We start from the raw sequence: 57,538 nt of genomic DNA on the forward strand, positions 1-57,538 counted from the left end.
ACTGACGCCGCCTAACACCAGCACCGAGACCGCTCACCAGTCTTTGGTCACCTTGAATTTTCGAGTGAGGCGGGCAATCATCATGTCCCCTCCCCCGCGTGACAGACGTGACAGACGTGACGCCACGCCGGCCCGCGCGACCGACTGAGCCACCCGCGCCAAGCCTCGCTGAGCAAGCCCAGCCCGGTGCTCAGCCAGAGGCAGCGTGGCGGACCCGGAAGACGCTCACCTCGCCCTTGATGCCTTTGAGGTGCCGCGCCCCAGCGAACGACCAGCGGAAGGCGTCGTCGTCGGCGAGCGCCTGCTGTACCGGCCCGGCGGCCAGCACCGACCCGGGACGCGCGACCCCGGTCACCCGGCTGGCCAGGTTCACCGGGCTGCCGAACCAGTCACCGATCCGGCTCACCGCCTCCCCCGAGGCAATGCCGGCACGCAGCCGGGGCAGGCTGTCGTCGGCCTGGGCGGCCTCCAGCAGCCGCAGCACCGCGTCGACCATGGGCGCCGGCTCCGGGCAGACGAACATCACCGCGTCGCCGATGGTCTTGATGAACCGCACCGGCGGAACGGCGATCTCGCGCCCCAGCGCGGTCAGCCGCTCGGCGAGCTGAACCAGCTCCTCGGGCGGCACCATCTCCCCGAGGCGGGTGAAGCCGACCAGATCGGCGAAAGCGACGGTGACCTGCCGAGCTCCCGGCAGCGGTGCGCCCGCCAATCGCTCACCGGCGGTGACTGCATCGGTGTCGAGCTGATGGCGCAACTGCATCATCAGCATGTCCTCGACGAACGGGCCCAACATCGGCGCCAGCCCGGCCACCAGGTCCAGCGACCGCTGCGCTATCTGCAGCTCGGTGACACCCGGCTCGCCGATGGCCGATAACACCGTGAAGCGCATGAATTCGGCGGCGTGCGCCAGCCCGTCGGCCAGCACGCGAGCGGTTTGCAGGGCCTGCTCCGCATCGATGCCGGCCTCGATGAAACGGCGCGCATGCATGGCGATGCTGGCGTCGGCGCGCATCTGCACCGGGGCATCCGGATCGTCCATCCAGGGCAGCCCGACCGCGCGCTGCAGGCGCTGCAACTGCTCCAGTCCGACTCCAGTGGATTCACTGATCTCACGAGCTGAGACGTACGTGCCGTCGTCGCCGACCAGCCGTCGCGACGCCAACAGCATCGGTGAGACGTTCCCGCGGATCTCCTCGGCGGTGATGCCCTGTCCCAGCAGCCATTCGATCAGCTCGGCGCGTTCGGCACGCGCGTCGCCGTCCAGCCCGTCGAGCAGGTCTTGGATCTTCGGATCGGGATCAGCCACGCCGCAAACCTATCTCCCGGCAGACTGTTCGGTGTGCCTGACGTCTTCGACTCACTGACCGACGAGCGGCTCCGTGCGCGCCGGACGGTCAAGTGGAACCACTTCGCGCCCGACGTGCTGCCGCTGTGGATCGCCGAAATGGACTTTCCCACCGCACCGGCGGTGCTCGACGCGCTGCGGGCCTGCATAGCCGACGAGGAGTTCGGCTATCCGGCGCTGGGTTCGGATGCGCTGCCGGTGGCCACCGCCCGCTGGTGCGAGCAGCGTTACGGCTGGCCCGCGCGGCCCGAGTGGGTGCGGACGGTGCCCGACGTACTCAAGGGCATGGAGGTGGTCATCGGTTTCCTCACCCGCCCGGAGAGCCCGGTGGTGCTGCCGGTTCCGGCCTACATGCCCTTCTTCGACCTGCTGCAGGTCTCCGGGCGCCAGCGAGTGGAAATCCCGATGACACAGCAGGATTCGGGCCGCTACGTGATGGACCTCGACGCTCTGGACGCTGCGTTCGCTGCCGGCGCGGGGTCGCTCATCCTGTGCAACCCGAACAATCCGCTGGGCACCGCGTTCACCGCTGAGGAGCTGCGCGCCATCGTCGACATCGCCGCCCGTCACGGCGCCCGGGTCATCGCCGACGAGATCCACGCCCCACTGGTCTATGAGGGCCGCCACGTTCCGGCCGCCTCGGTGTCCGAAGCCGCCGCCGACACCGTAGTCACGCTGATGTCGGCGTCCAAGGGCTGGAACCTGCCCGGCCTGATGTGCGCCCAGGTGATCCTGTCCAACCAGCGCGACGCCGAGCAGTGGGACAAGATCAACATGCTGCACACCATGGGGGCTGCCACCCTCGGTATCCGCGCCAACATCGCCGCCTATACCCAAGCCGACTGGCTGGAGGGCCTGCTGAGCTATCTGCGGGCCAACCGCGACCATCTGAGCCAGGTGCTGCCCGCAGCGGTGCCGGGGCTGCGGGTCAGCCATCCCGAGGCCACCTACCTGGCCTGGATCGATTTCCGGGATCTGGAGCTGCCGGCCGAACCGGCGGATTATCTGCTGGCCAACGCGCGTGTGGCGCTGAGCCCGGGCATCCCGTTCGGCCGCGGGCAGGGGTTCGCGCGGCTGAACTTCGGAACCACCCGAGCGATCCTGGACCGGGCGATCGACGCGATGGCCGCCGCGCTGAACGGCTAACGTGGCGGGGTGTCTTGTGTGTTCTGCGCCGTGGTTGCCGGTGACGCCCCGGCAGTGCGGATCTACGAGGACGACGACTACCTGGCTTTCCTCGACATCCGGCCGTTCACCCGCGGCCACACCCTGGTGATTCCCAAACAGCACTTCGTCGACCTGACCGACACCCCGGCGGCCGCACTGGCCGGCATGCTGGCGGTCGGTCAGCGGATCGGGTTGGCAGCGCGCACCTCCGGGCTGCACGCCGACGGGAACAACCTGGTGATCAACGACGGCCGGGCGGCGTTTCAGAGTGTGTTCCACATCCACCTGCACGTGGTGCCGCGCCGCAGCGGCGACAAGCTGTCGTTCGCCAAGGGTGTGCTGGTGCGCCGAGACCCGGACCGGGAGCAGACCGGGCGAATTTTGCGGGCCGCACTGGCGGACAGCGACACCGCGCCGTCAGACTGAACCCATGGACCATCTCTCCTCGTTCGAAAAAGTGGGCGTCCGAATCCTCGGCCTCCATGATCTGATCTACCGCTGGACCAACGGCTGGGTCGGCCACCGGGTGCCGGGCCTGCCGCCCAACCTGCTGCTGCACCACGTCGGCGCGAAAACCGGCCGGGCACGCACCTCGACGTTGAGCTACGCCCGCGACGGGGAGACGTACCTGATCGTCGCGTCGATGGGCGGCGCTCCCCGCTCCCCCGGCTGGTACCACAATCTCAAGGCGCACCCCGACGTCGAGATCAACGTCGGGCCGAAACGCCTGCGGGCCACCGCGCGGCCGGTGCTGCCCGACGACCCGGACTATGCCCGGCTGTGGCGAATCGTCAACGCCAACAACGCCAATCGCTACGACGCCTACCAGCAGCGCACTGCCCGGCCGATCCCGGTGGTGGCCTTGACGCCCGTCGCGTCCACTTAACCGGCAATATTTCGTTCTGCGGAATCCACTTGTCCGTTGTTAAGGGCATCTTCAGGTAGTAACTTGTGCTGTGATCGCACGCTCGGGAACGGTGCTTTCTAGCAGGGTTCGCCCTCGACGCGGAACAAGGTGAGGGCTATGAGCCGACGAACCAACCCCCAGTCGCGACGCCGGCGCGGGGCGCGCGGGGCACTCGGAGCGTTCCTGGCCGCCGGGACCATCGGCGCCGCTGTTGGCTTGAACCCCGTTACGCCGGCGCGCGCCGACGCAGACCTGGACTGGTTGGTCGAGCTGTTCACTCCGGCCGCCGGGGTGGCCGAGTCCGGCCCGTTGGACTCCGCGGCACTGTTCGACCAGCTCCTCTACGACCCGTTGCACACCCAGATCCAGGCCTGGATCACCAGCCCCTTCGGCGAGCAGATCAGCACCGGCATCAACCAAATGCTCGGCTCCTATGTAATCGGCAATGGTCTCGACGGGACGGCGGATAACCCCAACGGCGGCACCGGTGGCCTGTGGTTCGGCGACGGCGGGACCGGCTTCGACCAGAGCGCCGCCGGAGTGGCCGGCGGCAACGGCGGAGCGGCCGGAATGTTCGGCGACGGCGGCGCCGGCGGCGACGGCGGAGTCGGGGCCGTAGGAGGAATCGGCGGCGCCGGCGGGTCGATCATGGGCAACGGCGGAGCCGGCGGCGACGGCGGGATCGGTATCAACGGCGGCGTCGCAGGCACCGGCGGCGCCGGCGGCGACGCAATCGCCTGGCTCTTCGGCAACGGCGGGGCCGGCGGCAGCGGCGGGATCGGGGCCGGCGGCCTGGCCGGCACGGCGGGCTTCGCCGGGGGTATCGGCGCACTGGGCGGCGCCGGCGGCGCGGGCGGATCCAGCCTGTCAGCACAGTACGGCGACGGCGGCCGCGGCGGAACCGGTGGAATCGGCGGTACCGGCGGGGCCGGTGGATCGGGATCGGCTGGGGCTGACGCGACCGTCGCCGGCGGGGCGGGCGGCAACGGCGGCGACGGCATGCAGGGCGGCAACGGCGGCGCGGGCGGCAACGGCGGCGCAGGCGGCACCTCGGCCCACGGCACCGCGGGCCTGCTGGGTGACGGCGGGAACGGCGGAAACGGCGGGGCCGGCGGCAATCCCGGTGACGGCGGGGTCGGCGCCAACGGCGACGCGAGCAACCCCGACGGTGGCCGGGGCGGCAACGGCGGCCTCGTCGGCGCCGGAGGCCACGGCGGCGCCGGCGGGACGGGCGCCGTCCACGGCGTCAGCGGGGCAACCGGAACAGCGTTGACCACCCATGCCGGTGACGGCGGAAACGGCGGAAACGGCTACACCGCAACCACCGCAGGTGCCAGCGGCGGCAAGGGCGGCGACGGCGGGACCGGAAGCCTGCACGGCAACGGCGGAGCCGGTGGAGCCGGCGGCAACGGCGCCACCGGCGCAAACGGCACCGCCGCTCTCAACAACGGCAACGCCGGCACCGGCGGTAACGGCGGCAACGGCGGCGCCGGCGGCAACTCCCTCGGCGACGGCAACGGCGGAGCAGGCGGGGCCGGTGGCGCAGCCGCTGACGGCGGCCGCGGCCTGGACCAATCCGCGCTTCCCCCGAGCGCCACCCTGCCCGGCAGCGGCGGAAACGGCGGAACGGGTGGTGTCGGCGGGGCCGGCGGCAGCAGCCTCAGCGCGCATGGCGCCGGCACCGGTAACGGCGGCGCCGGCGGCGCGGGTGGCGCCGGCGGCAACGGCGGCGGCAACGGCATCGCCACGCTGGACGTGGCCAACAGCGTCCAATACGGCAGCGGTGGCGACGGCGGATCCGGCGGCGTCGGTGGCCACGGCGGGCTCGGCGATCACGGCGCCTCCGGCGGCGGCACCGGCTTCGACGGTGGTGCCGGTGGCACCGGCGGCTCCGGCGGCGCGGGCGGGGCGGCCTACCACGGCAACGCCGCGTTGGGCGAGCACGGTCGTTTCGGCACCAACGGAGACGGCGGCGCCGGAGGTGGCGGCGGCATCGGCGGTGGCGGTGGCACCGGGGGCACCGGGGTGTCCAATGCGGGCGGAACCGGGGGCAACGGCGGCCACGGGGGGACGGCCGGCGACGGCGGTGCCCCCGGCAGCGGCTCCTACGCCCAGCCCGGAATCAACAAGGCGCCGGTCGGGATCGGCGGCGACGGCGGCGATGGTGGAGCGGCAGGAGCCGGCGGGACCGGCGGTGTCGGCGATGCCGGGTTCACCGGCGGCAAGGGTGGCAACGGCGGAGTGGGCGGCGCCGGCGCCGACGGCGGGGACGCTACCGGCAGTTTCTATCCGCAGGGCTCCAGTGGCGGGGCGGGCGGATCGGGCGGCGCCGGAGGCAATGCCGGGACGGGCGGCGCCGGAGGCTCCGGCGCCAACGCGGGCAACGGAGGCAATGCCGGCGCGGGCGGTGACGGCGGCGACGGAGGCCACGGCGGCGACACCACCCTCGCCTCAATCAACGTGCACGGCGGGTCGGCCGGTGACGGCGGCGATGGCGGGGCGGCGGGCGCGGTGGCCGCCGGCGGCGCCGGAGCCGGCGGGGGTGACGGTGGCAACGGCGGAACCGGTGGTGACGGTGGGAAGGTCGGCAGCAACGGCGCCAACGGCGCCGGAGGCAGTGGCGGCGCCGGCTCGGGCGCCGGAGCCGATGGGACCACCGGCGGCCCGGACGGCCTCGTCAACGCCACCATCCCGCTGTATCTGCAAAACGGTGGGATCAGCCCGATCGTCTACATCTCGATCAACGGCGGCCCGCCGGTCGCGGTGCAGATCGACACCGGTTCGACCGGGTTGACGATCCTGGGCAACAGTCAAGGCCTGGGCGACTCGGTCTATTCCGGCAGTGCAAGCTACGCCGGCCTGGGGAGCCAGTCCTACAGCTACCACACCTACGACACCACGGTCGGCTTCTGCGACAAGGCGGGCACCTGCTTCGACGGTCTGGTCACCGATCCCACCGCGGTCAATGTCGTCGACCCGGCGTCGACCGCCCTGATGACGCAGTACTTCAACCAGTACCACATCGTCGGCGTGCTCGGCATCGGGCCGAACAACGGTTTCTCCGGAACCTCGACGATCATCTCGGCGTTGCCCGGCGCACTCAACCAGGGTGTGCTCATCGACGCCACCCGCGGCGAGGTGGTCTTCGGCCCCAACCAGTTGGACCCGGAGCTGTCGGTGCCCGGTTCCCCGTTCGTGGACACCATGGTCTCAATCAACGGTGGTGTGCCACAAGCGGTTTCCACCTCGATCGATTCCGGCGGCATGTTCGGCAGTGTCCCCCAGTGGCTGGTTCCCAGCGCCGGAATCGGCTCGCAACTGCCGGTCGGCACCGAGGTTTCGGTGTACACCGCCGATGGCCAGACGCTGCTGTACTCCTACACCACCACCGCGACGAACAGCCCGTGGGTCTGGGCGAATACCTCGATGAACAGCGGTTACTTCCCGTTCTCGGAGAACCCGATCTACATCGACTACCGGCCCAGCGGGTTCGGGTCGACGATCTTCGACCGTTAGAACAGCTCCTTGGCGAGCAGTTCCAACGTCTGCTCGCGCCCGGGCGCCGTGGCCGGGTCGGTGCCGCGGTAGGCCGACGCGACCGGGTTGACCATCACCTCGTCGACGTCGAAGTGCTCGGCCAGCGCCTTGAGCTGGTCGGCCGCTTGCGCGGGTGCGCCGACGACCGCGCGCTGCAGCCCGCCGTCGACGATGCGCTGCTCCTGGTCGGACACCGGAGCCGCCTGCGCGTCCTCGACGAGATCGACAGACCCCAGCGGTCGCCCGGTCCGCAGCCGCGCCATCATCTGCAGATTGGGCAGCATCAATGCCGTTGCCTCATCGCGGGTTTCGGCGACGGCCGCATTGACGGTCAGGAACGTCGTCGGTTCTGGGCACACCTCGCTCGGGGTGAAATGCTGCCTGTAGTAGGCCAGCGCCTCCTCGGTGCCGTGGCCGGAGAAGTGGTGGGCGAACACGTACGGCAGGCCCTTGGCCGCGGCCAGCCGCGCCGAATACATGCTCGACCCCAGCAGCCACAACCGCGGCTCGCTCGCCGCGGCCGGGGTTGCCTTGAGCAGGTAATCGCCGTCGCGCAGTTGGACCTGCACGCCGCGGCTGCTCATCATCGCCCGCACCTGATCGAGATAGTCGGGGAAATTCGTGATCTCCTGCTCGGCCGCGCCTTCCCTACCGCCGCGCAGCATGAACGAGGTAACCGGGTCCGAACCGGGTGCCCGGCCGATGCCCAGGTCGATGCGTCCCGGCGCGGCGGCCTCCAGCAGCGCGAACTGTTCGGCGACGGCCAGCGGGGCGTGGTTGGGCAGCATCACCCCGCCGGAGCCGAGCCGCACCCGCGCCGTCTGTGCGGCCAGGTAGGCGAGCAATACCGGCGGGCTGGTGGCGCCGACCGACGGCATGTTGTGGTGCTCGGCCACCCAGTAGCGGGTGAAGCCGAGCCGGTCGGCGGTTTGGGCCAGCCGGACCGTGGCCGCCAGCGCGTCGGCGGTCGACTGGTCGGTGCGGACGGGGACGAGGTCAAGGACGGATAGGCGCACGTTATTAGTCAACGCGACGGCTCAGCCGGATAGTCCCCCCAGCTCCGCCGCCCGGCCGAAGATGTCGTCGAGCATCGCCGGGGTGAGCCGACCGGTGAACATGTTCTGCTGACTGGGGTGATAGCAGCCCAGCAGCCGCAGCGTCGGGCCGAGTTCGGCCACCGCGCCGTGCCCGAACTTGGGTTTGGGTTTGGGCACCAAGTCGGCCGCCATCCGCAACGCGACCTGCCAGGCGAAGCCGCCCAGCGCCACCAACACCCGCGCGTGCGGCGCCAGCAGCCGCCACTCGGCATCCAGCCAGGGCGCGCAGGTGTTGCGCTCGACCGTCGTCGGCTTGTTGTCCGGCGGTGCACAGCGCACCGGGGCGACGATCCGAATCGCGTTGGTATCCAGGCCGTCCGCGGCGTCCACACTGGTCGACTGGTTGACCAGGCCGGCCCGGTGCAGAGCGGCATACAACTGGTCGCCGGAACGGTCGCCGGTGAACATCCGGCCGGTGCGGTTCGCTCCGTTGGCGGCGGGTGCCAGCCCGACGATCACGATCCGCGGCGTCGGTGACCCCCAGCCCGGCACCGGACGTCCCCAATAGGGTTGGTCGGCAAAGGATTTCCGTTTGGTTACGGCCACGTCTTCGCGCCAGCTCACCAGCCGCGGGCAGGCCCGGCACACGCTGATCAGCGCGTCCAGTTCGGGGATCGACTCGGTTTGGCCGGCCAGCTGGGCCACCCGGGCGGCATCAGGGGCCTGCGGGGTTTCCGGGGTGGCCGGGTCGCCGGGCCAACCGGTGCCGGGATGCACCGGGGAGTCGAAAGGCCGGCCGGTGCGGGGGTGCGGGTGCATGACACCATCCTGCCGCCGGGTGCCGCACTATTGAGAAACGGCGCTACAAAGAGAGCTGCTGTGCTGTCGCCCGGATTTCGCGGATGTAGTGATGTCGCTCGGCTGCGCTCACCTCAGGTCGCAGCGGACCCAGCCCAGAGCCTTGCGCTCACGTTCATCCGACGGTAGCGTCGCGTCTCATCTTACTGTCAGCTGTCATTCATATGCCAAATAGTTGTCATATTTGATCGGAAAGGGGTCCCATGGCCGCGAGGCGGGCTGAAGGATCGGCCGACAGATCGAGTCGGGCCCGCGCGCTGCGCGCGGCCGGGCTCGCGACAACCGCGGTGGTCGGCACCCTGGCGATCACACTCCAGCAGGCCACCATGGAACCTCCGCCGCGGGTGGCGTTGACGTCGGTGTCGGCCGAGGTGCAACAGGCGATCGACGCCCTTCTGGACGTGATGAAGCAGGCGGCGGCCGACGACGCGGCACTGCCGTTCGCGACACCGGACGGCGTCGCCATGCTGATGACGGGTCTGCAGAATACGAATTACGAATTGCTCATGTCCGGGGTATCCCGGGTTACCGAGTTGTTCGGCGGATGGTTTTTCCACTCGCCCGAAGTGATAGCCGGTGACGCCGCCAACTCCCGGCAGTTCTTCCAGTTCTTCACCCCCGACATCAATTACCACGTGACGGCAGGCCTGGCCCCGGGCGCGACCTATGAGCTCACCGGCACGCTCGGCGGTGGAACCGAGGCATTCGCCATCGCCACCGAGCAGATCACCGGGTCACAGGCCGTCAGCAAGGAGAGCCTCGAACTCGGCCACGATCTGGTGGTCAACCCCGACGGCACCTTCACCGTCTACATCGGCCCCGATGCGCCCAGTGGCGCGGTCAACTTCATCGACGACGACAGCGCCACCATCCAGGGGGCCGCCTCGCTGTTGGTCCGGGATATGTTGGGCGACTGGGCGAAGGGCCCCAGCAACATCAGCATCCACTGCGTGGCAGATTGCCCACCGTTCTTCGCCATCCCCGAGGGCGGGTTCTTTCCCAGTGACGACGGGACGGTGCCGCCGAAGATCACGTCGATCGACGGCGCCCTGACCACCCTGTTCAGTGCCTTCGCCAAGATCGCCGGCCCCTTCAACACCCAGAACATGGGGCTCGCCCAGATCGCGGGGATCGCGGAGCCCGCCAACACCATGAGCCCGCTGGCCACCGAGACGAGCCTGTTCCTCACCGGCCTGCCGAGCGCGGACGTCTCCGCGGGGAATTTCGACCTGGACCCCGGTCAGGCGTTGATCGTGAAAGTGCCGGATGTGGAAGCCGCGTACAAAGGTATCGAGCTGATGAACGTCTACGGGGCGGCGTTGCCTTTCACGCTGGCGCAGACCACGTTGAACAACACCACGGCGTTTCAGTCGGCCGACGGCTACACCTACTACGTCGTCAGCGCCACCAACCCGGGCGTGGCGAACTGGCTGGACACCGGAGGCATCCCTAACGGCGAGATCTTCGCGCGGTTCGAAAACCTTCCTGACGGAACCGACCCGACGGGCACGGAGGTGACGACTCAGGTGGTGTCGGTGGCCGACGTGGCCCAGTACCTGCCCGACGACACCCCGACCGTCAGCCCGGCGGAATACGCCGCCGACATGACCCAGCGGGTGCTGTCCTATGACTACGCCCTGGACGTGTCCCGGATGCACGCCCAACCCAGCTGGTTGATACAGGAACTGCTGTTCTCCGGGCTCAAGGGCCTGATCGGCAGTGACAATTTCGCGTCGGTCTTCGGCGAGGAGCCGGAAACACCGCTGGCACTGCGCTTCACCGACGCACTGAGCCCGAATTGGGACGCGGTGTGGCACGGGTTCACCAGCGATCCATTCGGCAGCATGACTGCAGTGGCCAACAACCTGCCGTTGCTGTGGAGCGATATCAGCCAGCCGTTCCAGCTGGCGGCAGCGCAATCCGTGCTGTCGCTGCTGTTGCCCGGGTCGGCCGGCTCACTGCTGAATGACGCACTGCTCGACCCGAACGGCGGGATCGTTGCCGGGCTGCTCAATGCCCGCGACGACCTGGCCACCACGATCCTGACCGCCACCAATTCCTGGCCGACGGAGATGGGTGAACAAGCCGCCCAGCAGTGGGCGAACATGTCCGAGCTGGTCGAGCAGACCGCCCCCACCGATCTGGGCTCGTTGTTCGCCGCGATGTTCGACGCCGGCTGACGCGCATTTCAAGCAGCAATATTATGTGTCTACAACAGTAGACTGGAAATTGTCTACCCGGTTAGACTAGTGTTGTGATTGCACCGGCGCCCACTCGAGAAATCGTCAAGCAGCTCAAAACTGCCGGCTTCACCCGTCGCGACGGGAAAGGCAGTCACACCATGTGGACCTGCTCGCACGGCCGCTACAGCATCTCGCTGGCCGATGGTCATCGCACCATCAGCCCGGGCGTGCGCCGTCAGGTCGACGCCGCGATCAGCGCCTGCGCCGCCAACTGCAAGGAGGACTGAGATGCAGACCTACCAAGTCAACGTCACCCGTGATGACCGATGGTGGATGATCACCATTCCAGAACTCGCCGGCTACGTCACTTCGGAGGGATCGGTCAACGTTGGCGACACCACGCAGGCCCGCCGGCTCGCCGACGTGCCCAGGCAGGCGATCGACTTCGTCTGTACCGTCACCGATGTCGCGCCATCCCAGGTGGGACTGAACATCACGATCGAGGTCGACGGCATCAACGTGACAGCCGAGGCGGAAAAAGTGGCCCGCAATCGGGAGTTGGCGGAGCGTCACGCCGCGGCTGCACAGGCCGAAGTCCGTGATCTTGCTCGACGCCTGGCAGAACATGGGGTGGCGGTGCGTGATGTGGGTGAGGTGCTGGGTGTGTCGTTTCAGCGTGCTCAGCAACTGATTTCCGCGTAGAGCGCTCAGGTCCGGCCGGGTTTTCCCGCGGTTAGGATCACGTCGTGGACGCCGATGCCTTGGCCCAGCTGATCGCCGACCTGCCCAAGGGCATGGTGGTCACCGATCCGACGATCACCGCGGGCTACCGCCAGGACAACGCGCTGGATCCGCAGGCGGGCCAACCGCTGGCGGTAGTGCGTCCGCTGCACACGGCGGAGGTGCAGCAGGTGATGCGGTGGGCCACCGCCCACCAGGTCCCGGTGGTGACCCGGGGGGCGGGTACCGGATTATCCGGCGGCGCCACCGCGCTCGACGGCGGGATCGTGCTGTGCACCGAGAAGATGCGCGAGATCACCGTCGACCCCGTCACCCGTACCGCGGTCTGCCAGCCCGGCCTGTTCAACGCCGAGGTGAAGAAGGCCGTCGCCGCGCACGGGCTGTGGTACCCGCCGGATCCGTCGTCGTTCGAGATCTGCAGCATCGGCGGCAACATCGCCACCAACGCCGGCGGTCTGTGCTGCGTCAAATACGGCGTCACCACCGACTACGTGCTGGGCCTGCAAGTGGTCTTGGCCGACGGCACCGCGGTGCGCCTGGGCGGGCCGCGGCTCAAGGACGTCGCCGGGCTCTCGCTGACCAAATTGTTCGTCGGCAGCGAGGGCACGCTCGGGGTGATCACCGAGGTGATCTTGCGACTGCTGCCGGCCCAACCCAACTCCGCGGTGGTGGTGGCCACGTTCGAGTCGGTGGCCACCGCGGTCGAGGCAGTGCTCGACGTCTCGGCGCGGTTGCGTCCCTCGATGCTGGAATTCATGGACAAGGCGGCGATCAATGCAGTCGAGGACCAACTGCGGATGGGACTGGACCGCGACGCCGCCGCCATGCTGGTGGCCGCCTCCGACGAGCGGGGCCACGCCGGGGCCGAGGACGCCGAGCTGATGGCCAAGGTCTTCACCGAACACCACGCCAAGGAGGTGTTCTCCACCGACGACCCGGTCGAGGCCGAAGGCTTCGTCGCGGCCCGGCGGTTCTGCATTCCGGCCGTCGAGGCCAAGGGACCCCTACTGCTCGAGGACGTCGGAGTCCCACTACCGCAACTGGGCGACCTCATCACTGGCATCGAGAGAATCGCCGCCGAAAACCGGCTGATGATCTCGGTGATCGCGCACGCCGGCGACGGCAACACCCACCCGCTGATCGTGCACGACCCGGGCGACCCCGACCATGTGCGGCGGGCCGAGGCAGCCTACGGCGAGATCATGGATCTGGCGCTGGCGCTGGGTGGCACCATCACCGGAGAGCACGGCGTCGGACGGCTGAAGCGGCCGTGGCTGGCCGAGCAACTGGGTCCCGAGGCGATGGCACTCAACCAGCGGGTCAAAGCCGCGCTCGACCCGCTGAACATTCTCAACCCCGGTTCGGGGATCTAGCTCGTTCCTGTGTGCGAGCGTGCGTGAATCCGGGAATTTTCCCGGCGTGTTGACCGGGGACACGCTCCCTCGCGGGAATAGACCCCATTGACGGATGGCGTCGATTGTCGTACTAATAAGACATGCCGACCACTTTGTCTCACCCGAGGTTCGTGCCCTGTAACGCCGAAACCTGGCCGAACCCCTACCCGATGTATGCCGCGCTGCGTGATCACGACCCGGTCCACCACGTGATCCCGGCCGGGGATCCCGACCAGGACTACTACGTGCTCTCCCGACACGCCGATGTCTGGGCGGCCGCTTCCGACCACGAGACGTTCTCGTCCGCCAAGGGCCTGACCATCAACTACGGCGATCTGGAGATGATCGGCCTGACCGACAATCCTCCGATGGTGATGCAGGACCCGCCGAAGCACACCGAATTCCGCAAGCTGGTGGCCCGCGCCTTCACCCCCGCGCATGTCAAGCGACTCGAACCGCAGGTGCGCGAGTTCACCGTCGAGCGCATCGAGCGGTTGCGCGCGGGCGGCGGCTCGGGCGATATTGTCGCCGAACTGTTCAAACCCCTGCCGTCGATGGTCGTAGCGCACTTCCTCGGGGTGCCGCAGGAAGACCGGGCCCAGTTCGACCGCTGGACCGACGCGATCGTCGCGGCCACCGTCAGCGAGGACGGGGTCGCCTCGGCCGGTGACGCGGTGATCGAGATGATGACCTACTTCACCGGGCTGATCGAACGGCGCCGCACCGACCCGGGTGAGGACACCGTCTCGCATCTGGTCGCCGCGGGCATGGGCGCCCCGGGCGACGACGCCGGGATCTTCGCGATCCTGGCGTTCGCGTTCACCATGGTGACCGGCGGCAACGACACCACCACCGGAATGCTGGGCGGGTCAACCCAATTGCTGCATCGGCGCCCGGATCAACGCCGGCTGCTGGTCGACGACCCGGCACTGATCCACGAGGCCATCGAGGAACTGTTGCGGATGACCTCACCGGTGCAGGGCCTGGCCCGCACCGCCACCCGCGACGTCACAATCGGTGACACCACCATCCCGGCCGGTCGCCGGGCGCTGCTGCTGTACGGCTCGGCCAACCGCGACGAACGCCACTTCGGACCGACCGCCGAAGACCTCGACGTGTTGCGCAAGCCGCGCCAGATCCTCACCTTCGGCTACGGCGCCCACCACTGCATCGGCAACCAGGCCGCACGTATGCAGGCGCAGGTGGCGCTGGAGGAACTGCTCGCCCGCTGTCCGGACTATGCAATCGACGAAGCCGGGATCCGCTGGGCCGGCGGCAGTTACGTCCGCCGACCGCTGTCGCTGCCCTTTACCGTGGAGTCATGATGGCCGGGCGGACCTGGCTGTCCGATCAGCGCGGTGAATTGGCCGCCGAGAGGCTTCTCGACGCGGCCGAGAAATTATTCGCCGAGCATGAACCCGACTCGGTGGGCATGAATGAAATCGCCCGCGCCGCAGGGTGTTCCCGCGCCACGCTGTACCGCTACTACGAGAGCCGCGACGCGCTCTACGCCGCCTACGTGCACCGCTGGGCCAACGCGCTGTATCACGAGCTGACCCAGCGGCTGGCCGGGATCGACGATCCGGTGCAACGGCTGCTCACCGGGATCACCGAGTCGCTTGCGCTGGTGCGGAGCAACCCGGCGCTGGCGTCGTGGTTCGCCGAGACCGGTCCGCCGATCGGTACCGCGATGGCCGAGCGGTCCGACGTCATCACCGTGATGGTCACGACGTTCTTGTCCGCGCTGGGGACCGACGACAGCGACACCCGGCAGCGCGCCCGTTGGGTGGTGCGGGTGATGACGTCGCTGCTGAGCTTTCCGGGCCGCGACGCCGACGACGAGCGGGCGATGCTGATGCAGTTCGTCGTCCCGGTGGTGGTCGCGCCGGACCGGCTCAGGTCCGCACCCGGGTGAACCGGTGCAGTAGCCACGACACCGGAATGGTGACCACCATGGTGACCACGAACAGGTTGAACATCGACCCGGTGTAGACCGGCGTGCGGAGTACTTCCACCATCACCACCTCCATCAGCACCAGGTGGACAAGGAAGATCTCGTAGGAGATCTCCCCCAGCCACACCATCGGCCGGCTGGCCAACAGCCGCGCGTACCAGCCTTGGTTGCCCAGCGCCAGCGGCGCCACCGCCAGGGTGGCGATCACCGCGTAGAAGCCGGCCTTGACCAGGGCTTCGGAGAGTTTGGCGGGTGAGGTGGTGGGTTCCCCGGCGATCGGGGTGGCCGCGATGACATAACAGATGAGCGCCAACGGAATCGCCACGAAGCCGTAGCAGCGCACGCCCATCGCCTGCAGCACAGCCAGAACCATTCCCCCGACGAACCAGATGAGGTAGGTCGGCAGCCACAGCCGGGCGCCGTCGGGCAGAAAGTCACCTTCGTGCACCAGGATCAGCCAGGCCGGGGTGATCGCCGCAACCGCCGTCAACCCGGCCAGCAGCCGCACCGGCCGCCACTGCCGCCGACACAACCAGACCAGCGTGAGATAGGCCAGCACCGGCAGGACCACATAGAAGGCGACCTCCACCGCGAGGCTCCACATCTGGGTGAGGCCCTGATGCAGAAAGCCGAACATGTAGTTGTCGGTGTAGATCTGGGTCAGCGTCAGGTTGCGCGCCAACCCGATCCAGTTGTGGCCGGGGTTCGGGCCGGCGGTGCGGAAGTGATAGATCAGGTAGGCCAGCAGCACGGTGACGATGTAGGCGGGCATGATGCGCCGCACCCGGTGCCAGGCGTAGCGGCGCACCGAGGGCGCCGGACGATCGAACGCGGTGGCCCGGACCCACGGCCGGAACAACAGAAAACCGGAGAGCACGAAGAAGATCGGCACCCCGATCTCCATCCGGGAACCCAGCAGGCCGGCGTAGCCGTGGGTGTATTTGCCGGTGGTGTAGGCCGCATGTGTGCCGACGACCAGGATCGCGGCTACTGCGCGCACACCGGTCAGCGAGGCGATCCGATCGACGTGAGCGACCTGCTCCAGTCCGCCCTGGGCGACCTCCTCCTTCGGCAGCGTCATCCCATCCGTTTCCGGTGCGTCCCCCCGTCGCCGTGGCGGTCGGGCTTGCCGGACGGCCGGTCGCGGCGCAGGTTGATCAACTGGCCCTGGATGCGGGTCTGCTCAAGCGCTTTGAGCGTCTTGCCCGACAGTTTAGCGGGCAGCTCCACCAGTGAGTGGTCCACCTTGATGCTGATGTGGCCGAAGTCGCTGCGTTGCAGGCCGCCCTCATTGGCCAGTGCTCCGACGATCGCACCCGGGTTGACCTTGTGCCGCTTGCCGACCGCGATCCGGTAGGTGGCGAAACCCTCTTTCGGAGGGCCCTTGCGGCCGTCCTTGCGGTCGGGCCGATCGAACTTCTCCCGCGCCCGTCGTTCAGCCGCAGGCGGTTCCGGCTTCATGAGGAACGCTTCCCCGTCGCGGGATTGCAGCGCCAGGGCCGCGGCGATGTCGGCCATCGGGACGTTGTGTTCGCGGCTGTACTCCTCGACCAGACTGCGGAACACATCGGTGCCCGGCCCGTTGAGCGTGGCGGTGATCCCGTCGGCGAACTTCGCCACCCGCTGGGCGTTGACGTCATCAACGCTGGGCAGCTCGGACTCGACCAGCTTCTGCCGAGTCACCTTCTCGATCAGCTTGAGCAGATGACGTTCCCGCGGGCTGACGAACAGCAGCGCGATCCCGGACCGGCCGGCCCGACCGGTACGCCCGATCCGGTGCACATAGGCCTCGGGGTCGTTGGGAATGTCGTAATTGACGACGTGTGAGATGCGCTCCACATCCAGTCCGCGGGCCGCGACATCGGTGGCGACCAGAATGTCGACGTTACCGTTCTTCAACCCGGTGATGGTGCGCTCGCGCTGCGCCTGCGCGATGTCACCGTTGATCGCCGCCGCGGAAAACCCTCGGGATCGCAGCTTTTCGGCGACTTCCTCGGTGGCCTGCTTGGTGCGGACGAACACGATCATCGCCTCGAAGGACTCGACCTCGAGCACTCGGGTCAGCGCGTCCATCTTGCGCGGGCCGGCCACCTCGATGTAGCGCTGGGTGATGTTCTCCGCGGTCGCGGTCTTGGCCTTGACGGTGACTTCCACCGGATCATGCAGGTACTTGGCGGTGATCCGGCGGATCGCCGGTGGCATCGTCGCCGAGAACAACGCCACCTGCTTGTATTCCGGGGTGTCGGCCAGGATGCGTTCGACGTCCTCGGCGAATCCCATCGCCAGCATCTCGTCGGCCTCGTCGAGCACCAGGTAGTCCAGGTGCGACAGGTCCAGGGTGCCGCGTTCCAGGTGGTCGATGACGCGCCCGGGGGTGCCGACCACCACCTGGGCGCCGCGCTTCAGCCCGGACAGCTGCACCGTGTAGGACGCACCGCCGTAGATCGGCAGCACGTTGACCCGCGGCAGGTGCGCGCCGTAGCGCCCGAACGCCTCGGCGACCTGCAGGGCCAACTCCCGGGTGGGCGCCAGTACCAACGCCTGGGTGGCTTTGCTGGCGGTATCGATACGCGACAGGATCGGGATGGCGAACGCGGCCGTCTTGCCGGTGCCGGTCTGCGCCAGGCCGACCACATCGGAGCCTGCCAGCAGGGCCGGGATGGTGGCGGCCTGAATGGCCGACGGCGTCTCATAGCCGACGTCGGCGACGGCCTGCAGCACCGAAGGGTGGATCTGCAGGTCGGCGAAGTTCGGGGCAGGCGTGTCCGAGTCGGACGGGGCGGGCAGGTCCGGGACGGACCCAGCGGGGGCATCAGGCGAGGTCATAGCGCCTAGCAGTCTACGGGCAACCGCGCCGACCTTTCGCCACAGTTGGCCAGGAAGCATCAGTCGGTCGGCCCCGCCTCCCGGAGTTGCGGGGTGCGCCCCGGTACGGTGCCCGGTGTGTTGGCCGCAAAACCGTTACGCCTGTTCGTCGGCGTGGGCGCGCTGTCCGCGGCGCTGCTGGCCGGTTGCAGTTCGGGCGATTCCACCGTCGCCAAAACACCGCAGAACACCAGCCCAGCCGCTGCGCCTGACGCTCCCACCACCGCGTCGGCGACCGCCCGCAGCAAGGCGCCGGCCGATCCGTGTGCGGTGAACCTGGCCGCACCGGCGATCGCCAAGGCCGTCTCGGAGCTACCCCGCGACCCGCGCAGCGGTCAACCGTGGAACCCGGAACCGCTCGCCGGCAACTACAACGAGTGCGCCGACCTGTCTGCGGTGATCGTGAAGGCCAATACCAACGCCGAACAGCCGAGTACCCGTGCTGTGCTCTTTCATCGCGGAGAGTTCGTTCCGCAATCGGTGCCGGACACCTATGGCTTCAACGGGATCGACCTCGCACATTGCACCGCCGACACGGTGGCCCTGAAGAACGCCAGCGGCATCGCCGGGTTGACCGGGCTGGCGAAGTTCCACTGGAACGGCGCCGGCGTGGAGATCATCGGCAACACCGCCCGGTAGCCGGCTGGCCGGCCGCGCCTCAGCGTCGGCCGTCGCGGTGCGAGTGCCGCCCGATGCGGTCGGTGTCGTCGGGGTCCTCCCGGTAATGCCGATTGCGGCGCGACGAACTCTTGCCGGAGATCCCGAATTTGGCCAGCACGTCCGGCGCCGGTGCCCGGTTGACGACCGGACGGAAATGACGTCCGGCGTCGATATGAAAACCGTTGCGGCTCAACGGTGTCGGTTGTGTCTTCAACATCCGTGCCGTCACCCGCGGGATCTCGACGGTCAGCGGCTCGGTCGCGGGATCCTCATGACGGGCTGCCCGCCGCACTTCGTGGGTGGGTTGCCGCTCGCTCGGGGCGACGATCGGGATCAGCTCGGTCGGTTCGTCGACTTCGATTTCGCGGGCCGCGTGCAAGGCCGCGATGTGGCGGGGCAGGCTGACGCGTTCCACGACGCGCGCACCGGGAAGCTGGATCCCGTCATCGAGTTCGTCGAGGTCGCCGTAATCGTCGTAATCGCTGAAATCGTCCAAGTCGTCGACGTTGTCGATCAGCCGGGATGTCCGGCGGGCCGGCGTGATGACGAAGCCGACCAGAAACAGCGCGGCGGCCACGCCGAACAGGGCGATGAAGGCGGGTAGCAGCGTCGCCTCCGACATCGCCGCCGCGAACGGCTCGTGCAGGAACTCGGGCAGTTGCCGGGCCCCGGTCCCGGGTTGCACGCCCCCCGGCATCGGCGGCAGGTTGGAGGAGATCCGCGACGTCATGAAGGCGGCCATGCCGGCGCTGCCCAGCACCGCTCCGACCTGGCGGGTCGCGTTGTAGACCCCGGAGCCGGCGCCGGCCAGGTGCGGCGGGAGATTACGGGTGGCAGTTGCCGCCAGCGGCGACCAGATGAACGCCATTCCGACGCCGATCGCCGCGAACGGCAGCAGCAGCCGCCAGATCGGAGTGGTGGGCGTCATCTCGATCGACAGCCAGGTCAGCGCGATCGCCAGCACCGAAAAGCCGAACCCGACCACCGATCGGGGGTGGGCCCGGTCGACGATTTTGCCGACGAGCGGGGCGAGGACACCGGTGGCGATCGCCATCGGCGCGGTGAGCAGGGCCGACCGGGTCGGTGACATCCCACACACCACCTGCGCGTAGAACATCAGCGGCAGCACCATCGCGGTGGCCGCGAAGCCGATGACGGCCACACCGACGTTGGCCAGGCCGAAGTCGAGGTCACGAAAAATGTGCAGCGGGACCAGCGGCTCGCCTGCTGTGGCAGCCTGCCAGTAGACGAAGACCGCCAGGCAGCCGATGCCTCCGACGATCAGCGCCCAGATCCACGGCGCCCACGCCTGTGACTCGCCTTCCTGCAGGCCGAAGACGACCAGGAACATCCCGATCCCCGACAGCGCCACCCCGATCAGGTCGAACCGATGCCGGTGGACCGGCAGTTCGGGGATCAACACGAACGCCAGGACCAAGCCAAGGACGCCGACCGGGACGTTGACGAAGAAGATCCACTCCCAGCCCAGCCGGTCCACCAGTACCCCGCCCGCCAGCGGTCCGATCAGAGTCGCCACGCCGGCGGTCGCCCCCCACACGCTCATCGCCATGCCGCGACGGTCCGCGGGGAATGTCCGGGTGATCACCGTCAGGGTCTGCGGTGTCAGCAGCGCGGCGCCGACACCCTGCACCGCACGCGCGGTGATCAACATCTCGATCCCGCCGGCCAGACCGCACCAGAGTGAGGCGCCGGTGAACACCGCCAGCCCGACCAGGTAGAGATTCTTCGGGCCGAACTGGTCGCCGAGTCGCCCGGCGACCAGCAGCGGCACCGCGTAGCCCAGCAGGTAGGAACTGGTAACCCAGATCACCGTGTCGTAGCCGATGTCGAGCGCCGCCATGATGCTGGGATTGGCGACGGCCACGATCGTGGAATCCACCAGGATCACGAAGAATCCGAGCATCATCGCCCACAGCGCGTTCCACGGATTGGGCGAATCCACCGAACCGGCTCGAGCGAAACGCACAGCATCGGCCCGTCTCGCATGGTCACCGTGCTCATGCGGCGGTCCCAGCTTCGCCTCGCCTCCGGCGAGCCTCGCTAAACCGCCGGGTCGAGTCCGGCTGCTCGTAGTGCTCAAGCGCCGCCCCTCCCCTCGCTGCGCTCTACGGTCCGGACATTAGGCCACCTCATGCGACGCTACGGACAGACGTTGCCCGGAACAACTCGCAGCGTTGGCGTGGTGATTCGCTGCCGGGCGGCTACCGGCCGGTTGAAGCGGGTAAACCCGCACCGGAGCGTTAGCCTGAAGAACACGCGACCGGGAATGGGAGGCAACCATGGGCATCTTTCGACGACGGCGGTCGGCGCAGGACCCGGCGCCCTCCCCCGGCGGTTCAGCAAAGCTCGACGGAGGAGAGGCGAAGCTGGGAGCGCCGCATGAACCCGGCGGTTCAGCAAGGCTCGACGGAGGAGAGGCGAAGCTGGGACCGCCGCATGAACCCGGCGGTGAGAAGCCCAGCATGGCGGCCCGGGTGTTGTCACGGGTCATCGAGCGCAGCGAGCGGGTTCAGGGCCCGGCGGTGCGCGCCTATGTCGAGCGGCTGCGCCACAGTGATCCCGACGCCGGCCCGGCGCAGGTAGTCGAGAAGTTGGAGAAGCGGTACCTGGCGGCGGCGACCGCCAGCGGTGCCGCAGTGGGCGCCACGGCGGCGGTGCCGGCCATCGGCACGCTGCTCGCGCTGTCGGCGGTCGCCGGGGAGACCGCAGTGTTCCTGGAGGCCACCGCGTTCTTCGTGCTCTCCGTCGCCGAGGTGCACGGCATTCCGGTCGACAACCGCGAGCGGCGCCGCGCCCTGGTGCTGGCGGTATTGGTCGGCGACCGGGGCAAGGGCGCGATGGCCGACCTACTCGGCTCGGGCCGCACCAGCGGCGCGTGGCTCGCTGAGGGGTCGGCCGGGGTTGCCGCACTGCCACTGCCGGCGGTGTCGGAATTGAACTCCCGGCTGCTGCGGTACTTCGTCAAGCGCTTCACCCTGCGGCGGGGGGCACTGGCGTTCGGCAAGCTGTTGCCGGTCGGCCTGGGCGCAGTGATCGGGGCGCTCGGCAACCGAATGATGGCCAAGAGGATCATCGGCAATTCCCGCAAGGCGTTCGGCCCCGCCGCCAACCGTTGGCCGGTCACCTTGCACCTGCTGCCGGCCCTACCGGCCGACGATGCCAGCTCCGCGTAACCGTCGGCGTGATCAACCGAACACCGGTGGCGGAATAACCGGGAGAGGCTAGCCTTTATGCAGGCAGGCGGGCACCGCCCAGATGCCTCGCCGGACGATCGGGAATACAGGAATAGAGGCGAGTAACTGTCGTGAGCGGTATGAATTCACCCTTCGGTCAGAACGAATGGCTAGTCGAGGAGATGTACCGCAAATTCCGCGACGATCCGACCTCGGTGGATCCGAGCTGGCACGAGTTCCTGGCCGACTACAAGCCCGGCGCTGATGGGTCGCCCACCTCACCGCCGGCGGCGCTGACGGCCGCGCCGGCTGCTCCGCCCGCCAAGGCTGCTCCGCCCGCCCAGGCCGCTCCGGCTGCCGCCCCCGCGCCGGCAGCCCCGGCTAATCCGAAGCCCGCAAAGCCCGCCCAGTCACCGGCCCCCGCGCCGGCCGCCGACGACGAGGTGCAGGTGCTGCGTGGCGCTGCCGCAGCGGTGGTCAAGAACATGGCCAGCTCGCTGACGGTGCCGACGGCCACCAGTGTGCGTGCCGTGCCGGCCAAGCTGATGATCGACAACCGCGTCGTCATCAACAACCAGCTCAAGCGCACCCGCGGCGGCAAGATCTCGTTCACCCATTTGCTGGGCTACGCGATCGTGCAGGCGGTCAAGCAGTTCCCCAACATGAACCGGTACTTCGCCGAGGTCGACGGCAAGCCGAACGCGGTCACCCCGGCACACACCAATCTGGGGCTCGCGATCGACCTGCAGGGTGCCGGCGGCAAGCGCTCCCTGGTGGTGGCGGCCATCAGGGACTCCGAATCCCTGCGTTTCGCGCAGTTCGTCGCCGCCTACGAAGACATCGTGCGCCGCGCCCGGGATGGCAAGCTGACCGCCGAGGACTTCGCCGGCGTGACGATCTCGCTGACCAACCCCGGAACCATCGGCACCGTGCATTCGGTGCCCCGGCTGATGGCCGGTCAAGGTGCCATCATCGGCGTCGGCGCCATGGAGTTCCCCGCCGAATTCCAGGGCGCCAGCGAGCAACGCATCGCGGAACTCGGTGTAGGCAAGCTGATCACCCTCACTTCGACCTACGACCACCGCATCATCCAGGGCGCGGAATCGGGCGACTTCCTGCGCACCGTGCACGAGATGCTGCTCTCCGACGCCTTCTGGGACGAGATCTTCTTCGAACTGTCCATCCCCTATGAGCCCATCCGGTGGCGCACGGACAACCCGGACTCGATCGTCGACAAGAACGCCCGCGTCGTCGAGCTGATCGCCGCGTACCGCAACCGCGGCCACCTGATGGCCGACGTCGACCCGCTGCGGCTGGACAACACCCGGTTCCGCAGCCACCCCGACCTCGACGTGCTGACGCACGGCCTGACGCTGTGGGATCTGGACCGGGAGTTCAAGGTCGAGGGCCTGCCCGGCGGCGACTTCCGCAAGCTGCGCGAGATCCTCTCGGTGCTGCGCGATGCCTACTGCCGCCACGTCGGGGTGGAGTACACCCACATCCTCGAGCCCGAACAGCAACAGTGGCTGCAGGAGCGCATCGAGGTCAAGCACATCAAACCTACTGTGGCGCAACAGAAATACATTCTGAGCAAGCTGAACGCCGCCGAGGCGTTCGAGAGCTTCCTGCAGACCAAGTACGTCGGACAGAAGCGTTTCTCACTGGAGGGCGCCGAGACCGTCATCCCGATGATGGACGCAGCGATCGACCAATGCGCCGAACACGGGCTCGACGAAGTCGTCATCGGCATGCCGCACCGTGGCCGGCTCAACGTGCTGGCCAACATCGTCGGGAAGCCGTACTCGCAGATCTTCACCGAGTTCGAGGGCAACCTCAACCCGGCCGAGGCACACGGCTCCGGCGACGTCAAGTACCACCTCGGTGCCACCGGGGTATACCTGCAGATGTTCGGCGACAACGACATTCAGGTTTCACTGACGGCCAACCCGTCACACCTGGAGGCCGTCGACCCGGTGCTGGAAGGACTGGTCCGGTCACGCCAGGACCTACTGGATCGGGGCGCCTCGGAAAGCAGCGAGCAGCCGGCATTCTCGGTGGTGCCGATGATGCTGCACGGCGACGCCGCGTTCGCCGGACAGGGTGTGGTGGCCGAGACGCTGAACATGGCGCTGCTGCCCGGCTACCGGGTCGGCGGCACCATCCACATCGTCGTCAACAACCAGATCGGGTTCACCACCGCGCCGGACCACTCGCGCTCCAGCGAGTACTGCACCGACGTCGCCAAGATGATCGGGGCGCCGATCTTCCACGTCAACGGCGACGACCCCGAGGCGTGTGACTGGGTGGGGCGGCTGGCGGTGGACTTCCGGCAGAAGTTCCACAAGGACGTCATCATCGACATGCTGTGCTACCGCCGCCGCGGGCATAACGAGGGTGACGACCCGTCGATGACCAACCCGGCCATGTACGACGTGATCGGCAACAAGCGTGGCGTCCGCAAGAGCTACACCGAAGACCTGATCGGCCGCGGCGACATCTCGATGAAAGAGGCCGAGGACGCCCTGCGCGACTACCACGGTCAGTTGGAGCGGGTGTTCAACGAGATCCGCGAACTCGAGAAGCACGTCGCGCTGCCCAGTGAATCGGTGGAGTCCGAGCAGCAGGTGCCGCGCGGCCTGAACACCGCGGTGGACAAGGCGGTGCTGGCCCGCATCGGTGACGCGTTCATGGCGATTCCCGACGGCTTCACCGCGCACCCCCGAGTGCTGCCGGTGCTGCAGCGACGCCGTGAAATGGCCTACGAGGGCAAGATCGACTGGGCGTTCGCCGAACTGTTGGCGCTGGGTTCGCTGGTCGCCGACGGCAAGCTGATCCGGCTGTCCGGGCAGGACACCCGTCGCGGCACCTTCTCGCAGCGGCACTCGGTGATCATCGACAACGCCAACGGTGCGGAGTTCAGCCCGTTGCAACTGCTCGCCACCAACCCCGATGGCACCCCGAGCGGCGGCAAGTTCCTGGTTTACGACTCACCGCTGTCGGAGTTCGCGGCGGTCGGCTTCGAGTACGGCTACACGGTCGGCAATCCGGACGCGCTGGTGCTGTGGGAGGCGCAGTTCGGCGATTTCGTCAACGGCGCCCAGTCGATCATCGATGAATTCATCAGCTCCGGTGAAGCCAAGTGGGGTCAGCTGTCCACCGTGGTGCTGCTGCTGCCGCACGGCCATGAGGGTCAGGGCCCCGACCACACCTCCGGGCGCATCGAGCGCTTCCTGCAGCTGTGGGCGGAAGGTTCGATGACGATCGCGATGCCGTCGACCCCGTCGAACTACTTCCACCTGCTGCGCCGGCACGCCCTCGACGGAATCCAGCGGCCGCTGATCGTGTTCACCCCGAAGTCGATGCTGCGCAACAAGGCCGTCGTCAGCGAGGTGAAGGACTTCACCGACGTCAAGTTCCGATCGGTGCTCGAGGAGCCCACCTACCAGGACGGCGACGGCGACCGCAGCAAGGTCACCCGGGTCCTGCTGACCAGCGGCAAGATCTATTACGAGCTGGCCGCACGCAAGGACAAGGACAGTCGCGACGACGTGGCGATCGTGCGGGTCGAACAGCTGGCCCCGCTGCCCAAGCGGAGGCTCGCCGCAACCCTGGACCGCTACCCGAACGCGCAGCAGTTCTTCTGGGTGCAGGAAGAGCCGGCCAACCAGGGGGCGTGGCCGCGGTTCGGGCTGGAGCTGCCGGAGTTGTTGCCCGAGAAGCTGACCGGGATCAAGCGGATCTCCCGGCGGGCGATGTCGGCGCCGTCGTCGGGATCGTCGAAGGTGCACGCCGTCGAGCAGCAGGAGATCATCGACGAGGCGTTCGGCTGAGGGACGAAGCCGCACGGCCGAGGAGACATCGGCAGCGACGAGGCGTTCGGCTAGTTTTTTCTGCGCGAGCGTGCGTGTCCCCGGCCGACGCGCCGATCGAATGACCGGGATTGCGCACGCTCGCCGGGGCACCGAGCCCCGATACCGGCGGTACCGGATAAACTCCGTTGACCACCGACCGCTGGGAGAGCACCATGCAGGGATTCGCCGGGAAAGTCGCCGTCGTCACCGGCGCCGGTTCGGGGATCGGACAGGCACTGGCCGTCGAGCTCGCCCGCGCGGGCGCGCGACTGGCGATCAGCGATGTCGACCTCGAGGGACTTGCCCAGACCGAGCAGCGGTTGACCGCGCTGGGAGTGCAGGTCAAGGCCGATCGGCTCGATGTCACCGAGCGGGAGGCGTTCATCACCTACGCCGATGAGGTCAAAGACCATTTCGGCAAGGTCAACCAGATCTACAACAACGCCGGCATCGCCTTCAGCGGCGACGTCGAGGCCAGCCACTTCAAGGACATCGAGCGGGTGATGGATGTCGACTTCTGGGGCGTAGTCAACGGCACCAAGGCGTTCCTGCCGCACCTGATCGCCTCGGGCGACGGGCACGTCATCAACATCTCCAGCCTGTTCGGGCTGTTATCGATGCCCGGTCAGGCCGCCTACAACGCGGCCAAGTTCGCCGTCCGCGGCTTCACCGAGGCGTTGCACCAGGAGATGGCCATAGCCAAGCACCCGGTCAAGGTCACCACGGTGCATCCGGGCGGCATCAAGACCGCCATCGCCCGTAACGCCACCACGGTCGAGGGTGTCGACGCCGCTGCCATGGCCGAATTCTTCGACCGGAAGCTGGCCTCCACCAGCGCGGAAGACGCCGCCCGGGTGATCCTGGACGGCGTCCGAAAGAATCGGGCCCGCGTACTGATCGGAACGGACGCCCGGGCGCTCGACCTGTTGGTGCGCCTCACCGGCTCGCGATACCAGCGACTGTTCGCGTTCGTCATCGGCAGGTTCGGGCCTCGGTAGCGGGGGCTACCGCCCGAGCGGGTGCTCTTCCAAGAAGGCATCCACGACCGTCTGCGGAGCGGCTCCGTCGGCCACCCGGCGACGCATGTCGATCAGGGCAGCGGTGTCCAGCACACCGGCCACCTGGTTGATCGCCAGCAGTTGAGGTTCGGTCAGCGCATTGCGCTGATACAGCGGCACCACATTCTCCGCGCGCACCAGTGCCGGGTGGGCGTCGGTGAGCAGCACGGCGTCGCCGGCGTCATCGGGCACCGACGGATCGGCGGTGCTGGACCACGCGGCTGTGATCTGACGGCTACGCAACGCGGCGAACAATGCTGCGCCATCAGGGAATTCGCGCAGCTTGGGCAATGTGCACCGGCCCACCGCAGCGGGTGGCCGCGCACCCGCAACCGCGCCGACAACCAACCCCGCGCAGTGCCGTACCAGCGTGCGCAGGTCGGTGCCTTCCCACGAAGTCGCGGTTGCTTTCGTCACAACCAGGGCGGGCTTGTCGCCGGCGCTCATGGCATAGTCGCCGACCGCGATGCCCTCCGGCAGCGCGCCCGCCAATGCCCAGTAGACCTGCCGGTCGGAGCGCGCCACCGAGTCGGGGGCGAACACTGCCAGGAGCCGACCGGTGAAGCCGGGAACGACGGTGAGCTCTCCGGCATCCAGCCCGGCGATCGGATCGGCGACGGGTTCGATCCGCACCGCGGTGCCGGCGCCGCGCAAGGCGCTCGCGTACAGGTGCGCGAGAACCTGCGATTGCGGGTCCGATGAGGCTCCCACGCTCAGTGACGGCGGCGCCGGGTGATGGCAACCGGCGATCAGCAGGGCGACCCATCCGAGCGCCAGTCGGCGCAGGTGCTGTCTTACCGGGCGCGGCACCGTGTGCTCAGGACGTTGAGTCGGCGGCCGCCGCGACCGCCGCCGCAACGGCCGGCTCGACACGAGGGTCCAGCGGGCTGGGGACGACGCGGTCCGGTGCCAGATCGTCGGCGACGACGGAGTAGATCGCCTCGGCGGCAGCCAACTTCATCGCCTCGGTGATGCGGCGTGCGCCGGCATCCAGCGCGCCCCGGAAAATTCCGGGAAACGCCAACACGTTGTTGATCTGGTTCGGGAAATCGCTGCGGCCGGTCGCCACGATCGCCGCGTACTTGGCCGCCAGATCCGGGTGGATCTCCGGGTCGGGGTTGGACAGCGCGAACACCACCCCGCCCGGGTTCATGGACGCGATCAGCTCCTCCGGGACCACTCCACCGGAGGCACCCAGAAATACGTCGGCGCCGGCCAGTGCCTCGGCCAGGCCGCCGGTAAGGCCACGAGGATTGGTCCGCTGCGCCAGCTCGACCTTGACTTCGTTCATGTCGGTGCGTCCCTGATGCAGGACGCCCTGCGAATCCAGCACCACCATCTCCGAGATGTCTTTGGACAGAAGGATATTCGCGCAGGCCACGCCCGCGGCGCCGGCACCGGAAACCACCACCCGCAGCGACGCGATGTCGCGGTCGAGCACCTTGGCCGCGCCCAGCAGGGCCGCCAACGCCACGATCGCGGTGCCGTGCTGGTCATCGTGCATCACCGGGCAGTCCAGCGCCTCGATCACCCGCCGCTCGATCTCGAAGCACCGCGGGGCCGAGATGTCCTCCAGGTTGACCGCCCCGAACGACGGACGCAGCCGCACCAGGGTCTCCACGATCTCGTCGGGATCCTTGGTGGCCAACACAATCGGAATGGAGTCCAGGCCGGCGAAGGTCTTGAACAGCGCCGCTTTGCCCTCCATCACCGGCAGCGACGCCGCCGGACCGAGGTCACCCAGCCCGAGTACCGACGTACCGTCACTGACCACCGCCACCAGCCGGTGTGCCCAGGTGTAGCGGGCCGCCAGCGTGTGGTCCGCCGCGATGGCGCGACTGACCTGAGCCACGCCGGGCGTGTAGGCGATCGACAGCGCGCGTTGGCTGTCCAACGGCGATTTCAGGTCGACGGAGATCTTTCCACCCATGTGGGCTTCGAAGATCTCTTCGTCTCCGATGACAATCGGCGAGTTATTCACCGCGTTCGCAAGGTTCTCGGGCATCGATAGTCCAGGGTACTGCGCTGGTTCATCTCGACCGGCAACGGCCAGCGCCGGTGGGCGCCGGCCGTGCTCAGATCAAGCCCAGCCCGGTGACCGCCTCGCGCTCCTCGGCCAGCTCAGCGGTCGAAGCGTCGATCCGGCCGCGGGAGAAGTCGTCGATCTCCAGACCCTGCACGATGCTCCAGTCGCCACCGGAGGTGGTGACCGGGAACGACGAGATCAGGCCCTCGGGCACCCCGTAGGAGCCGTCGGAGACCACAGCCATCGACACCCAGTTCCCGTCCGGGCTGCCCAGCAGCCAGTCCCGGGCGGCATCGACGGTCGCGGAAGCTGCCGAGGCGGCCGACGAGGCGCCGCGCGCGTCGATGATCGCCGCGCCACGCTTGGCGACGGTGGGGATGAAGTCCTTCTCGATCCAGGCCTGGTCCCCGACCACCTCGGCGGCGTTACGCCCGCCGACCTCGGCGTGGAAGATGTCGGGGTACTGGCTCGCGGAGTGGTTGCCCCAGATCGTCATCTTCTTGACGTCGGTGACCTTGGCGCCGGTCTTGGCGGCCAGCTGCGAGATCGCCCGGTTGTGGTCCAGGCGGGTCAGCGCGGAGAACCGCTCCTTGGGGATGTCGGGGGCGTTGGTCATCGCGATCAGCGCGTTGGTGTTGGCCGGGTTGCCGGTAACACCCACCCGGACATCGGAGGCCGCAACCGCGTTGAGAGCCTTGCCCTGGGCGGTGAAGATCGCGCCGTTGGCCTCGAGCAGGTCGCTGCGCTCCATGCCCGGCCCACGCGGGCGGGCGCCGACCAGCAGCGCCAGGTTGACGCCGTCGAAGATCTTGTTCGCATCCGAGCCGATCTGCACGCCCGACAGCAGCGGGAATGCGCAGTCGTCGAGCTCCATCACCACGCCCTCAAGCGCCTTGAGCGCGGGCTCGATCTCGAGCAGCCGCAGTTCGATCGGCCGGTCGGGGCCCAGCAGCGAGCCACTGGCCAGACGGAATAGCAGGCTGTAGCCGATCTGGCCGGCGGCGCCGGTGACGGCCACCTTGAGCGGGGTTTTGCTCACGTCAAGTGCTCCTCGAACGGGTTCGGCTTGGTCTGGATTGGTCCGGGTCGAAACTAGCGCACCCCCGCCTGCGCCGAAACTCCGGACCCGGGCCGAACCGCGCTGACCGGTCAGTTTGGGGGCGGGCGCGTAGCATTTGACCGGCACATGCGTCGGGAGGGAGGCCACCATGACGGCATTGCGCGACTCGGCTCCCCGGGTGCTGGTCGACTGCGGCGTCTACGCCGACGGCGACCGGGTTGCCGGGGAGTTCACCCCCGCCGGCGCGATGGCCAAGGTGCGCGAGATCGAGGCGAACGGTCGCGAGGGGTTCGTCTGGGTCGGCCTGCACGAGCCCGATGAACGCCAGATGCAGGCCGTGGCCACGACCTTCGACCTGCACGAACTGTCCGTCGAGGACGCTGTGCACGCCCACCAGCGGCCCAAGCTGGAGCGTTACGACGAGACCGCTTTTCTGGTGCTCAAAACCGTCAACTACGTCCCGCACGAATCGGTGGTGCTGCCGCGGCAGATCGTCGAAACCGGCGAGATCATGATCTTCGTCGGCAAGAACTTCGTCGTGACCGTCCGCCACGGCGAACACAGCGGCCTCTCCGATGTCCGCAAGCGGATGGACGCCGACCCCGAGCACATGCGACTGGGCCCGTACGCGGTGATGCATGCCATCGCCGACTATGTGGTCGACCGCTACGTCGAGGTGACCAACCTCATGGAAAGCGACATCGACACCATCGAGGAGGTGGCGTTCGCTCCGGGCACCCGCACCGACGTCGAGCCGATCTACCAGATCAAGCGCGAAGTCGTCGAACTGCGGCGCGCGGTCGCACCGCTGACCATCCCGTTTCAGCGGATGCAGACCGACTACAAGGACCTGATCTCCAAAGAGGTGCGGCGCTACCTGCGTGACGTCGCCGACCACCAGACCCGCGCCGCCGAGCAGATCGCCGGCTACGACGAGACGCTCAGCGCGCTGGTGCAGGCGGCACTCGCGCGGGTGGGCATGCAGCAGAACACCGACATGCGCAAGATGTCGGCCTGGGCCGGCATCATCGCCGTCCCCACCATGATCGCCGGCATCTACGGAATGAACTTCGACCACATGCCCGCACTGCACTGGACGTTCAGTTACCCGGTGGTGCTGGTGGCCATGGCCGGCGTCTGCTCGGTGCTCTACCGCGCATTTCGCCGCAACGGCTGGCTCTGAGCCGTTAGCGGGGCTGGGAGGCGCGGCGGTCCGGGTCGAAAACGTCCACCCCGTCGGTCCGCCACGCTTCCCGCATCGCGTCGGCACCCTTGAGTCGCACCCAGGCCGCCTCGGTCGCGGTGATCGGGGTGGCCGAGAAGAACCGCACCGGCTCGCGCGGTTGCGCCAGGGCCAATTCGGCGATGTGACTCTCGCCCAGCAGCACCGCGGTGAACGGCACCGCGCCCGACTGCCGGGTCCACAACGGCCCGCCGAGGTCCATCAGCGCGTCTGTCGCCAGCACCAGCCCCTCCACCGCCGGCGCGGCCGCCACCGCAGCGAGACTGCGGGCCAACCCGGCATCGGAGCCGGCATTCCGAAGGCGCAGAACGACTTCTGCGCGGGGCCCATGCACCGGGTCGGCCAAGATCTGGCCGGGATCCCCCATCGGATGCCGCGAACATCCCACCGAGACGTAATGCACCATCCGGTCGGGCCCGGGGCCGAACCGCAGCACTTCGATGGGCTCGACCCCCAGGAACGTCACGCGTGCGGTATCGGGTTCCGAGGTGATGCCCGCGGCGGCGAAGTGTGCTCGAAGGTGTTCGCGCACCTGGTCCAGGTCGTCGCTCACCGGCGGTTCACCGGCCGGCCGGCGCGACGCTGAGGTTTACCCCGGACTTGGCGTCGAACACCACCACTTTGCCGGGGTCCAGCGCCAGCTCGATCGGCTGCCCGCCAACCGCCTTCGACGCGGCGGGAACCCTTGCCACCAGCTCGGCTTCGGTTGGGGCGCCGGCCGATTCGTTCGGGGTGAAGTACAGGTACTTATCGGCGCCGAGAGATTCGACGAGATCGACGCGAGCCCCGAACGTGACAGCACTGCACCGCCCGGCGTCGTCGAGCAGCCCGGCGTCACCGAGATGCTCGGGGCGCACACCGATGACGACGTCGTTGCCGTGTGGCTCGGGGTGGCGACTGATCGCCTCGCGGACCTCCGCGGCCAGCGGGACCTCACCGAACGGCAGTCGCGCGCCGGTCGCGGTGAGCGTGCCGGCGAAGAAGTTCATCGCCGGTGAGCCGACGAAACCGGCGACGAACAGGTTGGCGGGCCGCTCGTAAAGCTCGTCGGGGGTGCCGATCTGCTGCGCGATCCCCCCGTGCATCACCACCACCCGGTCGCCGAGCGTCATCGCCTCGGTCTGGTCGTGCGTGACGTAGACGGTGGTGGTGCCCAGTCGCCGCTGCAGCCGGGCGATCTCGCTGCGCATCTGCACCCGCAGCTTGGCGTCCAGATTCGACAGCGGCTCATCCATCAGAAATGCCTTGGGTTGCCGCACGATCGCCCTTCCCATGGCGACCCGCTGACGCTGCCCGCCGGACAACTGCGACGGCTTGCGATCCAGAAAAGCTGACAGGTCGAGGATTTTGGCGACCTCCGCGACCTTCTCGGCGATCTGCGTCTTCTTCATCTTGGCCAGGGTCAACGGGAAGGCGATGTTCTGCCGCACCGTCATGTGCGGGTAGAGGGCGTAGGACTGGAAAACCATCGCGATGTCGCGGTCCTTGGGAGCCCGCTCGTTGACGCGTTCACCACCGATGCGCAGCTCCCCCGACGAGATCTCCTCCAGACCCGCGATCATGTTCAGCGTCGTGGATTTTCCGCAGCCCGACGGGCCCACCAGAATGATGAACTCGCCGTCGGCGATGGTCAGCGACAGATCTTTGACCGCCACGGCGCCGTCGGGGTAGCTCTTGCTGATGTGGAGGAGTTCGATCTCTGCCATCCTGCTATCCCTTCACGGCACCGGAGGTCAGCCCCGCGACGATCCGTCGCTGGAAGATTAGAACAAAGATGATGATCGGCACCGTGATCACCATCGCGCCCGCGGCAATCGAGCCGGTCGGTTCCTCGAACTGCGAACTGCCGGTGAAGTTGGCGATCGCTACCGGCGCCGTGACCGAGGCTTTGGTCGCCGTCAGCGACAACGCAAGCAGCAGGTCGTTCCAGGCGAAGATGAAGACCAGGATCGCCGCGGTCACGATTCCGGGCGCCGCCAGCGGTGCGATCACTTTGCGGAACGCCTGACCGGGGCTGGCACCGTCCATCTTGGCGGCCTTCTCCAGGTCCCACGGAATCTCTTGGAAGAACGCCGAGAGCGTGTAGATCGCCAGCGGCAGCGCGAAGGTGATGTAGGGGATGATCAGCCCCGGCCAGGTGTCGAAGAGCCCGATTGTCCGCTCGATGTTGAAAATCGGTGTCACCAGCGATATCTGGGGGAACATCGCGATCAACAGCGCGGCCCCGACCAGCAGCCGCTTGCCGGGGAAGTCCAGTCGCGCCACAGCGTAGGCGGCCATCGCGCCGATCACCACCGCGATCACCGTGGTGATCAGCCCGATGCCCACCGAGTTGACCAGCGCCGAGCCGAAGACATCCCCGGCGAAGATACCGCGGTAGTTATCCAAGGTCACCGACGACGGAATCAGCTTGCCGTCCTTGACCGTTGACGTCGGCTTGAGCGACAGCGACAGGATCCACAGCACCGGAACCAGCGCGTAGACCACCACTGCCACGTCGATGATCAGCCACGCCACGCGTCGGCGAGGATCGGTCATTTCTGGTCCGATCCCGGCGCCGCGGCGCCGAACACCTTGACGAACACCCAAGCGATCAACGCCACGCAGACGAAGATCAGCACCGAGATCGCCGAACCCAGGCCGACGTTGAAGCCCTTGAACAGGTTGTCGTAGCCCAGGATCGACACCGAGCCGGTGTTGTTGGAGCCGTTGGTGAGGATGTAGATGTTGTCGAAGATGCGGAACGCGTCGAGTGTGCGGAACAACAAGGCCACCAGAATGGCCGGTTTCATCATCGGCAGGATGACTTTCACCAGTCGCCGCCAGGCGCCGGCGCCGTCGACCTGCGCCGCCTTGAGCAGGTCCTCGGGCACCAGGGCCAGCCCGGCCAGCAGCAGCAGCGCCATGAACGGCGTCGTCTTCCACACCTCGGCCAGCACCACGATGGCCAGGGACGGCAGTTGGTGGGTCAACGGCGCACTGCCGGCGGGCAACAGTCCGGCCAGGTAGCCGGTGCCCGGCGTCCAGGCGTAATACCAGCTGTAGGCGGCGGCCACGGTGACGATGCCGTAGGGCACCAGCACCGCGGTGCGCACCATGCCCTTGGCGAACAGAGTCCGGTGCATCACCAGGGCCAGTGCCAACCCCAGCACGAATTCGATCGCCACCGAGACCACGGTGATGCCCAGTGTCACCGCGAACGCGGTCCACCAGTAGGCGTCGGTCAGGGTGGTCTGGTAGTTGGCCAGGCCGACGAACGCGGTGTCGTCGGGGGTGGCCAGGTTGTAGCGCAGCAGGCTCAGCCAGATCGCGTAGCCGATCGGGTAGGCCGTCACCGTCAGCATCAGGATCACCGCCGGGGCGACGAGCGCCACCGCCAGCCGCCGCTGCGATCTGGCGTCATCGGCCCGGGAATCCCTGCGGGCGCTCACGGGATCAGCCCCTTGCCGTCGATGGCCTTGCGCACCTGCACGGTGAGCTCGTCGGCGGTGCGTTCTGGATCGATCGCGGTGATCGGCGCCAGCGTCGCCGAGATCCGGATCGACACCGCCTGATAGACCGGCGTCGCCGGGCGCACCGCCGCATTGGTGAGTTGATCGCGAATCAGGTTGTGGTGTGGGTACTTCTCCTGAAATTGCGGGTCGGAGTACAGCGAAGCGCGCACCGGGGGCAGACCGCCCTCGATCGCGACGTACTTCTGATTGGCCACATCGCGTAGACAGCGCACCGCTTCGAACGCCTCCGCACGATGCCGGGTGGTCCGGGCCACCGCCAGGTTCAGCCCGCCGAGGGTCACCTTGGCCGGATGATCCGGCGACACCGCGGGATAGGGCGCGAACCCGAGCACATTGCGGCTGGCGTCGTAGGCGATCCGGTACTGGGCGTCGCTGGGCGCGAACGAGCCGACATCGTTGATGCTGCCGGCCAGGTCCGAACGCCGGTCCAGGGGCAGGAACCCGACTCCGCCCTTGACCGCGTTCTCCAGCAGCGACGGCAACACGAACGGCCAGTTGACCTCCAGTGCCGCCTTGCCCTGCTCGAAAGCCAGCCGCGCGGTGCCCTCGTCGCTCTGGGTGATCGACGGGTCAGCACCCGGGGCGCTCGCAACCGCCTGCATGATCCGCAGCGCCGCGACGGTGGCGGCCCGATGCTCGGCCGTGTCGGTCAGGGTGACGGTCTTGCCGTCGTCGTCCAGCACCCGCCCCCCGGCGCTTGCCAGCAGCGTGTTGAACCACACCACCAGACCCTCATATTGCTTGGCTTGCACCCCGATCCAGCTCGGCTCGCCGGCGGCGTGCAATCGGGCCGCCTCGGCGACCATCTGATCCCAAGTCTGCGGCGCATTACCCATCAGATCCGGTCGGTACCAGAGCAATTGGGTGTTGGTGATGATCGGGGAGGCATAGAGTTGCTGTCGCCAGCGGGCGGTCGCGAGCGGGCCGGGCAAGGTGTCGTCGGCGGCATCGGCTTCGGCCTTCCCGGCCGGGTCGGCCGACAGCGGCAGCGCCCAGCCGGCCTCGGCGAACTCCGCGGTCCACACCACATCCAGGCCCATCACGTCCAGCGTGCGGTCGTTGCCGGTCAGCCGGCGGGCCAGTTGCAGGCGCTGATCATCAGCGGCTCGCGGCAGGCTGAACTGTTCAACCCGGTAGCGACCACCGGCCTGTTCGGTACAGCGCCGGGCGATGGCGCGGAACGTCGCGGTGTCGTTGGCCGGGGTGTACACGCTGATCACCAGGCCGTCACCGGTCTGCCCGGTCGCGCCGCAGGCCGATCCGGATGCGACGGTCAGTGCCGCCAGCGCAGCCGCGCCCAGCCGCCGCACGCGACCGCGCCGACTCGCCACGCCATCCGCCTCCCGTTGCCGTCCCGTGCCAGAACGGTAAGGCCGGGCGCCCGCGCTGTGCAACAACACCCGTCAGAGGGTCAGCTTCGCCAACAGATCCCGGCCCTGCTCGGCACTCTGCGGGTCACACAGCACGTCGTAGCGACCCGCGACCAATTGCATGGTCGAACTGAAATCCCTTGTGCCGCGGGCCATCGCGTACGGGACGGACGACGTGATCAAACCGAAGAACACCCCGGCGATCAGGCCCGTCACCAACGCCTGGGTCGGGTTGGCGCTGAAGATGCCCAGCACCAGACCGATGAACAAACCCAACCAGGCCCCGGTCAACACCCCGCCGCCGAGCACCTTGGGCCACGTGAGCCGACCGGTGACCCGTTCGACCTGCATCAAGTCGACACCGACGATCGTCACCTGGTGCACCGGGAACTGCTGATCGGACAGATAGTCCACCGCGCGCTGCGCTTCGGCGTAGGTGGGATAAGCCCCGATCGGCCAGCCTCTGGGCGGCGTGGGCAGCCGGGCCACGTCACGCCGGCCCGGAGCGGCCGCCGCCGCGCCGAGCGGATCGGGGGTCGGTCCGGACTGAAAAGGGCTGGTCATGGGGCTTCTCTCTCCTCGCTCCGACAAGGTACCCGGATGGCGGGCAGGCACGCCGTCACGCCTTGGGTCCCGGCGCATCCGCTAGGTTGAACAGCATGACAGCTCCCGGCGGCGATTCTGGCGAGAATCCACGAGCCAATGCCGATCAACCCTGGCCGGACGCGGGTGCACCCGGGCCCGAACAGGGCGGCTGGCCCTACCCGGCGGGCTTCGACAACTATCCTCCCTCGGCGCCCGGTTACCCGCCAGGCGGATTTCCGCCACCCCCACCGCCGAGCGGATTTCCCCCACCGACCGGCGGATTTCCGCCGCCCGGGGGATATCCGCCGCCCCAGCAGGCAGGCGGTTATCCGCCGTCCCAGCAAGGCGGTTATCCCCCGCCCCAGCAGGCAGGCGGTTATCCGCCGCCCCCTCCGCCCGGCGGGTATCCGCCGCCCGGCTACGGCGCACCGACCGACTACCCGGGCTTCGGCACACCACCCGGCTACCCGTCCGGCTACGGCACACCGCCCGGCTACCCACCGGCGGGCTACGGCACGCCCTATCCCGGGGGCTACTTCAATCCGGGCCAGCCGCAGAAGACCAACGTCGTGGCGATCAGCTCCCTGGTCGTCGCGCTGCTCGGCCTACTGTTCTGGCCGCTGGCGGTCGTCGGCGCGATATTGGGTGTCGTCGCGCTGAGCCAGATCAAGAGGACCGGTGAGGCCGGTCACGGGATCGCGGTGGCCGGCACCGCGGTCGGCGGCGCCGCAGTGGTTCTCTCATTCATCCTGGCGATGGTCGCCCTGCACTGACCCGGTGTTGATGCCTAGCTCGGCGGCTCGAACGGCGGTGCCGCACGGCGCATCCCGGCTGCTCGGCCTTTGCCGACCACCACCAATGCCATCTTGCGGCTGGCCTCGTCGAGCATCTCGTCGCCGAGCATCACCGCGCCACGAGCGCCGCCGGCCTGCGAGGTGTGCCAGGCGTAGGCCTCCAGGATCAGCTCGGCGTGGTCGTACTCGGCTTGCCGCGGACTGAAGATCTCATTGCCCGCCGCGATCTGGTCGGGGTGCAATACCCATTTGCCGTCATAACCCAGCGCAGCCGAACGCCCGGCCACCCGCCGGAACGCCTCGACGTCCCGAACCTTCAAGTAGGGCCCGTCGACGGCGGCGATCCCGTGAGCACGGGCGGCGACCAGGATCGTCATCAGCACGTGGTGGTAGGCGTCGCCCTCGGTGTATCCCTCCGGTTGCTCGCCGACCTCCAGGGTCCGGGTGTTGAGGCTGGCCATCAGGTCGGCCGGGCCGAGCACCAGCGCCTGCACCCGGGGCACCGCGGCGATGGCGTTGATGTTGGTCAGCCCGCGAGCGTCCTCGATCTGAGCATCGATGCCGATCTGCCCGACCGGCAGGCCGTGGACGGTCTCCAGCTGGGTCAACAGCAGGTCGAGGGCCTGGACATGGGACGCGTCGGACACCTTCGGCAGCACCACGACGTCGAGCACAGCGCCGGGAGCAGCGCCTACGGCCGAGACCACCTCGATCAGGTCGGCGTGGGTCCACGGCGTGGTCCAGTCGTTGACCCGCACGCCCAGCAGCGGCGCCGTCCAGTCCGGCGCCGTGAGTGCTTCGGCCACCCGGGCACGGGCCTGCTCCTTGGCGGCCGGGGCGACGGCGTCCTCCAAATCGAGGAAGATCTGGTCGGCGGGCAAGCCCTTGGCCTTGTCGATCATCTTCTGGCTGCTGCCCGGTACCGACAGACACGTACGGCGGGGGCGATATGCGTTGGTCACCTAAACACTCCTACCCTTTCAACCATGGCGTCGAGCAACAGGGTTTACGCAGCACGGCTCGCGCGGATGCTGGTGCTGGGCCCGTTCGGCGAATCCGTCGGGCGGGTCCGCGATGTCGTCGTCAGTCTCAGCATTGTGCGTCAACAGCCACGCGTCCTCGGACTCGTCGTCGAATTGCCCACTCGCAGACGTATTTTCGTACCGATTCTCCGAGTCGCGGCGATCGAACCCAACGCGGTCACCCTCAACACCGGAACCGTTTCGCTGCGCAAGTTCACCCAGCGGCCCGGTGAAGTGCTGGTGCTGGGGCAGGTGCTGGACACCAAGGTCCGGGTCACCGACCCCGAACTGCCCGAGCTTGCCGGCGTCGACGTGGCGATCACCGACCTGGCCATCGAGCAGAGCCGCACCCGCGACTGGCTGGTCACCCGGATCGCCGTGCGCCACTCCCGGCGGCTGGGACGGCGCGCCAGCGTGCACATCGTGGACTGGCGCACCGTGCAGGGACTGACACCGTCCGCGCTGGCCATGCCCGGCCAGGGTGTGGCCCAGTTGCTGCAACAATTCGAGGGCTGGCGGCCGATCGAGGTCGCCGACGCCCTCCGCGACCTGCCGCCCAAGCGGCGCTATGAGGTGATCCACGCGCTGGACAACGCGCGACTGGCCGACATCCTGCAGGAGTTGCCGGAGGAGCGTCAGGCCACGGTGCTGGGCCAGCTGGGCACCGAACGCGCGGCCGATGTTCTGGAGGAGATGGATCCAGACGACGCAGCCGACCTGCTGGGTGCGATGAACCCCAACGACGCGGAGCTGCTGCTGGCGCGGATGGACCCCGACGATTCCGACCCGGTGCGCCGCCTGCTGGAGCACTCCCCCGACACCGCCGGCGGGTTGATGACGTCCAATCCGGTGGTGCTGACCGCCGACACGTCGGTAGCCGAGGCACTGGCCCGGGTGCGCGACCCGGACCTGACCCCGGCGCTGTCATCGCTGGTATTCGTGACACGCCCCCCGACCGCCACCCCGACCGGCCGGTATCTGGGCTGCGTGCCGCTGCAGCGGCTGCTGCGGGTACCGCCGGCCGAACTCATCGGCGGGATCGTCGACTCCGACCTGCCTGCGCTGAACCCGGAAGTGTCGCTGGCCGAGCTGACCCGGTATTTCGCCGCCTACAATCTCGTTTGCGGCCCGGTGCTCGATGAACAGAATCACCTGCTGGGGGCGGTGACCGTCGACGACGTGCTGGATCACCTGCTGCCACATGATTGGCGCGAAACCCCCGAGCCGGACCTGGGGCCGAAACTCGCCGGGAGGCCAGTGTGACCGACCGCTCGCCGTTGCAGCGGCTCTCCACCCCCCGCACCTCGCGGATCCCCGGGCTGCGGATCGACCCCGACACCCTGGGCCAGCTCACCGAATCGGTGGCGCGGTTCTTCGGCACCGGGCGCTACCTGGCGATGCAGACCATTGCTGTGGTGGCCTGGATTGTGCTGAACGTCTACGCGGTCAGCCTGAAGTGGGATCCCTACCCGTTCATCCTGCTCAACCTGGCGTTCTCCACCCAGGCCGCCTACGCCGCGCCGCTGATCCTGCTGGCCCAAAGCCGCCAGGAGAACCGGGACCGGGTCAGCCTGGACGAGGACCGCCGCCGGGCCGCGCAGACCAAGGCCGACACCGAGTATCTGGCCCGGGAACTGGCCTCATTGCGGTTGGCGGTCGGTGAGGTCGCCACCCGCGACTACCTGCACCATGAACTCGAGCGGCTCCGGGAGCTGCTCGAAGACCTGCGGCCCGAGTCCAAACCCGCCGCTCCGGAGTCCGGACCCGGCCGGCCGGGCTGACCTGGTGACGGACGGCATAACCGACACCACCGGGACCGGTGTTGGGTATGGTGACCTAGTTCACGAAGCCCAGGCGGTTTCAGTACGGCTCTATCACGGCGGACAAAGGGCGGTCGAGTGCCTACAGGGGGCAGCGCAGCCGAGCACCTGTCCCGCGCGGCCAGATGGCGGCGGGCAGCGCGCGCTGCCCTGCGTCCGGCGTTCGGCCTGACCTTCATCACCCCGCTGGTGTTCGCCGGCGCCGTTGGCGCAACGCCCCGCTCACCGTCGACCTCGCTTCCCCTGCGCAATGCCGCGGTGACGCCGCTGGCGGCCGCTATAAACACCGCCTCCTCCGGTCACTCGTCGGGCCCCGCCGTCGTTGCGGTGCAGCGCCCGCAACCGAACCTGCACGTGGCCGCGGGCGCCCCGTCGGTGCAACCGGCTGCGGTCGTCTACGCGCCGGGCACGTTGGGGATTCCCAAAACGGCACTGGCGGCCTATCGCAACGCCGAACATCAGATGGCGACCGCCGCCCCGGGATGCGGGATCAGCTGGAATCTGCTGGCAGGAATCGGCCGCATCGAGTCGGCACACGCCAACGGTGGCGCCACCGATGTTCACGGCACCGTGCTGCAGCCGATCTACGGGCCGTCGCTGGACGGTTCGCTGCCCGGAAACGAAGTCATCGTACAAAGCAGTGCCCCCGGACGGGTTGTCTACGCCCGCGCGATGGGACCGATGCAGTTTCTGCCCGGAACCTGGTCGCATTATGCCGCCGACGGTGACGGTGACGGAAGAGCGGACCCGCAGAACGTCTACGACGCGACGCTCGCGGCAGCGCGATACCTGTGCAGCGGGGGGCTCAACCTGCGCGAGCAGACGCAGGTCATGACCGCGATCTTGCGTTACAACAACTCGATGGCCTATGCGGAGAACGTGATGGGCTGGGCGGCGGCCTACGCCACCGGGGTGGCGCCGGTGGATCTGCCACCGATCGTCGGCCCGGCACCGCCGATCGCGGACCTGCACCTGGAACACCTGGAACACCCGGAGGGCCTCGGGCCGGAGTCGTTCAGCATGCACGGCATGTCTCCGGTCCAGCAGACCGCCGGATCGTCCCTGATCGACCTGGGTCAGTCGGGCGCGGGTGGCCAATCGGGGAACCTGCCCTGGCCCACGCCCTGGATGAACAGCACCGAGCAGCAGCTGCCACGCCCCTCGGCGGCCTGCCGGATGATCTGCCTTGAGCCGCAGGCGGAGGCTACCCCCGCGGCACCGCCCTACGCCGTTCCACCGGCCACTGTCGGCGTCGCGCCGGCCCCGTTCGGTCCGCCGGAGGCGCCGCCCGTACCTCCGGCGCCGATGCCTGCCTACGCCGTCGCCCCGGCGCCGGCAGCGCCCGCAGACGAACCGCCCGCACTGCCGGCACAGGGCCCTGCGATCGCGGCTCCACCGGCACCCGCAGCCACGTCGCCGGAGGCGCCGCAAGCCGGACCACCGGCTTGACCAAGATCACTGTCGGAGGCGGTCGAGGACTGGCTTAGACTCGTCTTTGATGTCCAAGAATCAAGATGACACCGCAGCCCTGCACGACGCGATCTACGCCGCGCTGGGCACCGTGCTCGACCCCGACATCCAGCGTCCTCTCACCGAGCTGGGCATGGTCAAGAGCATCGAGATCGCTGACGACCACAGCGTGCACGTCACGATCTATCTGACGATCTCGGGCTGTCCGATGAAATCGGAGATCACCAACATGGTGATCAATGCGGTCAGCGACGTGCCCGGCACCGGACCGGTCAAGGTGACCCTGGACGTGTTCAGCGACGAGCAGCGCGCCGAGTTGCGCAAGCAGCTGCGCGGCGACGCCAAGGAACCTGTCATTCCGTTCGCCCAACCGGGATCGCTGACCAAGGTCTACGCGATCGCCTCGGGCAAGGGCGGGGTCGGCAAGTCCAGTGTGACGATCAACCTCGCAGTCGCGCTGGCCGAACGCGGCATGTCGGTCGGGGTGCTCGACGCCGACATCTACGGTCACTCGGTGCCGCGGATGATGGGCGTCACGGCGCTGCCCACCCAGGTCGATTCGATGATCATGCCGCCGATCGGATACGGCGTGAAGGTGATCTCGATCGCGATGTTCACCAAAGGCAACACGCCGGTGGTGTGGCGGGGCCCGATGCTGCACCGTGCGTTGCAGCAGTTCCTCGCCGATGTCTACTGGGGCGACCTGGATGTGCTGCTACTCGATCTGCCGCCGGGCACCGGTGACATCGCGATCTCGGTTGCCCAGTTGGTCCCCCCAGCCGAGATCTTGGTGGTGACCACCCCGCAGCAGGCGGCCGCGGAGGTGGCCGAGCGGGCCGGGGCGATCGCCCTGCAGACCCGCCAGCAGGTCGTCGGCGTGGTGGAGAACATGGCCGGGCTGGCGATGCCCGACGGATCCACCATGCACCTGTTCGGCGAGGGCGGCGGCGCGCGGGTCGCCGAGCGGCTGACCCGCGCAATGGGCCGAGATGTGCCGTTGCTGGGTCAGGTGCCGATCGACAGCGAGATGGTGACCGGCGGAGACTCGGGGTCCCCCGTGGTGCTCGCGCTGGACTCCGTCGCCGGCAAGGAGCTGCGTCGGATCGCCGACCAACTGGCCACCCGCGGACGCGGACTGGTCGGGATGTCGCTGGGCCTGGACACCGGCAACACACGACGCTGAGCCGGTGGGCTAAGTCGCGTCGGTGTCGAACGGGGCTGGCTCTCCCAGCGCCGGCTTGGGAGCCGCCGGTGACGGCACCACGGCGCGCGGATCCTCGGCCAATGCACCGACTGCGGTGAACAATGAATCGTCCCCGTCGAGCAGATGCTTGGTCAGGGCTGCTCGCGGCGTCATCCCGCGAAGCTTCTGCAATTCGCTGAGCGGCACACGCAGATCGTCGAACTCGGGGCCCATCTCGTCGCGCAGCTGATCGGTGGCACTGGTGACGTACTCGCGGGCCTGACGCAACGCGCCCGCAGTCCATCGGATCGCTCCCGGCAGCCGCTCCGGGCCCAGGATCACCAACCCGATCGCCACCAGGACCAGCATCTCCCCCCAGCCGACATTGGCAAACATCAGCCGAGCATTTACCCGTCGCCGGTGGGGGTCACGGTCAGCGTGACATGGCGTCCGTCGCGGACCACCTCGACAGGCGCTTCCTTCCCGATTTCCAACAGGCGCACCGCCACGACGAACTCGTCTGCGGTGGCGACGGTGCGGTCACCGATCTTGACCACCACGTCGTTCTCCAGGATGCCGCCCTTCTCCGCGGGGCTGCCCACCTTGACGTTAGCGATCTGCGCGCCGGAGGCGATGGCATTGCTGACCGACCGGGCGCTCACCCCCAGCGAGGGGTGCACGATCTTGCCATCCTTGATCAGCGCGTCGGCCACCATCTTCATCTCATTGACCGGAATCGCGAAACCCAGCCCACTGGCACTGTCGGACAAGGACTTTCCGGCGGTGTTGATCCCGACGACCTGCGAATCCATGTCGATCAGCGGACCCCCGGAGTTGCCGTGGTTGATCGAGGCGTCGGTCTGAACCGCGTCGATGACGGTGTCGGTGTCGGAGTCCTCGCCCGACAGCGGCACCGGCCGGTGCACCGCGCTGATGATGCCGTGGGTGACGGTACTGCGCAGCCCCAGCGGGGCTCCGGCCGCGATCACCTCGTCGCCGACCCGCACCTTGTCGGAGTCGCCGAGGCGGGCCACGCTCAGGTTGTCGACGTTGTCGACCTTGAGCACGGCCAGGTCGGTCTTCGGGTCGCGTCCCACCAGGTTGGCCAGCACCTCTTTGCCGTCGTTGAACACCACCGTGGTCTTGAACTTGCTGGGGTTGTTGGCCGCTTCGGAGATGACGTGGTTGTTGGTGACGATGTAGCCCTTGCCGTCGATGACGACGCCGGAACCCTGCATGCCCTGGTCGTCGCTGACGGACTCGATGGTCACCACCGAATTGGCGACCGCGTCGGCGACCTTGGCGAACCGCCCGGCCGGCTCCTCGTCGTTGCCCTTGGTGGACAGTGTCACCTTCGAGGTGGTGAACGCCTCGACGACCTGCGCGGTGGTGCGCCCGACCCAACCGCCGAGCATGCCGATCGCCAGCGCGATCGCGGCCAGCATGCCCAGTGCGCGGTAGGAGACGCGGTCACCGAACAGCACGTCGCGCACCCCGAGGCGACCGCCCACTTCGCCGGGCACCCGCGGCCGTGGCGGAACCACGGCGGGCGCACCCAGTGCGGCGCCCGCGGCGGGGTCACGCCACGGGTCGTCGGTCTCGGTGAACTCGTCCGGCTTGCCGTTGCGGCCCATCGCACCGGCATCGGCGGGATGGCGTTGCAGCGAAGTGCCGGCGCCGAAGGGACGGCTGAACGCCTCCTTGAGCACCGGGTCGGGCGGCAGGTCACGTGGGGTGTACGCACCCTGATCACGGTATTTCTTGGGCCGCACATCGGCCGGTGTGAACGATCCGGGCACCCCGTCGGGACGGCCGAAGGCCTTCTTGGACGCGCTGTCCACGGGGGGCCGGTAGACGGGCCGCGGCGCCAGGCGGTTACCGCCGGCGTTCTCGTTATTGGAGCTCACCTATTCCTCTTCCGGTCCCGCGTCGGCTTCGAGGCGCCGCAAGCGAAGCGCTACGGGGCGCTGGCGCCGCATCGCACCCACCTTACCGACGTTTGCGGCGGTCTTGCGGCTTGCCGTCGGCGAACCGGGCGGTTGGCTCGTCGGGAGGGCACTCGGCGGGACAATCGGGGATCTGGGCCAGCAGGCCGAGCAGCGCGGACGGAATCCGGATCGGATGCGAGTCCCGCAGCGCCGACCGGGCCCGGCCCTGATACTCCACTTCGGCCGCACAGTCGGCGCAGAGCGACAAGTGGTGGGCGGCGCGCAGGTGCGCGTTCATCCGCAACTCGCCGTCGACGTAGGCGGCGACCGCTTCACTGCACAGGTGCTCGGTGGAGCCGAACTGGCGCGGGGCACCGACTGGCGCGTCACTCTGCGAGGCGAACTGCGAAGGAAGCCAAGAGAATGCGCGACGGAAGACACCTCCCCGGTCCGTCACCACCGGACTCCTTCCGTCACACCGGCCTTAGCCCTGGCGCTTACACCGAACTACGCCCCATAAGATTCGTCCTTATAAGAATGTAGCGCGATATTGCGCGCCAACGCGGCAACCCGGGTGTCTGCGGCCAGCCTCAGCCGGCCGCGACACCGCCGAACGCTGCACCGTCGCGCTGGCCGGGACGGTCGGCGAGGTACTCACGCAACGCCTGGCGACCTCGGTGGATGCGGCTGCGCACGGTGCCCAGCTTGACCCCGAGAGTGGCGCCGACCTCCTCGTACGACAGGCCTTCGATGTCGCACAGCACGACGGCCGCCCGGAACTCCGGTGCCAGCGAGTCCAGCGCCGCCTGCAGGTCGGGATCCAGCCGCGCATCGTGGTAGATCTGCTCCGGGTCCGGCTCGTCGGCCGGCACCCGGTCGTAATCCTCCGGCAGCGCCTCCATCCGGACCCGGCCACGCTTGCGCACCATGTCCAGGAACAGGTTGGTGGTGATCCGGTGCAGCCAACCCTCGAAAGTCCCGGGTTGGTAGTTGTGCACCGAGCGGAACACCCGGATGAAGGTCTCCTGGGTCAGATCCTCGGCGTCCTGCTGGCTGCCGGACAGACGGTAGGCCAGCCGGTACACCCGGTCGGCATGCTGGCGCACCAGTTCGTCCCAGGACGGCATGGCCGCCACGTCCCCGGTGGCGTCGAACACCGCGGTGCCCTGCGGCTCCTCGGACGGCTCGGTCCAGTCGGTGTCGGAGTATCGGTCCGAGTGGGTGGTCGGATGCGACATGGCGACCGGGGGCAGCAACGTGGTTATGGCGACGTCCTCCGCATCAGGGCCGCCGTCAGGCGACGACAGCGCGTTATCGCGATCAACGTGCGACGGGCCCCTCGTATTCCGAGCGTCTCGAGGCCGGTTCCTACCTCGTTCCATGCCGATACCGTTGCGTACCGCGGTGTGTCGGCTCTGTGTTGGCACTGAACGCCGACTGTGAACTTGTGTTCGAATGCGCTGCACGGTGCGCCTACGGCTCCAGGTAACGGTTCGGACACGGACCTCGTCCCGGGCGTGTCGGGCGGGCGAGCCTGCGTACGCTCGCCCGCGACTTTGTCCTACGCTGCGCACATGGCCAGCACCGACGACACTTCCCGGCCGCAGCCGCCGCACAGCCGGGCCGATGCCCTTTTGGCGCACGCCGAGGGCTCGATGTCCGAGGACGCGGTCCTGGCGGCCGCCCGCGACCGGGCCGGCGAGATCGGCGTCGGGTCGATCAGCGCAGCGGTGGGCGCGTTGTTGAGTCTGCTGACCAAGCTGAGCGGCGGCAAGGCGGTGGTCGAGGTCGGCACCGGGGCCGGCGTCAGCGGACTATGGCTGCTGTCGGGTATGGGCGAAGACGGTGTCCTGACCACGATCGACATCGAGCCCGAACACCAGCGCACCGCCAAGCAAGCATTCGGTGACGCCGGCATCGGGCCGTCGCGAACCCGGTTCATCAGCGGCCGCGCCCAGGAGGTGCTGACCCGTCTCGCCGACGAGTCCTACGACCTGGTCTTCGTCGACGCCGACCCAATCGACCAGCCCGAATACGTGCTGGAGGCCGTCCGGTTGCTGCGGCCCGGCGGTGTGGTGGTGGTCCACCGGGCGGCCCTGGGTGGCCGGGCCGGAGACCCGGCGGCCAACGACGCCGAGGTGATCGCGGTGCGCGAAGCGGCGCGGTTGATCGCCGAGGACGAGCGGCTGACCCCGGCACTGATCCCACTGGGCGACGGACTACTGGCCGCCGTCCGAGACTGACCCCGCCCCCTCGCGAGGGCGCGCGTCCCCGGTGGACACGCCGACCGATCTTCCGGATTTACGCACGTTCACCGCAGATGCTTGACGCTCGACTGAACGCGTGTTTAGCATATTGAACATGCGTTCAGTCGATGTGACCACCCCTGCCCACAACCGCGACAAGAACGGATGAGTGACCACATGGCAATGGCCCTTCCGGTTTTCTCGCCGCTGCAGGCAAGCCTGTGGTTGACGCTGTGCGGCCGAGCGCTCGACAACTGCTTGCCCCACCCCATCCTGGGCGACAGGACCGCCGACGAGGTGGTCCGGAGCGTCGATTACGACTACAAGAAGCTCGGAATCCCCAGGAGCAGCGCGATCTACATCGCACATCGGGCCAAGGTATTGGACGAAATCGCCCGACAATTCATCGCTTGCCACCCCGACGCGGTCGCCCTGGACCTCGGTGCCGGTTTGGACAGTCGGGCGCTTCGGGTCATCCCGCCGGCCACCGCGAACTGGTATGACATCGATTTTCCGGAGGTCATCCACGCCCGGCGGCAACTACTGCCCGATCGTGCCACGCCCCACGGGGTCGGCGCCGACCTGACTGACCCCTCCTGGCTGGAGGCCCTGCCTACCGACCGGCCCGTCGTGGCGGTTGCCGACGGGCTGATCGCGTTTCTCTCCGAACAGGAGATGATCTCCCTGGTGAGCCGGATCATCGGCCACTTTCCCAGCGGGGAGATCGCCTTCAACGGCTACAGCAAGTTCGCGGTCTGGGCCCAAAAGCGCTTTCCCGTCGCCGAATCCATCCGCGGTGTGGTCAAGTTCCCCGGTTTCGACGACCCGCGCTACCCGGAATCCTGGCACCCCAAGCTGAAACTGCTCGACGAGATCCTGTGCACGCGCCAGCCTGAAGTCGCCCAGTTCCCGCTGGGCCTTCGTCTGATCAACCAGCTGTCCGCCCACAGCACCACGGTGTCGCGGAGGGGAAACGTGGTCCTCCGCTACCACTTCTAGAGGCCGTCCGAGCACACGCGGTAGCGCTTGACGTTCTATTGAACGGCTGTTTAGCATATTGAACATGCGTTCAGCGGACCTGACGGCCAGCGCGAAAATCCGCGATTCGGCGATCGAGCAATTCGGCCGGCATGGCTTCGGCGTGAGCGTGCGAGCGATCGCCGAAGCCGCCGGGGTGAGCGCGGGCCTGGTCATTCACCACTTCGGTTCCAAGGAAGGGCTGCGCAAGGCCTGCGACGAGTTCGTCGCCGAAGAGATCCGCAGCGGGAAATCCGAGGCGATGCGCTCGGCCGACCCGGCGACCTGGTTCGCCGCCATGGCCGAGATCGAGTCCTACGCGTCGATGATGGCCTACCTGGTCCGCAGCATGCAGTCCGGTGGCGAGCTGGCAGACACGTTGTGGCGCCGGATGATCGACAACGCCGAGGGCTACCTCGACGAGGGCGTCCGCGCCGGCACCCTCAAACCCAGCCGCGACCCGAAAGCCCGGGCCCGTTTCCTGGCCATGAACAACGGTGGCGGATTCCTGCTGTATCTGCAGATGCACGAGAACTCGACCGATCTGCGGGCCGTGCTACGTGATTACGCCCGCGACATGGTCCTACCCGCACTCGAGTTGTACACCGAGGGCCTGCTGACCGACCGCACCATGTATGACGCCTTCCGACAAGCCCAACAAGGGGGAACCGATGCGACCTGACAACCGTTGGCCGGCGATCGAAATCCGTGGACTGGAGAAGCATTTCGGTCAGGTCAAGGCGCTGGACGGGCTGGATCTGACGGTGCACGGCGGCGAGGTGCACGGCTTCCTCGGCCCGAACGGCGCCGGCAAATCGACCACTATCCGGATCCTGCTGGGCTTGGTGAAGGCCGACAGCGGAAGCGTGCGCCTGCTCGGCGGCGACCCCTGGACGGACGCGGTCGATTTGCACCGTGAGATCGCTTACGTACCAGGTGATGTCACGTTATGGCCGTCGCTGTCCGGCGGCGAGATCATCGACCTGCTGGCCCGGATGCGCGGCGGGATCGACGAACAGCGGCGCGACGAGCTGATCGAACGCTTCGACCTCGACCCGACCAAAAAGGCTCGCACCTACTCGAAGGGCAACCGCCAGAAGGTGTCCCTGATCTCAGCCTTCTCCTCGCACGCTCGGCTACTGCTGCTCGACGAACCCAGCAGCGGCCTGGACCCGTTGATGGAGAACATATTCCAGCAGTGTGTCGCCGAGGCGAGCCGGCGCGGGGCCACCGTCCTGCTGTCGAGCCACATCCTGGCCGAGACCGAAGCACTGTGCCAGCGGGTGACGATCATCCGCGCCGGGCGGGTCATCGAGAGCGGCTCACTGGATTCGCTGCGCCACCTGCACCGCACGTCGATCCAGGCCGACCTGATGCGCGATCCGGGCGACCTCACGCGGATTCGGGGGGTCGCCGACGTGCGCTACACCGGCACCGTGCTGCACGCGCAGGTCGACAGCGACAGCCTCGGTGAGCTCATTGCCGTGCTCGGTGCGGCCGGAGTACGCAGCCTCACCAGCCGTCCGCCGACGCTGGAAGAGCTCTTCCTGCGCCATTACGACACGGTGCGGGCATGATCACCGCCGCAGCGCCCCAAGCACAGTCGGCATCCCGGCCCTTCCCGCGCCGATCGGACTTCTCCGGCACCCTCGGCATGCTCCGGCTCTATCTGCGCCGCGACCGCGTCGTCCTGCCGCTCTGGGTACTGCTGTTGTCGCTGCCGCTGGCGAACGTCTACATCGCCAGCATCGAGTCCATCTACCCCACCGCAGCCGACCGCGCCGGGCTGGCCGCGACCATCATGGCCAGTCCGGCGCAGCGCGCGGTGTACGGCCAGGTCTACAACGACACCCTCGGTGCGGTGGGCATCTGGAAGGCCGGGATCTTCCACTCGCTCATCGCGGTGGCGGTGATCCTGACCGTCATCCGGCACACCCGCGCCGACGAGGAGACCGGCCGCACCGAGTTGATCGAGTCGACCGCGGTGGGCCGCTATGCCGGACTGACCGGCGCGCTGCTGTTGGCGTTCGGGGCGTCGGTCGCCACCGGTGTCATCGGGGCGGCCGGGCTGCTGACCACCGAGGTTCCGGCGGCGGGTTCTTGGGCGTTCGGTGCAGCGCTGGCCTGCTCCGGGCTGGTGTTCACCGCCGTGGCGGCGGTGGCCGCACAGTTGCCCCCCGGCGCCCGGTTCGCCCGCGGCGCGGCGTTCGGCGTGTTGGCCGCCGCCTTCACGCTGCGCGCGGTCGGCGACGCGGGGTCCGGCGCGCTGTCGTGGCTCTCACCGCTGGGCTGGTCGCTACAGGTGCGGCCCTACGGGGGTGACCGCTGGCCGGTGCTGGTCCTGCATCTGACGGCGACGGCCACGCTCACCTGGCTGGCCTACCGCTTGGCCGCCCGCCGTGATGTCGGTGCCGGGCTGCTGGCCGATCGTCCGGGACCGCGCCGGGGGGCGCCGGGGCTGGCCGGCGCGTTCGGTCTGGCGTGGCGGCTCGATCGCGGTGCGCTGCTGCTGTGGACGGTGGGTCTGGTGCTCTACGGGTTGTTGGTCGGCAGCGTGGTGCACGGCATCGGCGACGAGGTCGGCAGCGACAGCGCGCGCGACATCGTCGTCCGGTTGGGCGGTACCGCAGCACTGGAGCAGGCATTCGTCGCGGTGGCGTTCACCATGCTGGGCATGGTGGCGGCCGCGTTCGCGGTTTCGCTGGTGCTGCGACTACAGCAGGAGGAGTCAGCTTCGCGCGCGGAGACCCTGCTCGCCGGTTCGGTCGGGCGAAACCGTTGGCTGGCAAGTCATGTCGTGATCGCGCTGGCCGGATCGGCCATCGCGATACTGACCGCCGGCGTGGTGGCCGGAGTCGTCTACGGGGTGGCGGTGGGCGATGTCGGTGGGCAGTTGGCCACCGTGATCGGCAGCGCCGCGGTACAGCTGCCGGCGGTCTGGCTACCCGCGGCGGTGACCGTCGCACTGTTCGGGATCGCCCCGAGATTCGCTCCCGCCGCCTGGGCGGTGCTGATCGGGTTCGTCGCGCTGTATCTGCTCGGCACGATCTCCGGCCTGCCGCAGTGGGTCCTCAACCTCGAGCCGTTCACTCATATTCCACTGGTCGGCGACGGCGGATTCAGCGTCGCGCCGCTGGCGGTGCTGTTGGCGATCGACGCCGCGCTGATTGCTCTGGGCGCCCTGACTTTCCGCCGCAGAGACCTGAACATGTGAGGAGGTAGACGTGAAAACTATTGGCAAGGGATTGGTTTCAGCCTCGTTAGGCCTGATCGTATTCGGAGTGCTGCTGTTCGTGCCGGCCGGAACTCTGCACTATTGGCAGGCCTGGGCATTTCTCGCGGTGTTCGCACTGTCCACCTGGATTCCCAGCGTCTACCTGATGCGCACCAATCCGGCCGCGCTGGATCGGCGGATGCGGGCCGGGCCACTGGCCGAGAGCCGACCGGTGCAGCGGATCGTCATCACTGCCATATTCATCTGCTTCCCGGCGATGTTCGTGCTCAGCGCACTCGATCACCGCTTCGGATGGTCGGCGGTACCGGCAGCAGTCGCGGTGCTCGGCGATGTGCTGGTGGCGATCGGACTCGGTGTCGCCATGTTGGTAGTCGTCCAGAACGGCTACGCGGCCGCCAACGTCACCGTGGAAGCCGGTCAGACGCTGGTCTCGACGGGCTTGTACGGGTGGGTACGACATCCGATGTACACCGGCAACGTCATCTTGATGATCGGGGTCCCGCTGGCGCTCGGCTCCTACTGGGGGCTGGTGTTCCTGCTGCCCGGGGTGGCCCTGCTGGTGTTGCGTATCCGCGACGAGGAGCGGCTGCTCACCGAAGAGCTCGGCGGTTACCGCGAGTACACCCAACGGGTCCGTTACCACCTGATTCCGCATTTTTGGTAGCCGTTATTCCACTTTTGAACTCCTTTGGCTTACAGTCCCCTAAGCGCAAGCTGTTAACCCGGCCTGTTAGAGGCGACTTGCGAGTCTTAGGGAGGCTGGTCGAGCCATGCGCAGACCGCGGCGAGGCAGTGGCGGCATTCGGGCACTCTCCCCCAACCGAATGGCCGGCGCGCTGGGTGCCGCCGTCCTGCTCGGCATCACCCCGGCAACGACGGCCCCGACCGCACAGGCGGACTGGGACTGGGGAACCGAGCTGATTGAGCCGATGGCAGCCGTCGACACGACGGATCCCGGCCTCAACTTGGGCAGCTTGATGGAACTGGCGCAGACCTGGGTGGGCCAGCTCGATCCGGCGACCAATGGCATGTTCTCGTCGGCGATCGACGCGATATTGGCGCTGCCGGGTCCGGGCCAATCCCTCGACACCGCCGCATGGCTGGACCAGCTCTTCTACGGTCCGCTGCACGCCGGCCTGCAGGAGTGGATCACCAGTCCATTCGGGGAGTTCAGCATCGGCTTGATCAACGCACCGTTCGTCACGCTGTTCGGCCGCGACCTGATCGGCGACGGCATCGACGGATTCGACGACGTCAACACCAGCATGTTCGGTCAGTGGGGCGGGTTCGGTGACGCCGGCGACGGCGGGTTCCTATTCGGCAATGGCGGTGCGGGTATCGACGGTGCGGGCGGTGTCGGCGGCATGGGCGGCATGGCCGGGTTCTTCGGCCACGGTGGCGCGGGCGGCCTGGGTGGCGCCGGTGCCGCCGGCGGCGACGGCGGTGCCGGTGGCTGGTTCATGGGCATCGGCGGTGCCGGTGGAGTCGGGGGCGTCGGCGATCTCGGAATTGACGGCGGGGTCGGCGGCGCCGGAGGTGACGGAGGCTGGTGGATGGGCAGCGGCGGGGCCGGCGGTGCGGGCGGCGATGGTGGTGCCGGTTCGGCGGACATCGCGGCGGGCAACGGCGGCGCCGGCGGCGACGGCGGTGCGGGCGGGCTGTTGTTCGGCCGCGGCGGCGACGGGGGTCTCGGCGGCGAGGGCGGTGCCGGTGGACTGGGCGGCTCGGGTGGCTGGCTGGGCGCCTCGGGGATCGGCGCGGCCCCCTACGTCGAGCACACCCAATGGGTGACCTACGACGGCGGGACCAGCCTGCGGGTCTATCCGACCGACACCGGGCGAACCGAAGCCGGCGAAACCGGCACGCTGCGCCAGGGTGAGCAGGCCTGGTCGGAGGTGGTGAAACGAGACCCGGACGCCAACACATCGGGGATGCGCGAACAGTTCCTGTGCCACTGGCAGTTTGCCGAGTTCATCGAACCCGGCAAGACCAGCTGGAATCTGGAGCCGTGGCGCCCGGTCGTCAGCACCCTGAGCCTGTTGGCCAACGGCTGCAACCCGGGCGGCGCCGAGGAACCGTTCTAGCCCTGGCAGCGACCCGCTAGATCCAGACGCCCTTGCCGACGGCGACCACGCCGCCGGCGCTGATCGAGAACCGCTCACGGTCTTTCTCCAGGTCGACACCGATCATCTCGCCCGGGCCGACCACCACGTTCTTGTCCAGGATCGCGTGGCGCACCACGGCGCCGCGCCCCACCCGCGCCCCGGGCATGAGGACGCTGTCCTCCACGATCGCGCCGTCGTCGATTACGACGTTGGACGACAACACGGTGTTGCGAACCGAGCCGGCCGAGATGACACTGCCCGCACCCACTACCGACTCCTGGGCCGATCCTCCGTTGACGAACTTCGCCGGCGCCAGATTCTCCGTCGCGCCGTGGATCGGCCAGCGCTTGTTGTACAGGTTGAAGATCGGGTGCGCCGACACCAGGTCCATGTGGGCGTCGTAGAACGCATCCAGGGTTCCGACATCGCGCCAATAGCCACGGTCACGTTCGGTGGCGCCGGGCACCTCGTTGTCGGAGAAGTCGTAGACGGCGGCCATCCCGTCGGCCACCAGGCGCGGAATGATATCGCCACCCATGTCGTGGTCGGAATGGTCATCGTCGGCGTCGGCACGGATCGCGTCAATCAGCACCTTGGTGGTGAAGATGTAGTTGCCCATCGACACATACGTGCTGTCCGGGTCGTCGGGCGTACCGGGCGGATTCGCCGGCTTCTCCAGGAAGTTGCGGATCCGTCCGGACTCGTCGGCGTCGATGCAACCGAACGCCGACGCCTCCGCGCGCGGCACCCGGACCCCGGCGACCGTCGCACCGGCCCCGGTGTCGATGTGGAAGCGCACCATCTGCTCGGGGTCCATCCGGTACACGTGATCGGCACCGAAAACCACGATGTATTCCGGGTCTTCGTCGAAGATCAGGTTCAGCGACTGATAGATGGCGTCGGCGGAGCCGGTGTACCAGCGCGGCCCGAGCCGCTGCTGCGCCGGCACCGGGGTGATGTACTCCCCCGCCAAGCCGCTCAATCGCCAGTTCTGCGAGATGTGCCGGTCCAGCGAGTGCGACTTGTACTGCGTCAGAACGCAGATCCGCAGGTAGCGCGCATTGACCAGATTCGACAGCACGAAGTCGATCAAGCGGTAGGCGCCGCCGAATGGCACCGCCGGCTTGGCCCGGTCCGCGGTCAGCGGGTGCAGCCGCTTGCCCTCCCCACCGGCCAGGACGATGCCCAGCACGTGCGGCAATTCCCTCATAGCCCCAAACCTATCGGCCGTTTCGAAGCCCTGCCAGGCGGACCGCACGATTGACGAGGTTCTTACAGATTGTCCGGCTCATCCGCCGCGCACCCAGCCGCCCTCGACCGCTACCGTGCGGGTTATGCGGGTGGCAATGCTGACCCGGGAATACCCCCCGGAGATCTACGGTGGTGCGGGCGTCCATGTGACGAACCTGGTGGAGGCGCTGCGGCGCTTGTGTCACGTCGACGTGCACTGCATCGGTGCGCCCCGACCGGGCGCACTGGCACATCAACCGGATCCGGCACTGCGGGACGCGAATCCGGCCCTGGGCACCCTCTCGGCCGACCTGACGATGGCCGACGCCGTCGGCACGGCCGACGTCGCACACTCGCATACCTGGTACACCGCCCTGGCCGGCCGCCTGGCGGCCTTGCTCCATGACATCCCGCACGTACTGACCGCGCATTCGCTGGAGCCGCTGCGGCCCTGGAAAGCCGAGCAGTTGGGCGGCGGCTACCGGGTGTCGTCCTGGGCGGAACAGCTGGCGACGACCGCAGCCGACGCCGTGATCGCGGTCAGTTCGGCGATGCGCGACGACCTGCTGCGCGTCTACCCGGACCTGCGGCCCGACCGCGTGCACGTCATCTACAGCGGCATCGACACCGACGTGTGGCGCCCGCAGTCGGTCGCGTCCGAGTCGTCGATGCTGGCCGAACTCGGCGTCGACCCGGACCGGCCCATGGTGGCGTTCGTCGGCCGGATCACCCGGCAGAAGGGGGTGGCCCACCTGGTGGCCGCCGCGCACCGATTCCACCCCGATGCGCAACTGGTGTTGTGTGCCGGCGCCCCCGACACACCGGAGATCGCCGCCGAGGTGAGCGCCGCGGTCACCGAGCTGGCCGCCACCCGCAGCGGGGTGTTCTGGATCCAGCAGACCCTGCCGGCGCGACAGATCCGCGAATTACTTTCGGCGGCAGCAGTGTTCGTCTGCCCTTCGGTTTACGAACCGTTGGGCATAGTCAACCTCGAGGCGATGGCCTGTGCCACCGCGGTGGTGGCGTCCGACGTCGGCGGCATCCCGGAGGTGGTGACCGACGGTGCGACCGGTTCGCTGGTGCACTACGACGCCACCGACCCGGACGGTTATCGCAAGGGTCTTGCCGACGCAGTCAACGCGCTGATCAGCGACCCCGGGCGGGCACGACGTTATGGCGACGCCGGCAGACTCCGCTGCGTCGAGACCTTCTCGTGGGCGCGGGTGGCCGAGCAGACCCTGGCGATATATCGACAGGTGGACGGCCAGCCGCGCCGGACCTAGGTCATAACGGCGACCCGCTTCGCCCGGCTCCGCCGCGCTTGCGATCGCCTAGGTCATAACGGCGACCCGCTTCGCCCGGCTCCGCCGCGCTTGCGATCGCCTAGCTCGTGACGGCCTTGAGTTCGTCACCGAGTGCAGCGGCCTCGTCGGGAGTCAACTCGACGACCAGCCGTCCGCCACCCTCGAGAGGTACCCGCATCACGATGCCGCGCCCCTCTTTGGTCGCTTCCAGCGGACCGTCACCGGTCCGGGGCTTCATCGCCGCCATCGAGTACTCCCTCCAGGTACAAGCCCATCGGCCGTGCCCTTGATCTGCGCCGGGTGTGCACCGCGGTCGCAGCGTCCGGCATCGAACTGCAAATTCACTCCGCCATTCTCCCCTATCGGCGACGCCTCGTGCACAAGACCCGATTCAGTAGCCGCAGTTTAGTGGATCTAGACGGCTTCCGGCGGCACCCAACAGGTCCGCAAATGATCGTCGACCATGCCCGTGGCCTGCATCAACGCGTACGCGGTGGTGGGCCCCACGAATCGGAACCCGCGACGCTTCAATTCCCGCGACATCGCCGTCGATTCCGGTGTGACGGCTGGAATAGCCGACAGATCGACCGGGCGGGGGCGGGCCGGCGGGGCGAATGACCACAACAGCTCCGCCAGTTCAGTGGACCCGAGATCGAGGGTTGCTCGTGCGTTGGCGATCGTCGCCTCGATCTTGGCCCGGTTGCGCACGATGCCGGCATCGCCCAGCAGCCGTGCCACGTCGGCGTCGGTGTAGCGCGCGACGGTCTCGACGTCGAAATCGGCGAACGCGCGCCGGAAGTTCTCCCGCTTACGCAGAATCACCAGCCACGACAACCCGCTCTGGAAAGCTTCCAGGCTGATCCTCTCGAAAAGTGCGGCCGTCTCCCGCACCGGCCGTCCCCACTCCTGGTCGTGGTAATCGCGATACAGCGCCGACCCCTCGGACCAGCCACACCGGATCCGGCCGTCGTCGGGCGGGCTGCTCAACGCGATCTCGACGGATCTGCGGCGAGTGCCTGCGCTGCGGCGAGTTGCCCACGCAGTTGGTCGAGTTCGGCACCGAGGCGCTCCAGCACCCAGTCGACCTCGCCGGTGTTGTAGCCGCGCAGCACCTGGGAGAACTTGACCGCCTCGACATCGGCGCCGGTGACCCCCGACGCCGGCAGCATGGTCGCCGTCGTCCCCCGCGGCAGCGGCGGCAGCTGCTCACCCCGGCCGAACAGCACGCTGGCCACCCCGAACAACAGCAGCGCGGTGAGGACGAGCACAACGAGATACAGCAACACCAGTGTCACGGGATCGATAGTGCCTCATCGCGGGAGTCCGCCACCACCACCGGCGCACGCGGGACGACCGGGGTCAGCGCTGGCGCAGCGTGTTCATCGGCGGCCGGTCCACCAGCGACAGCGGCGTGGTGCGCGGCAGGTAGTCCATACCGTCTGGGCCGTCGGCGAAGAACTGGGTGAGACCCACCCCGGAGTCGGGGACGCCGCACCGCGACAGCAGGGTGGCGACGACTTGGCGGCTCATCACGGCCAATTCGGCCAGCGGGCGGTTGCGGTGTGCGCGCACGCCCAGGTTGACCTGAGCGATCGCCTCCAGCCCCAACCGGTCGTAGGTATCGATCAGCA

At 68.3% G+C, this 57,538-nt stretch carries 52 protein-coding genes and 1 pseudogene (1 of these 53 cut by a window edge); 28 read left to right on the forward strand and 25 right to left on the reverse strand.

Translation table 11 applies throughout. From position 1 onward, the window contains the following. Window positions 1–190: 190 nt before the first annotated feature. Complete coding sequence (locus tag ACZYY4_RS17205; RefSeq protein WP_463811210.1) at window positions 191–1,309, reverse strand: adenylate cyclase regulatory domain-containing protein; 1,119 nt, start codon at window positions 1,307–1,309, stop codon at window positions 191–193. Window positions 1,310–1,342: 33 nt separating this feature from the next. On the opposite strand from ACZYY4_RS17205, the gene ACZYY4_RS17210 reads away from it, so the two are divergent. The 4 genes from ACZYY4_RS17210 to ACZYY4_RS17225 all read left to right on the forward strand — a co-directional run bounded on the left by ACZYY4_RS17210 (window position 1,343) and on the right by ACZYY4_RS17225 (window position 6,938). Then, on the forward strand, window positions 1,343–2,494 hold the full coding sequence (locus tag ACZYY4_RS17210) for a MalY/PatB family protein (RefSeq protein WP_463811211.1): 1,152 nt from the start codon (window positions 1,343–1,345) through the stop codon (window positions 2,492–2,494). Window positions 2,495–2,503: 9 nt separating this feature from the next. After that, window positions 2,504–2,941: an HIT family protein gene (locus ACZYY4_RS17215; protein ID WP_463811212.1), complete on the forward strand. Its 438-nt coding sequence runs from the start codon at window positions 2,504–2,506 to the stop codon at window positions 2,939–2,941. A gap of 4 nt (window positions 2,942–2,945) precedes the next feature. Further along, complete coding sequence (locus tag ACZYY4_RS17220; RefSeq protein ID WP_463811213.1) at window positions 2,946–3,401, forward strand: nitroreductase family deazaflavin-dependent oxidoreductase; 456 nt, start codon at window positions 2,946–2,948, stop codon at window positions 3,399–3,401. Between the two features lie 138 nt (window positions 3,402–3,539). Next, complete coding sequence (locus ACZYY4_RS17225) at window positions 3,540–6,938, forward strand: PecA family PE domain-processing aspartic protease (protein WP_463811214.1); 3,399 nt, start codon at window positions 3,540–3,542, stop codon at window positions 6,936–6,938. On the opposite strand, the gene ACZYY4_RS17230 is transcribed toward ACZYY4_RS17225, so the two are convergent. Next, window positions 6,935–7,975 (reverse strand): LLM class flavin-dependent oxidoreductase, encoded by a 1,041-nt coding sequence (locus ACZYY4_RS17230; protein ID WP_463811215.1) that lies wholly within the window; start codon window positions 7,973–7,975, stop codon window positions 6,935–6,937. The genes ACZYY4_RS17225 and ACZYY4_RS17230 overlap by 4 nt on opposite strands. Window positions 7,976–7,996: 21 nt before the next feature. Further along, window positions 7,997–8,815, reverse strand: coding sequence for a uracil-DNA glycosylase (locus ACZYY4_RS17235; protein ID WP_463811216.1), 819 nt, complete (start codon window positions 8,813–8,815; stop codon window positions 7,997–7,999). A 242-nt stretch (window positions 8,816–9,057) separates the two neighbouring features. Here ACZYY4_RS17235 and ACZYY4_RS17240 point away from each other — a divergent pair, with 242 nt between their 5' ends. The 6 genes from ACZYY4_RS17240 (at window position 9,058) to ACZYY4_RS17265 (ending at window position 15,087) form a co-directional block, all read left to right on the forward strand. Further along, a complete protein-coding gene (locus ACZYY4_RS17240) occupies window positions 9,058–11,034 on the forward strand; it encodes a hypothetical protein (protein ID WP_463811217.1) in 1,977 nt (658 codons plus the stop codon). 74 nt (window positions 11,035–11,108) lie between these two features. Continuing rightward, window positions 11,109–11,324 (forward strand): type II toxin-antitoxin system HicA family toxin, encoded by a 216-nt coding sequence (locus ACZYY4_RS17245; RefSeq protein WP_463811218.1) that lies wholly within the window; start codon window positions 11,109–11,111, stop codon window positions 11,322–11,324. 46 nt (window positions 11,325–11,370) lie between these two features. After that, window positions 11,371–11,739 carry a hypothetical protein gene (locus tag ACZYY4_RS17250; RefSeq protein ID WP_463811219.1) on the forward strand — a complete coding sequence of 123 codons (369 nt, stop codon included), beginning with the start codon at window positions 11,371–11,373 and terminating at the stop codon, window positions 11,737–11,739. 44 nt (window positions 11,740–11,783) lie between these two features. Further along, window positions 11,784–13,151: an FAD-binding oxidoreductase gene (locus ACZYY4_RS17255; protein ID WP_463811220.1), complete on the forward strand. Its 1,368-nt coding sequence runs from the start codon at window positions 11,784–11,786 to the stop codon at window positions 13,149–13,151. Between the two features lie 122 nt (window positions 13,152–13,273). After that, window positions 13,274–14,497: a cytochrome P450 gene (locus ACZYY4_RS17260; protein ID WP_463811221.1), complete on the forward strand. Its 1,224-nt coding sequence runs from the start codon at window positions 13,274–13,276 to the stop codon at window positions 14,495–14,497. Further along, on the forward strand, window positions 14,497–15,087 hold the full coding sequence (locus tag ACZYY4_RS17265; protein WP_463811364.1) for a TetR/AcrR family transcriptional regulator: 591 nt from the start codon (window positions 14,497–14,499) through the stop codon (window positions 15,085–15,087). The genes ACZYY4_RS17260 and ACZYY4_RS17265 overlap by 1 nt, the downstream gene beginning before the upstream one ends. Here the strand turns inward: ACZYY4_RS17265 and ACZYY4_RS17270 are convergent. Both ACZYY4_RS17270 and ACZYY4_RS17275 read right to left on the reverse strand, forming a co-directional pair. Then, the gene (locus ACZYY4_RS17270; RefSeq protein WP_463811222.1) at window positions 15,068–16,207 is read right to left on the reverse strand and encodes an acyltransferase family protein; all 1,140 of its coding nucleotides are present in this window, start codon (window positions 16,205–16,207) and stop codon (window positions 15,068–15,070) included. The genes ACZYY4_RS17265 and ACZYY4_RS17270 overlap by 20 nt on opposite strands. After that, complete coding sequence (locus tag ACZYY4_RS17275; RefSeq protein WP_463811223.1) at window positions 16,204–17,952, reverse strand: DEAD/DEAH box helicase; 1,749 nt, start codon at window positions 17,950–17,952, stop codon at window positions 16,204–16,206. Before ACZYY4_RS17275 ends, ACZYY4_RS17270 begins: the two co-directional genes overlap by 4 nt. A 117-nt stretch (window positions 17,953–18,069) precedes the next feature. Between ACZYY4_RS17275 and ACZYY4_RS17280 the strand changes: the two genes are divergently transcribed. Further along, window positions 18,070–18,630: an LppP/LprE family lipoprotein gene (locus ACZYY4_RS17280; RefSeq protein ID WP_463811224.1), complete on the forward strand. Its 561-nt coding sequence runs from the start codon at window positions 18,070–18,072 to the stop codon at window positions 18,628–18,630. 19 nt (window positions 18,631–18,649) lie between these two features. On the opposite strand, the gene ACZYY4_RS17285 is transcribed toward ACZYY4_RS17280, so the two are convergent. Beyond that, window positions 18,650–20,578 carry an MFS transporter gene (locus tag ACZYY4_RS17285; RefSeq protein WP_463811365.1) on the reverse strand — a complete coding sequence of 643 codons (1,929 nt, stop codon included), beginning with the start codon at window positions 20,576–20,578 and terminating at the stop codon, window positions 18,650–18,652. A gap of 556 nt (window positions 20,579–21,134) precedes the next feature. Between ACZYY4_RS17285 and ACZYY4_RS17290 the strand changes: the two genes are divergently transcribed. The 3 genes from ACZYY4_RS17290 (at window position 21,135) to ACZYY4_RS17300 (ending at window position 26,694) form a co-directional block, all read left to right on the forward strand. Further along, a complete protein-coding gene (locus ACZYY4_RS17290) occupies window positions 21,135–21,845 on the forward strand; it encodes a hypothetical protein (protein ID WP_463811366.1) in 711 nt (236 codons plus the stop codon). 140 nt (window positions 21,846–21,985) lie between these two features. Then, complete coding sequence (locus ACZYY4_RS17295; RefSeq protein ID WP_463811225.1) at window positions 21,986–25,675, forward strand: multifunctional oxoglutarate decarboxylase/oxoglutarate dehydrogenase thiamine pyrophosphate-binding subunit/dihydrolipoyllysine-residue succinyltransferase subunit; 3,690 nt, start codon at window positions 21,986–21,988, stop codon at window positions 25,673–25,675. Between the two features lie 194 nt (window positions 25,676–25,869). After that, complete coding sequence (locus ACZYY4_RS17300) at window positions 25,870–26,694, forward strand: SDR family NAD(P)-dependent oxidoreductase (protein WP_463811367.1); 825 nt, start codon at window positions 25,870–25,872, stop codon at window positions 26,692–26,694. 6 nt (window positions 26,695–26,700) lie between these two features. Here the strand turns inward: ACZYY4_RS17300 and ACZYY4_RS17305 are convergent, their stop codons facing one another. The 3 genes from ACZYY4_RS17305 to ACZYY4_RS17315 form a co-directional block, all read right to left on the reverse strand. Continuing rightward, on the reverse strand, window positions 26,701–27,564 hold the full coding sequence (locus ACZYY4_RS17305; protein WP_463811226.1) for a glycine betaine ABC transporter substrate-binding protein: 864 nt from the start codon (window positions 27,562–27,564) through the stop codon (window positions 26,701–26,703). 7 nt (window positions 27,565–27,571) lie between these two features. After that, on the reverse strand, window positions 27,572–28,759 hold the full coding sequence (locus ACZYY4_RS17310; protein WP_463811227.1) for an NAD(P)-dependent malic enzyme: 1,188 nt from the start codon (window positions 28,757–28,759) through the stop codon (window positions 27,572–27,574). A 70-nt stretch (window positions 28,760–28,829) separates the two neighbouring features. After that, complete coding sequence (locus ACZYY4_RS17315) at window positions 28,830–29,819, reverse strand: malate dehydrogenase (RefSeq protein WP_463811228.1); 990 nt, start codon at window positions 29,817–29,819, stop codon at window positions 28,830–28,832. Between the two features lie 196 nt (window positions 29,820–30,015). Here ACZYY4_RS17315 and corA point away from each other — a divergent pair. After that, window positions 30,016–31,023 (forward strand): annotated as a pseudogene (corA, locus tag ACZYY4_RS17320) (magnesium/cobalt transporter CorA); the annotation flags it as partial. A 4-nt stretch (window positions 31,024–31,027) separates the two neighbouring features. On the opposite strand, the gene ACZYY4_RS17325 reads toward corA, so the two are convergent. From ACZYY4_RS17325 to ACZYY4_RS17350, 6 genes are all read right to left on the reverse strand, one after another. After that, window positions 31,028–31,636 carry a suppressor of fused domain protein gene (locus ACZYY4_RS17325; protein ID WP_463811229.1) on the reverse strand — a complete coding sequence of 203 codons (609 nt, stop codon included), beginning with the start codon at window positions 31,634–31,636 and terminating at the stop codon, window positions 31,028–31,030. Window positions 31,637–31,643: 7 nt separating this feature from the next. After that, window positions 31,644–32,789: an ABC transporter ATP-binding protein gene (locus ACZYY4_RS17330; RefSeq protein ID WP_463811230.1), complete on the reverse strand. Its 1,146-nt coding sequence runs from the start codon at window positions 32,787–32,789 to the stop codon at window positions 31,644–31,646. Between the two features lie 4 nt (window positions 32,790–32,793). Further along, entirely contained in the window at window positions 32,794–33,621 is an 828-nt protein-coding gene (locus ACZYY4_RS17335; protein ID WP_463811231.1) for a carbohydrate ABC transporter permease, read from the reverse strand. Next, entirely contained in the window at window positions 33,618–34,514 is an 897-nt protein-coding gene (locus tag ACZYY4_RS17340) for a carbohydrate ABC transporter permease (RefSeq protein ID WP_463811232.1), read from the reverse strand. Before ACZYY4_RS17340 ends, ACZYY4_RS17335 begins: the two co-directional genes overlap by 4 nt. Further along, window positions 34,511–35,929: an ABC transporter substrate-binding protein gene (locus tag ACZYY4_RS17345; protein ID WP_463811233.1), complete on the reverse strand. Its 1,419-nt coding sequence runs from the start codon at window positions 35,927–35,929 to the stop codon at window positions 34,511–34,513. The genes ACZYY4_RS17340 and ACZYY4_RS17345 overlap by 4 nt, the downstream gene beginning before the upstream one ends. A 72-nt stretch (window positions 35,930–36,001) precedes the next feature. Next, window positions 36,002–36,532: a YflT domain-containing protein gene (locus tag ACZYY4_RS17350; protein ID WP_463811234.1), complete on the reverse strand. Its 531-nt coding sequence runs from the start codon at window positions 36,530–36,532 to the stop codon at window positions 36,002–36,004. 95 nt (window positions 36,533–36,627) lie between these two features. On the opposite strand from ACZYY4_RS17350, the gene ACZYY4_RS17355 reads away from it, so the two are divergent. Then, window positions 36,628–37,326 carry a DUF4190 domain-containing protein gene (locus ACZYY4_RS17355; protein ID WP_463811235.1) on the forward strand — a complete coding sequence of 233 codons (699 nt, stop codon included), beginning with the start codon at window positions 36,628–36,630 and terminating at the stop codon, window positions 37,324–37,326. Window positions 37,327–37,340: 14 nt separating this feature from the next. Here ACZYY4_RS17355 and ACZYY4_RS17360 read toward each other — a convergent pair whose 3' ends face one another. Beyond that, a complete protein-coding gene (locus tag ACZYY4_RS17360; protein WP_463811236.1) occupies window positions 37,341–38,309 on the reverse strand; it encodes an HpcH/HpaI aldolase/citrate lyase family protein in 969 nt (322 codons plus the stop codon). 24 nt (window positions 38,310–38,333) lie between these two features. Here ACZYY4_RS17360 and ACZYY4_RS17365 point away from each other — a divergent pair, with 24 nt between their 5' ends. From ACZYY4_RS17365 to ACZYY4_RS17380, 4 genes are all read left to right on the forward strand, one after another. Beyond that, window positions 38,334–39,632 (forward strand): magnesium transporter MgtE N-terminal domain-containing protein, encoded by a 1,299-nt coding sequence (locus ACZYY4_RS17365; protein ID WP_463811237.1) that lies wholly within the window; start codon window positions 38,334–38,336, stop codon window positions 39,630–39,632. Then, window positions 39,629–40,150: a DUF1003 domain-containing protein gene (locus ACZYY4_RS17370; RefSeq protein ID WP_463811238.1), complete on the forward strand. Its 522-nt coding sequence runs from the start codon at window positions 39,629–39,631 to the stop codon at window positions 40,148–40,150. Before ACZYY4_RS17365 ends, ACZYY4_RS17370 begins: the two co-directional genes overlap by 4 nt. Window positions 40,151–40,267: 117 nt before the next feature. After that, window positions 40,268–41,638: a lytic transglycosylase domain-containing protein gene (locus ACZYY4_RS17375; RefSeq protein WP_463811239.1), complete on the forward strand. Its 1,371-nt coding sequence runs from the start codon at window positions 40,268–40,270 to the stop codon at window positions 41,636–41,638. A gap of 49 nt (window positions 41,639–41,687) precedes the next feature. Next, window positions 41,688–42,842, forward strand: coding sequence for an Mrp/NBP35 family ATP-binding protein (locus ACZYY4_RS17380; RefSeq protein ID WP_463811240.1), 1,155 nt, complete (start codon window positions 41,688–41,690; stop codon window positions 42,840–42,842). 9 nt (window positions 42,843–42,851) lie between these two features. On the opposite strand, the gene tatB is transcribed toward ACZYY4_RS17380, so the two are convergent. From tatB to sigE, 4 genes are all read right to left on the reverse strand, one after another. Then, window positions 42,852–43,238: a Sec-independent protein translocase protein TatB gene (tatB, locus tag ACZYY4_RS17385; RefSeq protein ID WP_463811241.1), complete on the reverse strand. Its 387-nt coding sequence runs from the start codon at window positions 43,236–43,238 to the stop codon at window positions 42,852–42,854. 11 nt (window positions 43,239–43,249) lie between these two features. Continuing rightward, on the reverse strand, window positions 43,250–44,749 hold the full coding sequence (gene htrA / locus ACZYY4_RS17390; RefSeq protein ID WP_463811242.1) for a serine protease HtrA: 1,500 nt from the start codon (window positions 44,747–44,749) through the stop codon (window positions 43,250–43,252). A gap of 82 nt (window positions 44,750–44,831) precedes the next feature. After that, window positions 44,832–45,227, reverse strand: a complete 396-nt coding sequence (gene rseA, locus ACZYY4_RS17395; protein ID WP_463811243.1) for an anti-sigma E factor RseA — start codon at window positions 45,225–45,227, stop codon at window positions 44,832–44,834. Between the two features lie 133 nt (window positions 45,228–45,360). After that, window positions 45,361–46,152: an RNA polymerase sigma factor SigE gene (gene sigE, locus ACZYY4_RS17400; protein ID WP_463811368.1), complete on the reverse strand. Its 792-nt coding sequence runs from the start codon at window positions 46,150–46,152 to the stop codon at window positions 45,361–45,363. Between the two features lie 192 nt (window positions 46,153–46,344). Here sigE and ACZYY4_RS17405 point away from each other — a divergent pair, with 192 nt between their 5' ends. From ACZYY4_RS17405 to ACZYY4_RS17435, 7 genes are all read left to right on the forward strand, one after another. Beyond that, window positions 46,345–47,013, forward strand: a complete 669-nt coding sequence (locus ACZYY4_RS17405) for an O-methyltransferase (RefSeq protein ID WP_463811244.1) — start codon at window positions 46,345–46,347, stop codon at window positions 47,011–47,013. A gap of 180 nt (window positions 47,014–47,193) precedes the next feature. Beyond that, window positions 47,194–48,015 carry a class I SAM-dependent methyltransferase gene (locus ACZYY4_RS17410; protein WP_463811245.1) on the forward strand — a complete coding sequence of 274 codons (822 nt, stop codon included), beginning with the start codon at window positions 47,194–47,196 and terminating at the stop codon, window positions 48,013–48,015. A gap of 64 nt (window positions 48,016–48,079) precedes the next feature. Beyond that, entirely contained in the window at window positions 48,080–48,715 is a 636-nt protein-coding gene (locus ACZYY4_RS17415; protein WP_463811246.1) for a TetR/AcrR family transcriptional regulator, read from the forward strand. Beyond that, the gene (locus ACZYY4_RS17420) at window positions 48,705–49,610 is read left to right on the forward strand and encodes an ABC transporter ATP-binding protein (protein ID WP_463811247.1); all 906 of its coding nucleotides are present in this window, start codon (window positions 48,705–48,707) and stop codon (window positions 49,608–49,610) included. Before ACZYY4_RS17415 ends, ACZYY4_RS17420 begins: the two co-directional genes overlap by 11 nt. Beyond that, window positions 49,607–51,247, forward strand: a complete 1,641-nt coding sequence (locus ACZYY4_RS17425; RefSeq protein ID WP_463811248.1) for an ABC transporter permease — start codon at window positions 49,607–49,609, stop codon at window positions 51,245–51,247. Before ACZYY4_RS17420 ends, ACZYY4_RS17425 begins: the two co-directional genes overlap by 4 nt. A 10-nt stretch (window positions 51,248–51,257) precedes the next feature. Continuing rightward, complete coding sequence (locus ACZYY4_RS17430) at window positions 51,258–51,932, forward strand: methyltransferase family protein (protein ID WP_463811249.1); 675 nt, start codon at window positions 51,258–51,260, stop codon at window positions 51,930–51,932. Between the two features lie 106 nt (window positions 51,933–52,038). Beyond that, on the forward strand, window positions 52,039–53,352 hold the full coding sequence (locus tag ACZYY4_RS17435; protein ID WP_463811250.1) for a DUF2599 domain-containing protein: 1,314 nt from the start codon (window positions 52,039–52,041) through the stop codon (window positions 53,350–53,352). A gap of 16 nt (window positions 53,353–53,368) precedes the next feature. Here the strand turns inward: ACZYY4_RS17435 and glgC are convergent, their stop codons facing one another. After that, window positions 53,369–54,583, reverse strand: a complete 1,215-nt coding sequence (gene glgC, locus ACZYY4_RS17440) for a glucose-1-phosphate adenylyltransferase (RefSeq protein WP_463811251.1) — start codon at window positions 54,581–54,583, stop codon at window positions 53,369–53,371. Between the two features lie 124 nt (window positions 54,584–54,707). Between glgC and glgA the strand changes: the two genes are divergently transcribed. Next, entirely contained in the window at window positions 54,708–55,886 is a 1,179-nt protein-coding gene (glgA, locus tag ACZYY4_RS17445; protein WP_463811252.1) for a glycogen synthase, read from the forward strand. Window positions 55,887–55,986: 100 nt separating this feature from the next. Here the strand turns inward: glgA and ACZYY4_RS17450 are convergent, their stop codons facing one another. The 4 genes from ACZYY4_RS17450 to ACZYY4_RS17465 all read right to left on the reverse strand — a co-directional run. After that, window positions 55,987–56,154 (reverse strand): DUF3117 domain-containing protein, encoded by a 168-nt coding sequence (locus ACZYY4_RS17450; RefSeq protein ID WP_003885506.1) that lies wholly within the window; start codon window positions 56,152–56,154, stop codon window positions 55,987–55,989. A 167-nt stretch (window positions 56,155–56,321) separates the two neighbouring features. Next, a complete protein-coding gene (locus tag ACZYY4_RS17455; RefSeq protein ID WP_463811253.1) occupies window positions 56,322–56,894 on the reverse strand; it encodes a DNA-3-methyladenine glycosylase I in 573 nt (190 codons plus the stop codon). Continuing rightward, window positions 56,891–57,202 (reverse strand): DivIVA domain-containing protein, encoded by a 312-nt coding sequence (locus ACZYY4_RS17460; protein WP_463811254.1) that lies wholly within the window; start codon window positions 57,200–57,202, stop codon window positions 56,891–56,893. Before ACZYY4_RS17460 ends, ACZYY4_RS17455 begins: the two co-directional genes overlap by 4 nt. A gap of 64 nt (window positions 57,203–57,266) precedes the next feature. Beyond that, window positions 57,267–57,538, reverse strand: partial view of a glucosyl-3-phosphoglycerate synthase gene (locus ACZYY4_RS17465; RefSeq protein WP_463811255.1) — the final stretch only. The gene runs 682 nt beyond the window's last position; 272 of the gene's 954 nt are visible here — the last part of the coding sequence; its start codon lies off the right edge, out of view; its stop codon occupies window positions 57,267–57,269.

The sequence above is a fragment of the Mycobacterium sp. IDUB_21 genome (genome assembly GCF_055419425.1).

Excerpts from the sequence above, each read along its gene's own strand:
- ACZYY4_RS17220 (WP_463811213.1), top strand. The coding sequence starts at position 2,946 with ATGGACCATCTCTCCTCGTTCGAAAAAGTGGGCGTCCGAATCCTCGGC.
- ACZYY4_RS17225 (WP_463811214.1), top strand. The coding sequence starts at position 3,540 with ATGAGCCGACGAACCAACCCCCAGTCGCGACGCCGGCGCGGGGCGCGC.
- ACZYY4_RS17235 (WP_463811216.1), bottom strand. The coding sequence starts at position 8,815 with ATGCACCCGCACCCCCGCACCGGCCGGCCTTTCGACTCCCCGGTGCAT.
- ACZYY4_RS17240 (WP_463811217.1), top strand. The coding sequence starts at position 9,058 with ATGGCCGCGAGGCGGGCTGAAGGATCGGCCGACAGATCGAGTCGGGCC.
- ACZYY4_RS17250 (WP_463811219.1), top strand. The coding sequence starts at position 11,371 with ATGATCACCATTCCAGAACTCGCCGGCTACGTCACTTCGGAGGGATCG.
- ACZYY4_RS17260 (WP_463811221.1), top strand. The coding sequence starts at position 13,274 with ATGCCGACCACTTTGTCTCACCCGAGGTTCGTGCCCTGTAACGCCGAA.
- ACZYY4_RS17265 (WP_463811364.1), top strand. The coding sequence starts at position 14,497 with ATGGCCGGGCGGACCTGGCTGTCCGATCAGCGCGGTGAATTGGCCGCC.
- ACZYY4_RS17270 (WP_463811222.1), bottom strand. The coding sequence starts at position 16,207 with ATGACGCTGCCGAAGGAGGAGGTCGCCCAGGGCGGACTGGAGCAGGTC.
- ACZYY4_RS17275 (WP_463811223.1), bottom strand. The coding sequence starts at position 17,952 with ATGACCTCGCCTGATGCCCCCGCTGGGTCCGTCCCGGACCTGCCCGCC.
- ACZYY4_RS17285 (WP_463811365.1), bottom strand. The coding sequence starts at position 20,578 with ATGATGCTCGGATTCTTCGTGATCCTGGTGGATTCCACGATCGTGGCC.
- ACZYY4_RS17290 (WP_463811366.1), top strand. The coding sequence starts at position 21,135 with ATGGCGGCCCGGGTGTTGTCACGGGTCATCGAGCGCAGCGAGCGGGTT.
- ACZYY4_RS17295 (WP_463811225.1), top strand. The coding sequence starts at position 21,986 with ATGAATTCACCCTTCGGTCAGAACGAATGGCTAGTCGAGGAGATGTAC.
- ACZYY4_RS17300 (WP_463811367.1), top strand. The coding sequence starts at position 25,870 with ATGCAGGGATTCGCCGGGAAAGTCGCCGTCGTCACCGGCGCCGGTTCG.
- ACZYY4_RS17310 (WP_463811227.1), bottom strand. The coding sequence starts at position 28,759 with ATGCCCGAGAACCTTGCGAACGCGGTGAATAACTCGCCGATTGTCATC.
- ACZYY4_RS17330 (WP_463811230.1), bottom strand. The coding sequence starts at position 32,789 with ATGGCAGAGATCGAACTCCTCCACATCAGCAAGAGCTACCCCGACGGC.
- ACZYY4_RS17335 (WP_463811231.1), bottom strand. The coding sequence starts at position 33,621 with ATGACCGATCCTCGCCGACGCGTGGCGTGGCTGATCATCGACGTGGCA.
- ACZYY4_RS17350 (WP_463811234.1), bottom strand. The coding sequence starts at position 36,532 with ATGACCAGCCCTTTTCAGTCCGGACCGACCCCCGATCCGCTCGGCGCG.
- ACZYY4_RS17355 (WP_463811235.1), top strand. The coding sequence starts at position 36,628 with ATGACAGCTCCCGGCGGCGATTCTGGCGAGAATCCACGAGCCAATGCC.
- ACZYY4_RS17365 (WP_463811237.1), top strand. The coding sequence starts at position 38,334 with ATGGCGTCGAGCAACAGGGTTTACGCAGCACGGCTCGCGCGGATGCTG.
- ACZYY4_RS17380 (WP_463811240.1), top strand. The coding sequence starts at position 41,688 with ATGTCCAAGAATCAAGATGACACCGCAGCCCTGCACGACGCGATCTAC.
- tatB (WP_463811241.1), bottom strand. The coding sequence starts at position 43,238 with ATGTTTGCCAATGTCGGCTGGGGGGAGATGCTGGTCCTGGTGGCGATC.
- sigE (WP_463811368.1), bottom strand. The coding sequence starts at position 46,152 with ATGGAACGAGGTAGGAACCGGCCTCGAGACGCTCGGAATACGAGGGGC.
- ACZYY4_RS17405 (WP_463811244.1), top strand. The coding sequence starts at position 46,345 with ATGGCCAGCACCGACGACACTTCCCGGCCGCAGCCGCCGCACAGCCGG.
- ACZYY4_RS17410 (WP_463811245.1), top strand. The coding sequence starts at position 47,194 with ATGGCAATGGCCCTTCCGGTTTTCTCGCCGCTGCAGGCAAGCCTGTGG.
- ACZYY4_RS17415 (WP_463811246.1), top strand. The coding sequence starts at position 48,080 with ATGCGTTCAGCGGACCTGACGGCCAGCGCGAAAATCCGCGATTCGGCG.
- ACZYY4_RS17420 (WP_463811247.1), top strand. The coding sequence starts at position 48,705 with ATGCGACCTGACAACCGTTGGCCGGCGATCGAAATCCGTGGACTGGAG.
- ACZYY4_RS17425 (WP_463811248.1), top strand. The coding sequence starts at position 49,607 with ATGATCACCGCCGCAGCGCCCCAAGCACAGTCGGCATCCCGGCCCTTC.
- ACZYY4_RS17435 (WP_463811250.1), top strand. The coding sequence starts at position 52,039 with ATGCGCAGACCGCGGCGAGGCAGTGGCGGCATTCGGGCACTCTCCCCC.
- glgC (WP_463811251.1), bottom strand. The coding sequence starts at position 54,583 with ATGAGGGAATTGCCGCACGTGCTGGGCATCGTCCTGGCCGGTGGGGAG.
- glgA (WP_463811252.1), top strand. The coding sequence starts at position 54,708 with ATGCGGGTGGCAATGCTGACCCGGGAATACCCCCCGGAGATCTACGGT.
- ACZYY4_RS17450 (WP_003885506.1), bottom strand. The coding sequence starts at position 56,154 with ATGGCGGCGATGAAGCCCCGGACCGGTGACGGTCCGCTGGAAGCGACC.